This is a genomic window from Shimazuella kribbensis DSM 45090, from assembly GCF_000428065.1.
GTDB lineage: Bacteria > Bacillota > Bacilli > Thermoactinomycetales > Thermoactinomycetaceae > Shimazuella > Shimazuella kribbensis.
Genome location: NZ_KE386618.1, coordinates 31333 through 80062, shown reverse-complemented (window position 1 = coordinate 80062; position 48730 = coordinate 31333). Strand labels below are relative to the sequence as shown.

Here is a 48730-nt window from a genome sequence, read left to right as displayed (position 1 = left end):
GCTTTACACAGTACTCAGGACAGTGTTGAAAACAGTGCTTTACACAGTACTCAGGACAGTGTTGAAAACAGTGCTTTACACAGTACTCAGGACAGTGTTGAAAACAGTGCTTTACACAGTACTCAGGACAACATAGAAGGCAACACTTTACATAGTAAGAAGAATAGTGCTGAACAAATAGCTGAAAGATTAAAGGCCAGAAACAAAAACACTAAGAAATTAACCTTTCAGGAAAAATACCCTAACAAGGTAACTTTATATTTAGAGAAGGAAGTAAAAGAAATACTTTATTTAGATGGAGAGGGACAAAAAGAAGGAGGAGTAACGGAATTACTTAATAAAATCATAAAAGAATACTATGGATTGAAATGAATCGAAAGATCCAACAGTAGTTCTAGAAAAATTTAAATTATGGAAGCAATCAACTGTTATAACTGAGTTAAGGATATCAAAAATTTAACCTTTGAAAGAGGAGTCATCTAATAAATGGCTTCTCTTTTTATTTTGTTTTCCAGATATTGAGAAAAAAATGCTGACAAAATGGCATTCTTCCATCATTAGATTTAATAAAAAAGCAAAACTGTTGGCTGAATTGCTGACAATATGGCAGTAATCAAAGAAGTATTAAAATAAATTTTCAAAATGTATTGAATTCGGGACGAAAGCATGATATATTATAACTGTCCCCATAACGGGACAGACGGGAGGATAGAGTTATGAACGGAGAGGATTCCCCTATATTTCATGTTTTCACTGCTAGCTCAGCAGCAGAGAAATGGGGATTAGCAGAGGATACTGTTAGGAAGTGGTGTCAAAGGGGATTCAACCACGGAGAAGCAAAGAAAGACGGGGGAACATGGCTAGTCACTAGGGATTTTATGATTAGAAAGACCAAAAGGGATATAAAAGAATAAAAGGCTCACTGGTATCGTCGCAAACTCCACCAGTAAGCCAAGAGGAAGAGTCTTAGAAAAAGACTCCCGTTAAGTGTAAGGCAAATAAGTTTCCAAGAAAAGAGGAGAAAAAGTGAAAAGGAAAATAGAAAAGTGGTTCGGAGGCATCATGTTCATCTATGCAAGTGTTATGGCGATTTATCTAATATATCGCTTTACAATTGGGTTAATCACAGGAGATCATCCTAACACCACAGCTTTTTATATTTTCTATCCAGCGTTAATCATTACCATCTTAGTTGGTCTGCGATCTTTTTATGGAGTCTTCCGAGGCGAGAAAGGTTACAGAATTTTCGAGGGTGATAAGAATGAGTAACATCTATCAAGAGGAAAGATGGAAAAGTAGAGGGCACGTCCGTAAACCCAATAAATTTGTATTAGGGTTGTATTCAATGTTTGACTTAATACAAGATTTCGGACCAATGTTTTCATCAATGGGGCGAGGGATCAGAAAAGCAGGGTCAACAACTTGGGGATTCTTTACCCGATCTATAATGTTGTTTATTAATTTTGCTTTGGTGGTTGGGATCATCTATTTATCAGTGGGTCACTCCTATACATTACTTGTTCATTCTGGTTTCTCTGGTGTAGCAGCTTGGGTGGCTGTTGCAGTCTGGGAAGCTGTATTTATCTATTGCAGTATGCTCATTGATAATGCTCATCGCAATAAAAGAAAAGTTGGTTGGGCTGCATGGATCGGTTTTCTTATGGGTTTTGCATTTGTTGGGATATCAAACTATATGGGAATGGCATCAAATACGATAGGAAAAATAATTGGAATCAGTACACCAATATTACTGTTGGTTATGAAAAAAGTTTTAGAGCATCAGTTCAAAAATGAACCAGCAGAAGAACAAAAAAATACTTCTTGGTTCTCATCTGTTTTCAAATCAAAAACCATAAAAACAACACCTGAACCAACAGCACCATCAACACAAAAATCAGCAGTCGAATTAACTGCAATTGAACATGTTGAAACAGAAACAACAGCTCGAAATTTAAGCAAATCAACAGCATCATTAACAGATGAAATAACAGCTCAACCAACAGCATTAGAAGATGAATTACCAACAGTCAAATCAACAACCGAAACAACAGTAGAGATATTAGAAGAATCAACACCAGAAAATGAAGTCGAAACATTAGAAGATACAACAGAAGATGAGTCATCAACAACGGTCGAATCAACACCAAAAACAACAGCGGAAATATTAGATCAAACAACAGCAGATTCAACAGAGGATATGACACCAAAATCAACAGCATTATTACTAGATAAATCAACACCATTGTCAACAGATGAATCGATAAACAAAACAACAGTTCCAACAACACCTGAATCAACAGGAGATGAGGAGTCGAAAGCAACACCAAAAATGAAAAAATCAGCAGGCAAAAAGATGACCAAAACAACAGGTAAATCAACAGGCAAAACAACAGCCAAAAAGAAAAAATCAACAGGTAGAAAATCAGCACAACCAACAGCAGAAAAAGTAGCCGAAATTGCAGAAGAATATAAAAAAGAACATGGTGATTATCCAGGGCGACCTACTTTAATGGATAAAGCTGGATGCGGACCAAATAGGGCTAGAGTAGTGTTATTACAATTAAAAGCAGAAGAAGAGAAGGAGAAGGAGCAACCAAAACTCAAACGTGTAAAATAAAAAAGCGGTCGTATAATTGACCGCTCTTTCTTTTTGAAATCTATAATCTCTTAATCTAGTTGTTCTCATGTGCAAATATTGGTAGAATGGGAACCATCAAAACAAAATGAAAAACGACCTACATCCTTTTGCCGAGGGTTTGAGAGGTCGCTTCATTCGAACTTTTATCAAGTTATGTGCCTATTGTAACTCTTTTTTCGAAATGGATCAAGCAGATAATTTTGGCTTTTTTCGTCGGAATTTAGAATACAAAATTTAGGTAATTGATAAATATTTAGAAGAAGCCACCTCTCTAGGGCGTTAATTAGAGGGGTATTTTTATGCAAAACGATAGTGTGGTTCAATTTAGAGGAACTGTTTATGAAAACGGTTCGGGTATGGTAGCTAAAAAGGTAATGCGTGACATAACTATTAGCAGAGACGCAAAAGCATTGTATGCATATCTCTGTTCTTTCGCATGGGGAGGAACAGACACAGAAAGATCAGCGTTTCCAAAAGTAGAAACACAATGCCATGAATTACAAATTAAAACAGAGAAGAGTTATTATCGCTATCGTAAAGAGTTATTAATGAGTGGTTATATCACCATCGAAAAGAAGCGAAACACCGAAGGAAAATTTAAAAGTAATATCTATTACATAGAAGCAGTACCGGTACCAAAAACAGAAGAAGAAGTAAAGAAAATGCTACGAGAATTAAATGATAAAGCAAAAAAAGATCCACAGGGTAAAAAAGAAAGTGTGGATCAAAAGAGCCATACGGTAAAAAAACGCAGGTTGGTTAAAACCACACTTGGTTTAAACCACACTAGGTCAAAAGAGGGGTCTAATAATAAACAGTCTTTAAGAAAAACAAATTCTTCTAAACAAGATCAAGTATTAAACAACAACATAGAAGAGGTTGTTGGTGTCAAATATATAATTAAAAATAGTTTTAAAGTGGATAAAGAAATTGACAACAAAGATATTGATAACTTGATTGATATTGCAAAACAAGCAAACAAAGATTTAACAGAAGTAATAGCTAATACAAAAACTTATTTTGAAACTTCGAAGGAACCTATAAAGAATCTCGTTGGTTCTTTGATATATGAAATTGAAACAGGATGGTCAGTACCATCAAAAGCAACCAGCAAAGCAAAAACATTACATGTTCAGCAAATATCAGTACAAAACCAAATCAATGAGGCACAACAGGAAACAGCAGCAGGAGCAGAAGGAAATATGACAGCCGAGGAATTACAAGGTACATATGAGGATATTCAGGCAACAATGAAGTTTCTTCGGAGCACTGAGAAGCATGTAGCAAATAACAACGGTCATTAATAGATTCATATATAGTGAAAATTCGAACTCTACATATCCTATATTCGATTTTGATACCATAGGTAATGGTTATGTATTCGGAAGGTATAAAATGTTCATATAAACGAATTTAGGAGGCGTTTTTATAAATGGAGTTTCATGTGTGGGAAAGACAACAACTAGAGAAGATGGTGAACGGCTCTATCAAAGCAACAAGATCACAGATTAAACAGTTTGAAGCGAAAGATCAAGCAGATCAGCTTCGTACAGCTAAAAGTAGATTGATAAGATATCTGGAGTTATTGGAAAAGGTTCGTTCGTTATAAAGCAAAAGAGCCTCAAATAGAGGCTCCTACGATTACAAACATACTATTATTGAAATGATGATAGAAATGCTCATATATGTATCCCTCCTGATTTTTTCCAATATGAAGAATACGACAAAAACATGTGAATCCCTTTTATAAAAAGCAAAAGAGCCACCAAACGGCGGCTCTATGCACAACCATATGCTCTATGTATTTGATAGAACGTATGATCTTTATCATATCAAATGTGGCGATGTGTTCCATCCGGTAAAATCAACCATGTGAGTTTATTCAAACAATAACTGTAACAATGGTGTGAATACCCATGTTAAAAAGAGGTAGAATGCAGGAATGAAGAAAAAGGCGTTGATTATCCGTCTTCTTCTACCTCTTATTCTTTTGGAAAAAGTAGATAGAAAAAGAACTAGAACTATCATCATGCCAGAAATTACAACGACACCAATGGATAACCATATATGAAATGACATGATTTATTTCCCTACCATTTCTTTGGTGCTGGTGTGAAAAATTTCCCCTTATCTTCTTTGGGCATTTTCAGCAATGTTTCCAATGGTTTTTGGTTCTCATTATTGCTATAGCCATGGAAATTCTCGCCTTCCTTGGCCTTGATCCAGTCTCCACGACCTCCGTTTGTTTTGACCCAACTCATGTAATCCCTCCTTTGTTTGCATAATAGTAATACGACAAAATGAAATAATTTCCTTTTTCAAAAATAAAGCTAACACTCTAAATTAGTGTTAGCTAATTGCTTTTTTATTTATGGAATAAGTGTAGGTGAAATCGTGCAGTGAAGAATTAGCAATAATCTTGCTATATTCAAAAAGTATTTTTTTCCCTTTTCTATCGATACCCCAAATCCAGCGATCCATTTCAACTACTGGCTGTGTACGTGAGATATTTAGAAGTGAGCATTCTTGTTCGTTTGGCATTCTACAATTTAAACTTTCTGTTACTTCAGATGCATTAAGATCTTTGTTATCCCGTAACCAATCGAACAAAGGGATTTTATGATCTTCTTGTCCTTTTAGTTCTTTCGTTAGAGAACCTAGTAAGTAAGTGGTGAGTATTCGATAAGGGATTCGATCAACTACTTGGATACGATATCGTTTAAAAACTTCGTCATCTGGTTTAATGCCCATTTTTCTACTTATTTCTATTTCTGCGGGTATTACTTTAGATGGTTCTAGATAACGAATTGATACTTCTCTTCCTTGTTCCCTAGCCAAGTGAATAAATGATCCAACCTCTTGCAGTTCAGGACCGCTATTTTTAGGCAAGGGATCAACATTACCCATAGTCATTTTTTGAACAGGAAAGCGCACAAATGCACCACTGTTAGGCAGAATATCTATATAATTCTCTTGCTGCAATCTTTGAAGTGCGGCTCTAATAGTCCCCCTACTTGCATTTAGTTCTTTTGATAACGCTCGCTCTGAAGGTAATCTTTGTCCAGCGATATACTTATCTTTAATTTGATTACGTAGCTCGCTTACAACCTCATTTATTTTGGATTTCTCCATTTTAATCCCTCCTTATCGTATAAATGTCATTTCTTTGTATTCTAAATAATCATTGATTCGCACTCTCTGAGCTGGATGCATTTCAAGATTTTCTAATTGATCCAATGAAATAAACTCAACCTCTTTTGATTCTGAACTTACTTGCATTGATCCATCAATGATTTGACAAGCAAAACATATTGAAAATTGTTGTCTAATTTCCCCATCGGAGTACTCAATTACATGTTTTGGATCAGTATAAATCCCAATGCATTTTACAACCTCAACATTAAACCCCGTTTCTTCCATCACCTCTCTTACGATTGTTTCCTCAATCGATTCACCAAGTTCCATTCCTCCACCAGGTAAAGACCATAAATTATTATCCCGTCTTTTTTGTAGCAGAATCCTGTTTTTATCATCTATGACAACGGCTGAAGCTGCTGGAACTATTGAATTTGGTTTCGGTGCACCATCCTCATGGTAGTAATCTTTCCGTCCCATTTTACCCCTTCTTTTCTGCGTGGTATGTACCACATGTTATGAATCATCATACCAAATTGCAAAAAAATTAAAAATAACTATTGCAAATTGGTATACACCAATGGTACTATAAAATCATAAATTGGTCTATACCAAATTGAGAGTGAGGTGTATAACTTGGAAAAAACAGCCCTCATTCTTGGCTTAGTAATTCTAATCGTAGCCCCTATTGTCTTAATAGTTAAAAACTTATACGAATTCATAATAAAACCAGTTTACGAACGCATCAAAGAAAGAATCATATCCCTGATCCCACGTTGGATCAGAGGAAAGTAGGTGGAAACAGTGGGAGAAGGAGTAGATATTTATTGTTTTTCGATGTTAGGAGCAATTTTTTTGATGATAATCATGCTCCTCATGGATCTCATGGCGGAAATCAAAAAAGATCAAGATTAATGGTCAGATTGAACTTTGAAAATGGAATAGGAGGGATTTAGATGGATTTTAGTGGGATAGCATCTTGGGTTGCCTACAGTATCATTGGGCTTCTAACTGTGGTGGTGCTTTTCAGACTTGGGATAGCTGCCATGAGAGGAAAAGCCAAGGAATGCAAAGATGAAATCAAACAATTTCTAGTGGTTTGTTTCTTTTTTGGGATTCTCCCTGGATTAGGTGGAATCGCAATAGACACAGGAAAATCACTGGTGAAGCCAGTAACATCAATTGTCAAAGCAGTTTCGGAGAAAGTATCCGATGAAGCTGTGAAATCAGTCCAAGGAAACTAGATCATGGATATGGTGCTGAAAATCGTATACATGGCGGATACCATCCTGATTTATTATCAAGTGCCGACCTTTTGTTTGCTTGGAGTGGCTGCTTACCGGGGCTGGAAGAATGGTGCGAAAGTCATGATCCGAGGTGTGATTGCTTTTTGCATCTCCATTGTCGTATTGATTGGTATGCCAATGGGGATTATTGAATCTCTCTTGCCAGAAGAAACATCAGGTGATGTAGAGACAGCCATCATGAAGGAGGTGTCAAAGTGGACCAACTAACTTCTTTATTCCTTTTTACGATGGTGGCAATAGCTATTGTAGTGGTAGCCTATAAATTACTGGAAAACAAACAGGCAAAGGCAAAGCCCATAGAAGCGGAAGAAACAAACCATTATGAGTACAAGAAGGACTAACTTTTTTTAGGGTTAGTCCTCTTTTTCTGAGGAGGGTTAATAATGGAGTATGGACGTGTGAAAAACGATTCCTTTCGGGTGATCCCAGTGGTTCCACTGGAGTCCATAGGAAACAAAAAGGAACAAGAAGAGAAGAGTTTTAAGCGAATCATTCAGGAGATTACCAAAATGAATCAGCCTTTTCTGGAAGCGGATGCAGGGAAAACGGTAATTGTCAATGGAGAAACGTTTTATAACGATGTTCCGAATGTGAGTTGGAAGCTATTCAAAAAGGATGGGAAGATTCATTCTTACTTTGGTTTTCCAAAAGAAGAGGAAGCATTACAAACAAAGTTACTTGGTGCTTTGCAATCGGATATCCAAGGTTGTCGCTTTGCTTCTGAAACCGTCGAGTTATCCCATGAAAACCTCTATTCCTTTGCGATTAAAGGGTTGCCACAGCATTTTGCCATCGAACTAGATCGAGAGTTTTATGGAAAAATCAAAAGATTGTTTCACTTGGTCGGAAAAGATTCCTTGTTATACAGCCTTACGATGAAAGAGGTAGAGGATCATGGAAGAAAGCAAAAGGAACTAAGAAAACGATTTGCTGGAATCGATCCTGACAGCATCAAAGATATGATCTGGAATGGGATGAAACGGATATCCGTTTCTGGTGTCAAACAAATCTATGGTTACTTGGAAGAAGAGACAAAAGAAAAACATCAAGAAATTTATAGCGATATTGTAGGGAATTTCACTCGTAAAGGTTGGATTAAGGGGGAGAAACACCCTGTATCCAAGCGGAAGATCGCAGATGGGAATCTATATGTGATGGCCGAGGTACTGTTTATTCTTTGGACAGAAGATGAACAGAAAGCTCAAAGATTCCAATTGGAGTTACAAAAGTTAATGGATGAGATGCAAGGTGAAAATAAACTACAAGTCGTACCTGTTAACCCTAATCTTAACCGAGTACAAAAAGGTCACTTGCAGTATGGAAATATTCCTCAAATCTGCTTATACCAACGAGAGTTAAGCAAATTTCTCTATCTGCCAAGTGTAGACGATATCGACGATTTGTTTTATTACGAGCATGAACAAAAGACCGAGATCCCACCCTATGCGATTGGTTATGAAACGGGATCGTTGGCATTAGGAAGGCGGATGGATACAGGGGAAATCATCTCCTTGCCACGAGCTACAACGGAAACGGACTTGGATGACAGGGGAACCCCTACCATTATCTCAGGTAAGAAGGGGTCAGGGAAAACACAAGACCTCATCAATAAAGTAGCAGATACTTTCTGTCTAGGAGCATCCAGCATGGAAGAATGGAAAAAGCACTCACGGTCATCAGTCGTTATTGATGTGGCTGATGGGGATATGCTACGCGAAATCTACGAGCTGGTTCCAAAAGAGCTACTTGATAGAGTGATTATTTTGAATCATGCAGACTTAGAGAATCCGATCCCAATCACCAATCATGACATCCTGAACATCAACAAAGTAGATGGATTTGAAGAAGAAATTGCAAACATGGAAACCGAGATGTTAATGGATTCCTTGAAGGATAAAGGATCAACGATTGCAGTAGAACGGCATTTCAAGTTGGCACTGCAAGCATCTTATCTTGCTGGCAAAGGCAACATCATTGATGCCATGCGGATTATTGAGGATCAAGACTATCGAAATCACATCATTTCTCTTTTAGGTGAGGACCAAGTATTTTTACCTGGTGAATTACGAAAAATGGATCAAATATTTGATGATCCCAAGGCGTTAGAAACCATTGATAACCGCATATCTAGGCTTAAAAATACACAACCATGGATTGATGCACTATCACAAGAACCAACAGAAGGAATGGACTTTTGGCGTTGGCTTAACGGAGACGAAAATGGGGCTTACTTAGTTCTTATCTACATCCCAAAGAGAATTAACAAGTCCTTTCGTAGTTTCTTATTTGCTCATTACCTGATGAAACTTTGGTATATGACAGAAGCCCGCGAAATCATTAATAAAAAAGATCGTCGTGAGTTTCTGGTGATTGTTGATGAGTTGCACCAGATTTTCGGACATCGAGTAGTACCCTTGGTATTGGAAGCAGTACACAAGGAAGCTCGTAAGTACCGAGGTAGATACGTTTTTACTATTCATGGTTGGTCATCAATCAAGGATAAAGAAATCAAGGACACAATCAAAGATTCTAGTGGTAACTACATCATGCTTAAGGGTGGGGATGATATGTTTTCCAGCTTGGAAAAAGAGTTCCGTCCTTATAACGTCACCGATTTCAATAATCTGATGAAGCTGAGTTATTGCGGACTTTTTAAAGTGGACATTAAGAAAAAAACACATGTATTCCAAGCGAAACTTATGGAACCTGCTTCTGTCCGATTCAAGAAACGACGTTCTGTAACCTTGGAAGCATTCCGAGCTAAGAAAAATCAATATGGACGACCTAAGAAAGAGGTACGTGCTGCTATGAAAAAGAAGGAGGAAATCAAATGTCAGGAACAAGCGCAAGCGCAAAACGAAGTAGCCGCCGAGTTAGACAGGATTATAAGCGTCTAAGATTGCCTAAGAGTGAGTTTAATCTGGATTGGGCGAGAGTAAATGTGGAGTTGACTCCACGCCGAGAAAAGATTTTAGAGCTGTTGAAGACACATCGAATTCTCACTGCTGAGCAGCTAGAGTATTTACATCCAGATTATGGACATCAATCGCAAAGTCAGATGCTTTTGAGGAGAGATATCAGCAAATTACACGAGGTTTACCTAGTGGATAAAGCTGCTCAAAAGAAGATTTTGCGATGGGATGGCACAGAAAAAAAGACAATGGTAGCAGCGATTGGACGGATTGGCAGCCAGTATGTTGGCTGGGCAGAACACTACGAACGAATCAGGTACGAAAATGGATCAGCTATTCTCCCTAAAACTGCTCACCACGTCTTGCGGGTTCATGATATGGAGATCCTTGCCCGTGAAACCTTGAAAAGCCTAAGAGTAGACGTTCTAGCATGGGTTTTCGAGTGTGGAAAGCAAATCATCCAACACCCAACAAACGGATTAAACCCTGATGCGTTTTGTATTATGGGCGATCAGGTCACAGGGGAGAAATATACAGCGTTTTTTGAATATGATACTGGTTCGATGGATTTGCGAAAACGAATGAAATTCCCAGAACTCGAAGCGAAGTTTGACAAATACAAAGGGATACAGGAGTGGCGGACATGGTACCAACGTCCGCTCAGTCTAAAAAGTGAGAACAAGTTCCCTTATGTGTTTTTCGTAACGGAGGAGGAAAAAAGGTTTCCCGTCCTTCCAGAGTTGTTATCAAAAAGAGGGATCAAAAGTACGGTTTGTATGCAATCGGATTTCGTTAATGAACTCAAGAAATTCATACACACCATGCGGAAATCAAACGTATGACCCCCTGTTAGCGGGTATGTTAGCAAGAGATGGTGCTAACATACCCCAGCGAATAAGGATAGACCCATATAAATCAATAATTTGAGCACATATTTCGTTGCCACTTTCAGCTGCAAGCTATTTTTACACTTCTTTTTTCTATTTAATTATCTTTCCACTTACCTGACCAGCGGCACGAAAATTTTACTTTGAGGAGACGAGAAACATGTTCGAATATCTGGATAGCTTATACCGATCCGCGGCATCAACTGGTGCAATGATCATCATAATAACTACATGTGTTGTAGTAATCTATTTACTGTTTAACCTATCACCAATCATCGAAAATCTGATACAAAAAAACAATACTCAAGAATCAGTTATAGTTGATAACAAAGAGATCCACATTAATATCAAAAACCGCACATATGAAATCAAATTCGATAAATTAAAATCATTGTTCTGGAGGTTTGTAGGAATCGCTTATCTAATCGGTTTGCTATTAGCTTTCGCAATAGTCGTAGTGATTCCCTTAGTTTTAATTGTGGTTTTGGCGATAAAGAAAGGACTTAGATATGGAGTAGTGCGAGGGATAAGAAGTGTATTGCGATTACCTTCACCAAAGTAAAAAAGACGCTCTGACAGTGAATATCTGTCATGAGAGCGTCTTTTTTACTTTTCTTTTGCTCTTTCTTCTGAAAGAAACGCATTAATATGATTCAATAAAAAATCCTGTAGCGACATGCCTTTTCTAGCTAAGAATGCCTTTAAATCCTTTGCGTCTTCTTCATCTATTCGCACACTTATCATTTTCTTACCCATATACATCCCCCACTTTGTCTTCTTGATAACATGTTAACATTTTAGCAGAAAAGTGTTGACTGCACAATTGTCTACTTGTTATAATGTTAACAAGTAGACAAAACGAGGTGAAACAAATGTCCATAGAAGACAAATTGCAAAGTTTGTACCAAGAATTGGGGTCATGTGTCAAAGGATTAGATGATTCTAAGATATCAAGTTTACGTTCTGAAATTAAAGAGCTTGAAAAGAAGCTAAAAAAGTAAAAGCCCCCTACACAAAGGTAGAAGGGCAGTCGCAATCTCATTCTACCACAGGGGGAGATTCCAGAAAAGGAGTGTCCCGAGTGAAACGCTTTGAAGACTACGAGCCGATTGGCTTATAAATACATCCTAATTTCAAGTGATAGGAGTGAATCTCATGCGCAATCGTCGTGAACCAGCAGAGTACTAAGAGGGAAGAACGGATCTTCCGTTCCTTCCACAGAGCCTATAACATGCTTGTAAGCTCTGTGGAGGTTTCCCCTCCAAAATTACATCTAAGGAGAGAATGAAAATGGAAAATGATCTAAGAAGATTGGAAGCAAGAGTGAAAGAGGTAGAAAAAGAAATGGAACAAACTCAACAATGGTGGACAGGAAGAGAGCGTGATGAAATTATGAGCGGCCATGAGGTCGAACTGAAAGAGCTTAACAGTAAAATAGAAAAAATTAAAGAGAAGTTGTAACGGAGATGTATCATCAATATTTCCAAAATTTACGAGAAGCAGACAACATTCTTCATGAAATAACTGAATTGAACGAAGAGTACCAACGACTTTTCAATAAAAAAATTATCCCTTATGAAATTATGGATTCTCAAAAATCCAATCGCAAGGCAAATCTTGTTATACGTATGAAACCTAATCATTTTATGATGAATGAAGAACGATTATTTTATTCTAATGAACCTTACACCGTTTATTATGAACTTCCTGATTCCATGGCAAAAATATTAGTTTCTGCAATTCAGGCAATACAAGCAAGTCAATTAGATGCAGTAAAACATGTACACTTAGATACCAATATCGGGAAATACACTTTCAGCATGACGGGTGGAGCAGATAGTTATGATTTATATGATTCCGATGAACTGAACGACATTGCATGCTGGTTTAAAAAAGGTTGGTAAATTAAATAAAAAAGGAATCCGCGTGGGACTCCTCTGATCTAGACAATTAGAGTGTACCACGTGTCGGATTCCTCGAAAAGGGGATAATTGTAATGAGTAATTGGGAAAAAGCGAAGAAAGAACATGGAGCTGGATTGTTCCATTCTAATTATAAAAGTGAAGAACAAATAAAGAAGGAAAAAAGAGAACATGATCGTGAAATTCAGCGCGCTATTGACATGGGGAATAAAGGTAAGAAATAAAAAGAAGCTCATCAGGGATTATCCTTGGTGAGCTTCTATGTATTCATCAACTTGATTTGACAATGCTTTAAATTCTAAGTACATTTCATTCCAACCGTTGGCTTCCATCCAATCCAAGATATCTAGCATGTAGGGGTGATCACTTGGATGATCCTCATTGTACCCCTGCTCCAAGATCGGTTTCATGCGCCCAATCATTTGATAACCGAGTGTTAGTGTATCAATATGATTTTCGCACATTGGTAACAAGTACTGTAATCGCTTCTTTTCCTGCCCCCACATTGATAATATACGACGTTTGGTGAAGCTCATGGAAACCCTCCCTATACTTCTTGGGATGAGTATACCAAACAATCGCACAATAACCGGTATCAAATTTGATACGATTTATATTGCGTAAAAGTTCTACGAATAAAAGGCTACCATATTGGCAGCCTTTTCTATATCAATTAACTAACTATTAGGGGTAGATGGAGGTGGTTCGGCGAAATTTGATCTTATCCCTGGTGGGTCAGTATCAAAGGTCATGTTGGATCACCACCGTTTTTCCCTTCTGGATCTCCTAAGTAACCTGGTGGATCGCTTTCTAACATGCTAACACCTCCCGAATTGTCAGTAATATTATACCATTTCTGAATAAAAAAGCCCAACATAGGGCTTCCCTTATTTCATTTCCCTAGCTTTTTTCAACCACCTGTTGCCCTCTTCGATGTTCTGAGTTAATCCATCACCTCGGAGATACCTCCATCCTAAAGCTCGCATGGAGGCGACATCTCCCATCTCTGCCGCATTTCTCAACCATCTTTCCCCTTCATGTGCATCCTGCGTCAACTGATTCCCCTCTAAATATCGGGTTCCCAGTTCCCACATAGCATCAGTGTTTCCATTTGATGCCGCCTGATGTAAGAGTTCGATTTGATTCATGGTATGTACCTACCTTATATCTTGGAGGGTTTTTCCTCTGATTCTAGCCTTTTTCTTTTGTCTGCGATCCATTGTATTTCTTCTAATGCTGTTTGTAGATATTCAGTTTTGTTATATTCGATGTAATAAGAAACGACTGGTGTTCTAGTAGTAAATGATATTTTAATGCCTTTTTCCTCCTCTTCTGGAATTGGTAGCTCCCACAACCATTTTGTATTTTCCTTGATGTCTTGAATCGCACCAACGCAACATATTCCACAATATTCAAGTGATACACGTTCCCATTTTAATGATTCATTTACTAGCCAATCACAATAAAATTGCACTGCTTTTGGCGGGAATCCCAGTATTAGACCTAGTTCCTTGTAAAAAGCTGATGTATCTGGTTGAATACCATCTATCTTCTTTTGAAAGCTGTTCCTAAGCTCCTTTGATTGAAAATAAATAACCTGATCCATTTCGTGTACGAAAGCGTTTATACTCGGATATTTATGGAGTTGTGCTTCCTTGTCTTCTTCGTGCCTACCCCATTCACTGTTATAGTTGTAGAGTATTGCAGGTTTATATCCTTTAAAAAAGGCATCAATATCATATAGTGTACTCATGATGTACAAGTTAGATATAAATCATGTTTTCCCTTCAATAAGAAAACCACCTCTTGCATGTACTGGAGGTGGTTTCTGTTATCCTATTTTTCGTTGTAAGTCTTTTACATCGTCATCCAAATCGTTAACTTTATCGGCCAATGATTTATTTAATATATAGATTTCTTGCAAGGTATCTGCGGTTGTCTGGAATCCTTCTGTTACCATTGTAGTATGCTCGTTAAACTCAGTTCTATCAACCATTTTAGATGATATTTCGTTTAGCTTATTCTCTAACCGTGCATGTTGAGAATTTAATAATACGTAGCCGGTTTCCGATTTATCTTCCACTGTTACGGCAGTTTGTTGTACTGCCAGTAATTCTTCTCTTGTGGGGAGATGTTTAATAGATTCTTTTACACCTTGAATTTCTTCTAGGAGTAATCGCATTATTTGCTTTAAATTATCGTTATCACTCATAAAATTGCTCCTTCTACAAGCCTTATTATACAATATTCGAGCTATTTGATGGATTTCCCTTTTGCTAGTGATGACTGCTACACCTAAGACTGACATACCACTATTTTAAAACCAAGAAGAGAGAAGGATTTGTTAGTCCTCTCACTTCTTGGTTTTCTTTATTATTTCTCAATCAATCCATCTATCGTTTGAAGTAGTAATTTTCTTTGTTCAGAAGATAATTTTTTACCTGCCTGGATCCAGTTGTGAAGTTCAGGGGTTAGTTCTGATTCATCATTAAAGAACTCTGATAATGAAATCTCAAAAACATGACACACTTTAGCAAGTAGATCAACAGATGCTGATTTATCGTCCCGTTCAATTTGTGATAGATAGGGCTGAGAAACATTGACTTTGTCAGCTAATTCTTTGATAGTCAAACCATTTATTTTTCTTAGTTTACGAATACGTTGTCCAACATTCATAAGTAATCTCTCCAAAAAAAAAATTACAAATAGCAATAACATCCCTTGATAAATATTGCTAATAGCAATATAATATAAACAAGGAGGTGAAACACTATGTCACTAGCTATTAAAGAAATCCGTAAAAAGAAGCAGATAACACAAAAACAATTAGCAGAGATAACTAGGTTATCACAGTCATATTTGAGTCAAATCGAATCTGGCAGTCGGCAACCAACATTAAAAACATTATGTGTGTTAGCCGATTCTCTAAATGTATCACTTTCTTTGATCTTAGGTGAAAGAAGGTGAACGAAATATCTATTATTTGAAATTAAGCTTCTAGCCTAGTTGCGGATATTCAAGTATTAGTAAAGCTCTCACAAGGTGTTACGAGCACCTAGGAGAGCACAAAACCAACAAAACGATAAGCCCATTGTAGCACGATGGAGCACAAAGGAGAAGATACACCAATGAAATTCAGCGAAAGCGTTGAGAACTTACTTCCTGCACTTATTGATGTACAAGGGTCAATGACAACGCCTAAAAAAAGCAGAGAAGGAAGAACTGGTAATCAGATATATAAATATGCTGATCTATGTCACTGGGCCTAGGGTTGCTGCTCTAGTCCGTCAGATAAATTCCAAAAATAGTTAGTCGATATGAGTTTCATTTCAGTAGCACTAAAGTCAAGCAAGATCAAACAACAGCATAAATGAGGGCTTGTCCCCTCTCCAATATTAAAAAGTAAGGGGGCTACAAGTTTCCCTTATCCTATCATACAAATCACGAGGTGAAGTAAATGAGTGGTAACGGATGGATCAGCCTACATAGATCATTACAAAATCATTGGTTGTTTACAGAGAAAAGAAAGTTTTCCAAGTTCGAGGCGTGGGTTGATCTTCTGTTACTCGTGAACCATTCAGACTCTAAGGAAATATTTCGAGATGAACTGGTTAGTGTCAAACGTGGTCAACGTGTCACCTCAATTAGAAAACTTTGCAATCGTTGGGGATGGTCAAACAATAAGGTAAAGAATTTTTTCGATTTATTGGAAGCAGAACATATGGCAATAATCCAAAGCGACACTAAAAAATCGCTCGTAACTGTTATAAACTATGACTTTTACCAAAAAGATAATTCTAAAAAGCGACACCCCGAAAATCAAAATGAACAAAAAGAACCCCAAAAAAGCGACAGTGATGCGACGGTTTTAAATCAGGAATATCAAGAGGTTTCACAGTTGGAAGAGAATAAAAAGCGACAGCAATGCGACAGTGATGCGACAGCGATGCACACAAACAATAATGTTAATAATGAAAACAACTTAAATAAATTAACTAATAATAATAACGAATCTCCGAAATCCTTTTTAGAAGAATTAGAAGAAGACGAAGCAAAACAAGCAAGCAACATGAAGTTGATAGAGGAAATCGAAAGGGAGTATCAAGCTAGGAAGGGTGAAGATCCTGAATTGCCACCACATGATAACGATATTCGCTCAATAACAAACATGGTGAATGAAAATAAATTCACTAGAGAAGAAATCTTTGATGGCATTAACTATGCCTTTCTGACAGCAGCCAAACAAAATAACACAGTTTTCTCATTCAATTATTGTATTACTTCCATCATTTCTCAGAAGGAGTACAAACAAAAACAAAAGGAATGGAACCAGCTTAAACAGCAGAAGAAAACATCCAACAATACACCTGATAGCAAATTACCAATAGCCATTCGCGAGCAGATGGAACGAGAAGAACGGGAGCGACAAGGGATAAAAGAGCCTGAGCCATCACCAGAAGAAGTATCCAAGCAACGAGCGAAACTCAAAGAAATGCTTGAAGATATGGGCATACACAGGGAGGACTTAGCATGAAGCATTTGGGATCCGAAGCACAAGTTTTGTTTCAAGATAAGATACAATCCTATCAAGATAACTGGTTGAAGATAATGAAGCACCCTCTGATATGTGATTTTCAAAAAGAATATCCAGAGGTTACAGCATCCACTTTGAAACGCTCCATCCCAAAACTAAAGCAGTACATAAAGGATCAAGAACAGTGTAGTGGATGTAAAGGTTTAGAAACTTGTCCGAATATGGTTGAGGGGCATTGTTCCCAACTTGTAGAATATGGCGGTTTCATTGATCTACAGATGAAGAAATGTCGGATGTTAGAAATGTACGAATCCCAACAACGGCGCAAACGTCTGATTAAAAGTCATAAGATTCCAAAGGATGTATTGGAAGCGACTTTCCAGAGCATCCAGATGGATGAGGCGAGGATGCAGGCTATTACAGAGGTGATAGGTTATTCAAGAAAATTCAAAGATGAATTACCCGCGACCGGATTGTACTTACATGGATCATTTGGCACAGGTAAGAGTTACCTGGCAGGAGCGTTGATGAATCACCTATCAGAAATAGGGATTGATTCTTATATGGCTTATGTCCCTGATTTCATCCAAGCGGTCTATGCAACATTCAAAGAAGGTACTACCAACGAATTGATAGAGGATATCAAGCAGGTAAAGGTATTGATCTTAGATGATATTGGTGCTGAAACACTATCTCAATGGTCTAGGGACGATTTCCTAGGAAATGTTTTGCAGCATCGCATGGCAGATCGATTACCTACCATATTCACATCAAATCTAACTCTGGACGAGCTGGAAACACATTTATCCTATACATCAAAGGGACCAAGGGAACCATTAAAGGCTGGCCGGATCATGGAAAGGATTCGTCACTATACCAAGCCTGTACAAGTTCTAGGTCACAACAGAAGATTGGGGGCAGTCTAACCCCATGTTGCAAGAGAGCCACGAGTATACAGCTTTATCAGAATACAACTTTGTGTGGACAGATCGGCAGATTCGAGAGTTCCGCAAGTTGTGGAAGAAAGGATTTGGTATTGATTTCATCGGAAGGGAGTTGGACAGGCATGCAATAGAGATCATGTGTCTGGTGATGGACCAAGCGGAGAAGGGTTACATCGATCAACGTGAGGGTGGCATCATGGGGAATCGAGGACAAAAATAAAAGCCAACCTTTCGCAGAGGTTAGCTGGACACGGATTTTGGAAAATTCAATTATCAATGCCCATTGTACGGGAAACAGTGGGCAAAATCAAGGAGAGTGAACAGAATGAGAGCAAGCATCTATTGTAGATATTTTGCAAAGCAAGTTATTGGAGAGTGTAAGCGCTTTGGATTGATAGATGATTTAAGAGAGTATGCTTGGATTGATGTAATCAATGGGAATGACCTAGCGCACGATTTAGAAGCAGGAAAGATTGTTTTCACAAAAACCCAGAGAGTACAAATGGAGAAAAGAATGGCGCAAGGGCTTAGTGTGGAAGAACGACAACTTTGGTTCTTGGCTCGACTGGTGCAAGATCAAATCAAGAAGCAAATCAAGGGGGAAGCTTTATGACAAAGAAATTCGTGCGAAGATTGGAAACCAACGACATTGTAGAAAAAGGAAACATCTTTCGAGATGGTGATGATGGATTCAAGATCACCATTATCGAAAGAATAGAGGAGCTTCATGGAACTGTATATGTAACATTTCGTGCTCGGAAAATGACCAATAAGGAAAGAGATAACTTCTTTGAATTCTTGAGGGATTTAGAAGAGAAGAGAAAGGGAGACGCATCATGAGAAATGCAAAGTACGGCTATCAAGTTTGGGATTATGACAATGTGATCGTATCTGATGGAGAAGGAAGCGCCAGAACGTTGGAACGTTTCGCTGAAATTGTGAAAGCAGATATCGAAAGAAAAATAGATGTAGATGACTACGATGATGACTATGATATCGACGATATTGAGGAATTAGGCTGGACAGTATGGGACTTAGAAACAAAGGAGTATCTGGAGTTTCAAGGATCAACATTGGTCGATAAAGGGAGAGATGAACAATGAAAAAGAAACGTATACAGATTTCCATAGATGCGAAGAAGTTTGAACGATGGAAGAAACTTGAGGATCTTTTTTGGAGTTCCGATGTCGATGATCATACAAAGTGTCCAGAGTGTGGGAAACAAGGGCTTCATTGCGGATGTGCTAAACGACTTGCTGATGATATTTTGACATCAGCCATTGAGATTAAAAAGGATGATGAACAATTTTTTGATTCCGCGCTACGTCGTGAGCCGGATGGACAGTATTGGATTCTCAAACGTGGCGCTTCGGGCTGGGTTAGATTGGATCGTTTTGTTGAGAAGGGTGACGAATCATGAAGTTGATTATGTACCGTCGCTATGATCAAGAAATTCTATGCGGATCAAAGGAAGGCGTATATGTAAGGTTTATCAACAGTAGCGGATGTGGTGGGATTACATTTTTGTATGATCCACCTGTGAACTTAGATCACGCAAATAGAAGAGAGTTGAACGATTTATTCCAAAACGTTGTTCGGCGAGAACAAGTGGAGTTTATAAAACGGAGATACAAAGAAGAGATTACAAAATTCATCTAGGAGAGATTGATTAAGTATCAGGTAAATTAGTGTTTCGTTTTTTTGAAAAAAGGTATACAAAAGATGGAAAAAAGCATATAATGTAATTGTGTTACTTAGTAATACAAAATATAGAGTGATCAACGACTATTGTATGATTAATGTACTTTTGGAACTGTTTTTTTATTATTAAGTAGCACAAATAATAAGAAAGGTGGTTCTGATTATGACCATTTACAATGAAAAAGAGAAATCTTTGATGGATGAGGTAATTGGAGATATCCAAGTTACAGAAAGAGAAATGATAGTGGCTGCTGATGATAGCCCTGCTTCCAAAATGACTTCCAATTGTCGCTGCTAATTCTTTGTAAGTCCTGACATCTAGCTCGTCGATGTCAGGACTTTTTTTATATCTGTAAGGAGTGATAGTAATGAGAAAATTTATACAAAAAGGATCAAGATTTAAAATGCTAGGTTTTATTGACCATGAGTTGAAGGAGGAAATTGCACATATAAAAAGGAAACTGCAACGTTTACCCTCTGTGGATCTGGACACATTGTTAACAAGTTTTACACAGGATATAGAGAAAAAAGCATTTGTTCTAGTGGGGAAAGCGTTGGTGCTCGAACTCAATCGTCAACGGGTAGAAAATCAATTGAAAGGACATACACCTCAAATAAGATTTGATTATTTTTGTGGTCAGTTGTCTGAACAGAAGGATGAATTTTGGAACAAGTATCCGGTCTTACAGCAACAATTACGGACCATGCTAACCAGTTGGCGAAGTGCTGTCTGCTCATTGATGGATGCATTATCAGCGGATTGGGATCAAATTGGTAGGGAGTTTGGGAAGGACAGCTTCTTAGGAAAATGGAATCACATTCAATTGGGGTTAGGTGATTCGCATAACGCTGGTAAAACAGTAGCCAAATTAACATTTGAACCTAGTGTTTCGATTATTTTCAAACCTCGTTCCGTGGAAGTAGAAAAACACTTTCAACATTTGTTGAATTGGATAAATGACAGAAGTTCATTTGATTATAAGACGATGAGAGTAATCAGCAGTAAGGATCATGGATGGGTTGAAATAGTTGAGCAAAAAACGTGTCATTCAACGGAAGAAATCACATATTTCTATGAGCATGTAGGAGGATTATTGACCGTTTTGCATGCTTTGGATGGCACGGATATGCATAGTGAAAATCTTTTTGCGGTTGGAAAACATCCCGTTATTGTTGATCTGGAGTCTTTATTTCAACCTCGAATAGAGGAGAAAAATCCATTTGATTTATCGGTCGTTCGCACTGGATTGGTTCCCACTAAAACGTGGAAGAAAGATCAGACAGATGATGGGGTGGATATCAGTGGTTTGGGTGGAGAAGAAGGACAAATATTGCCGGATTTAATGATGTACTGGGAAGACGAAGGAAAAGATACAATGCGACTAGGGTTTAAAGAAGCACAATTGCTTCGGTCGGAAAATCGACCCATGTTGAATGGTTCACCTGTATCTGCTAATGATTTCTCAGAAGCGTTTATCCAAGGATTTGAACGGATGTATCTTTTTCTACTTGAAAAGAAAGAGGAATTGATTACGTTTCTGGAGATTTTTCGTTTTGATCCCATACGTGTTGTGCTGCGATCTACTAGGACATATGGTCTTTTGTTAAGGGATTCGAATCATCCCAAACTCCTTAGCAGCAAAGAAGATTGGAAATCTTTCTTTCGTATTCATTTGAGAGTTGCTACAAGCAAGCATGCTTTTTTAAGTGAAGTTGTGGATTGGGAACAGCAGAGTTTACAGTTTGGTGATGTTCCCTACTTTCATACACATCCAGCATCTCGAAGTATCTGGAATGATAATGGTGATGAAAGAAAGAATTATTTACCTGTTAGCCCATTCCATCAAGTAATAGAAAAAATCCAGTCTCTTACCAAGGAAAATATGACACAGGAGTCTTGGGTCATTGAAGCCTCTTTGTCTTCCTTACATTCGAATAAGAGGGAGAAAGAGAGAGTGTCTGTTATTCCATCACATCAAAATGTATCACATTCGAATTGGATGGATACAGCAATGGAAATTGGCGATTATCTTATTCATACCTATCGGTTTCGGAAAGATTGGATTGGACTGAAGCAAGCCCAATCAGGATGGAGACTAGATAAACTCAATCATGATCTTTATGATGGGTTAGCTGGGATTGCACTGTTTTTAGGACACCTAGGGGCATTATCACAAGAAAATCGTTTTACGCAAGTAGCGAAGACCATATGTGATGAGGTTTGGGTTAAGTTTAAAGTCACAAATGATGCATATCCAATAGGTGCTTTTTCGGGGTGGAGTGGTGTTATCTATGTGTATGTAAAGCTCTCGAAATTATGGAATGATCCCATTTTGTTGAAAAGAGCACTAGATATTGCAAAGAATTTGGAGTCACCTATCAAAGATCAAGACTTAGATTGGATCGGTGGATCATCAGGTGTAATACCTGTTCTCCTTCGGCTATATGAGGAAACGAAAGAAGAATACATTCTATCTCTGTCGAAACAATATGGAGAACATCTATTAGAAAGCTCAAAATGGATAGATGATGGTATTGGTTGGATTACGGAGAGCGCTGTCCCTTTAACTGGTATGGCGCATGGTGCATCGGGTTTCTCTTTAGGACTTAGAGAGCTGTATAAATGGACTGGTGACAATCGTTTTAAAAGTGCAGCACTCCAATCCTTAAAGTATGAAAGAAGTCAATTCAGCTCAATAAAACAGAATTGGATAGATTTACGGGGTAACAAAAAAGTAAACTATGCAGTTCAATGGTGTACAGGAGCTGCTGGAATTGGGGTATCTCGTTCGAAGATGATTTCCATATGGAAGGATCGAGTACTACTGGAGGAATTAAAGATTGCCGTCAAAACAACGCTTGCAAATGGATTTGGCTATGATCATTCCTTATGTCATGGGGACATGGGGAACTTGGATTTTCTCCTTTTAGCAAGTGAGTTTTTAGAGGATAGTTATACAAAAGAACAAATAGAAAATATGAAAAGCTATGTAGGAGACAGCCTAAAACAACATGGTTGGTTATGTGGAACTCCACAACATGTAAAAACACCAGGATTGATGGTGGGGCTGTCTGGGATTGGATATGGGATTTTGCGTTTGCTATCACCAGAATCCGTCCCATGCGTACTGGTATTAGAATGAGGTAGAAAAATGACAATATATAATAAAAAGGGTTGGAGAACATTTTTAATTGTGTGGATATCGCAAGGGTTATCAGCATTAGGGAGTGCATTGTCCAACTATGCACTTCTTTTTTGGTTAACTCAAAATGTTTATCCAAATGACAAAGAATCTTTAGCTTTATCTCTTACTGGTATTGGCCTTGCATCGGTATTGCCAGGAATCTTACTTTCTCCTTTTATAGGAGTGTGGACTGATCGATGGGATCGGAAAAAAACGATGATGCTAATGGATATTGGACAGGGAATGCTTCTTTTTCTTTTGTTGGTATGCTTTTGGACTTTGCCAACTAACACTACATTATGGCTTTCTTTTCCTATTATCTCAGTTATGTCGATTCTAAATGCAGTTCACTCCATTTCACTATCTTCATCCTATGTGATGTTACTTAAAGGGAAGGATCTTATACGAGCCAACGGAATGATGTCCACGATGTTCACAGCGACTGCTTTTTTGGCTCCATTTCTAACCGCCGTCTTGTTTTCTGTTTTCAAGGTAAATCAAGCACCTAGTATATTACTCCTTGATACATTGACGTTTTTTGCAAGTGGGACAAGCCTATTTCTTATTGATATTCCTTCGCCGAAACAAGAAGAAAAAGATAAAAAAGAGTCTCTTGGATTTAAGAGAGAACTACTCACTGGAATAGAGTTTGTAAAAAGGAAGCCACTATTTTTATGGATGTTATTTTTTGAATTTGTGGTGATTTTCAGTTTCTCCTCTGAAATTCTTTATCCATTACTCGTAAAAGAAAGCCTTGCACCAGATCGAGAACAGTTGGGATGGAGCGAGACGTATTCCATTGCTATGCTCGAAACGGTTTCTTTTGCGGGTGCAACTATCGCGGGACTTCTTCTATCTTGGAAGGCTTGGTATTCGCGACAAACTTTTCTTGTCAGTTATTTTATTTGTGGGATCATGCTTTTCTTTTTCGGATTAACAACAAGTGTTATATGGAGTGCGATTATCGTGTTTCTTGCTGTATTGTCTCAAACTATATTACGGGATCAATTTTACGTGACGTGGCAGACACAAATACCTCCTAACATGCAAGGCAGAGCGTTTGGTCTAAGGCGTTTTATTAGCTATTTTGCCGCACCAGTTGGTTTTTTCATATTTGGGATCGTCACTACTCATTTAAAAACAAACTTACTGTATTGTTCGTTGGGGATACTGTTACTTTTGGCATTTTTATTGGCTTACAAGGTTATTCAGTTTCCTAGTAGACAACATAGCAAGTGAAAACAAAAATACTCCTTTGCATCTCCTATTCTTTTGTTATTCTTATAAGAAAAAGAACAGGAGATTTTTATATGTTTTATGCAGTGTGGTTAAACGCCAATGAAAATAAGATTTCTAGAATAGAAGATATTACTTATTCCAAAAACAATGATAAATCATACATACAAAAAGAATTAAACTGTGATTATGTAATGGAAGCAACAAACATTTTGAATGTGATAAGTGATGTAAGTTATGATCACCAATTGGATTTTGACGTTTCTTTTCTTTTGGGATTAACCGATATTGTAGAAGAATTTGGTTGGTCGAAACAGAAGATCACAACCTATCGGAATCGAGGTAAATTTCCCGAACCGATTGGACTTATTGGGAAACGACCAGTTTGGTCTAGAGCACAAATCAAGGATTATATGAATAAGAACACATCATAGTAGACCAGTCTTTCACACAAACCAAATATAAAGTGGGAGGGAAATCGCTATGTTTCAGTTTGAAAAGATTAACTCTAGTGAACATAAGAATCTTATTATTGCGTTTCGACGTGATTCGTTTCGAGTAAGTTTTGGTAACGATGATAATTTTGGTGAGGATAAAGAGTACGTTGAGTGGGTTCAAAAATGCTCCGAATGCTATCCAGAAGGGTTTGTTTTAGTGAAACACTTGAACCAGTATGTTGGACAACTTGAGTTACAGATTATGAAATATAAAGATGAAGATATCGGATATGTAAATCTATATTATTTAATTCCATCATACAGAGGAAAAGGCTATGGAAAATATCTTGATGAATATGCCATGAAATTTTTCAATTCAAAGGGGGTAAAAGAATACCATTTAAGAGTTTCTCCAATGAATCAGCAGGCAATAGCATTTTATAAAAAAAATGGAATGAAAGAAGTGGGGTTAGAAGTGGATGGAAAAGTGGTTAGGATGAAAGGTACAGTGATAAATAAATTTGAATTGTCCTCATGAGGTATGATATCAAAAATCAAAGTAACAAATGAAGCCGAAGATAAGAAAATCCTCGGCTTTTTATGATTACATCAATCAAACATGGATTATCCTTTCCTTATTACCTATCTCTTTCCATTTCCTGCTCTTTCGTAAAAGTAATCTCAATGGTTTTTTCTTGTCTCTGACTCCATTGCGTTGGAACAGGGGATATTTTTTCGAAGGATGCCTCTGCTTCTATCCTTGCTTTCCAAGCTTGAACAGCATCCTTCCCTTTTTCTGTTAGATTATATGTTTAACAAAGAGACCTTTCCTTTCTAGAAATCCTTTTAATTCTAACTCTTTCACTAGATAGGAAATTTCTTTTGCATGTAGTGGTAGTCCGATTTTTTTAAAATGGTGCAGATATAGTGACTTGTCTTTATCTAACTGGTAACAGTACTGCAAGATTCTCCATTCATTTTGAGTCATGATATTAATTTCTCCATTTCTCGGACCAGCTTTTCCCCTTTCCCTGTTAACTCATAGTGATCTGAAAAGAAACCTGCATTTGAAATGAGATCCTTTTTCTCCAGTCGTTCAATGAGATAGGCTGTTTCCCCTTTGGTGAACCCTATATTCTCAAGGTTATGAGGGTACAACGACTCTTTTTTGCTTTCCAACTGATGGCAATACAATAACACCATTAGTTCATCACTTATTTTCATATCTTTCCCTCCCTTCTTTATTCCGTGATTTATACAAATTCGTCAAAAAAAGGATAATCACCTTCAAATCTCGAATCTATCAATCTGAATTTCATGCAAATTAATATAAGAGGAGAGATGTCCCAAATGTCTTGGTTGAAAAGTGGTTGGACAGATGCCAAACAGCATGAAGAACTTATGGGTGGTTATGGATGGTTTGATCCAAAAAGCCAGCCAGTAAAAACACTTATGGATCAAAAAACAGTGTCGATATCAAGTTTCTTTACGAAACTGGGCAATTTTTTTCTAGGCTTGAGATAGTTTCATTACCTCGATTTCATTCTCATTTAATTCTATTATTTCTAATTGATTGAAATTAAAATAGTGAATATTTATAATTATATAGAATGGGAATATTTGTAGGAGGTTGATGAATATGAAGAAAATCAAATATGTATATGTACTTCCTATATTGGTATTGGCTTTTACTTTGTTCAATGCTAATAGTGTATATGCCGCTGCTGTCAAAGGAAATTTATCCTTTAAAACCCAACAAGGTACTAAATCATTTTTAGCTCATCCTTTGTACTCCATAAAATTAGAAACAGCCTGTGATGCTGTAGCTCGTCCTAAGGCATACCTTCAACGGTTATCAGGAGGAAGTTGGAAAACAGTAGGTAATGCAGAGATTCCATGTTGGATGTGGGAAGAGAGTTCCGTTACATGGAAGCGTGAGTACAATGGAGGTATACAAGAAGCCTATTATCGTGTGCTTTTTAAAACAAGTGATCATTCAAGAAATACAAATGTTAGTTACAAAATCATATACTAGTCTGGTTGTATTTTTGAACTAGGTACACATATTTGAGCAGTCACTTTGACATACAACCATATATTTGTGGATGAAGGTATTTAAGAATAGATCCTCAGTTCATTAAACTGGGACATCAAGAAAAAATCCGTGGGACAAATAATATTAATATTTAAGGAAAAAGGCGGTCGTACGATCGCTTTTTTCCTTGCAGATAGCACAGGATTTCCTGATTTTAGAAAGAAAATAATAGATGATATAAAAAGAAATCTAGGAGGATTACGATGGATGATAAGCGTGTTTATGTCCGTCTAACTGGACATAAAAAAGAAGTAAGTAAATTAGAAAAAGAAATACAAGAGAATTATCCGATGGTTTCTCCTTGGAATCAAAGAAAACGATTCTTAAAGGAAAATCATATTCGATCTTCTTCCTTTCTTTTTCCAGACAACATTCAAAGAGACAAAAAAAGAAAAGAAGAGCAAGATTTACAAGCTTATCAGGATCAAATTAAACGAGTTGCGGGTGTTCATCAATTTGAAGGTTTTTATTTGACGAATATTAAGCATCGTTATGAAGATGGATATGTCCCTTTGAAACCCGTTATGAACGAGGTGCACATTGGAAGAAAAGAAGATATAGAGGTTGGAAAGACGATTACGATTATCTCATTTGCTAAAAAAATTGCTTTTGCCAATTTTGTGGAACAAGTCTTTGAAAATGTTCGCCGATCCTTATTCCCCTATATACTCCCCTTTGATATTCCCGAAGAACATATTCGACTTGTGAGAGTCTTTCCAGAAGCGCATAAATTAGAAGGTTGGGGAGAAATAGAAATGAATTGGGATAAAGATAGAATGCGTTACTTAGATCCCGATTTCAGCCCACACATAGAAGAAAATGCTTGGTATTTTCAAGCCTATCAGAAAAAAGTGAAGCATTATGCGAATGAGGCACTTACTTACTTTCTAGAAACAGAAATCTCAAAAAAATACAAAGTAGATCCATATGCAGAGGAAGCACATCATCTTTCTTTATCTGATGAAGCCCCTGGATGGTTAGGTCGGTTTGTTTGTCGTGCAAAAACAGAATCAAGTGAGTATGTAAAACATTTGGGCATGCCTTGTATCATAAGTACCTTACTTTATTTGAGTGGGAAACGAAATGAAATGAGAGAAGACTATGATCGTGATTTGATTGAGTTATTTTTAGAAGAAGTTACCCAATTAAAATATCCAGATATCCATGATTGTTATATCGAGCGTTGAAGAAAAAACAACAAGGAGTTGTACTGATTGAATAGAATCGATTTAAAAGTTCCATACGTGCAAAAGGATCAGGCAAAACAACTTGGGGCGCGTTGGGATGGAGAAAATAAAGTTTGGTATTTGGATATGGAAGTTATCTCTGATTTAGAACCATTTTTGAGGTGGATTGTGCATATAGAATTAGAAGAAAATGATCCAACCATCAAAAGTAATGAGTTTTTTATTGCTAAGTCTGTTCAAAGCTGTTGGAAATGCAAAAAGAATACTAGAGTTTACTCTTTCTATCTAGAGGAATACGATTCAATTCATGTACATGATGATAAAGTATTCTGGATGCAGAATGATCTACCAACCATTATTGAGGGTGTGGAGTTTCTGAATCCAGAAGCATTAGAGGCAATGGAAGTAGTCACTGGATCATACTCCAATGATTATAGTAAATTTGCCAGAAGTCGGTATTATATGAATCATTGTGAGAATTGCAAAGCAAAACAAGGTGATTTTTTTCTGCATTGTGAACCTGGAAATGCCTTCTGTCCAGTGACCAAAGATGAAGTTGAGCGCATTACAATATATAGGGGCTAATCCGAGATAACTCCAAAAGCGGCATGATAGATTACAAATAATGTAAGTTGCTGTGTTCAGTAAACTGATGTGACCGTATTAAGTGGTCATTGAATATTGAACAGAGTAACTGAACACACAAAATGGAAAATAAAGTTAATTTTGAAGTTTGATTGTCTTTGTTCAGAAACTCATATCTTTCTGAACACATGAGCTACAAACCCTTATCATTACTGATGTTTACAATTTTTTCTATCTATCGTGCCGTTTTTGGACTTATCTCGGACGACCCCCTATATAAAGTAAATAAACCATTTCGATCCATTGCAAATGTTCCTTTGAGTTTAATATATGAAGATTTCAAAATTACGAAGAGATACAAAATAATAAAAGGGAACAAAGTCGTGAAAGAGGACTTATTTTAAAAAGGATAAACACGCATAATTTAATTGATAAGTGAGGGGATATCAAAATCAGAAGGGAGATAGTTAGTATAGTAAAGTACTTTGATATTGTTCGTACCCCAAGATTAGAAAGTATTCTGCTTCAATATGGTGTGTCTCCGAATCATATTAATCTTATGAAAAGTGAACCTGTCGAAGATCCTAATATTTTCAATGTCTACTACGATTATATTGAGGATAATTTTCATAAACCAATTCTAATTCCAGTTAAAAAGATTGTTGGACTCGCAGATTCAAGGGGAAGAGCAGGGAGTTCATGGTGGAGACATTTGCAAGGAACAGGGAATATGTGCACAACCAGATTGGAAAATCTTTGGAATAGCCTTCAAAGAATAGGACTTCATAACTTCAAAAAAACTTTTGTCGATCCTGATTATGAATGCATTCATGTAAATCATTATTTGGATCATGATGTTTATGTGGTAGATAGTGATGGTAATCATCGGACTACATGGGCGAAAATCATTAAAGCTCCATACATTCGAGCTTATGTTACTTCTTATCGATTGAATAAAGATGCCTATATTCGCTATGAAAGAGATAATATTCAGCGCAAAAAATACAATAAGAAACTTGGTCATTTAAAAGGAAGATTTTTTGCATTGATTCGTGAGTTGGGTTTAACTCATTCAGATTCCAATTTATATTTTCAAGATAAGTTAATCTCTAAGGACTTTTCTTTTCCTGATTTCCAATATTGGGATATTGATTTTAGTTTTAAATTTGCTCAAGAGCAGATATCTGAGTATTGTCAGATTATTTCTCAAGTACGCACCTTAAAAATGTATATTGAAAAGTTGAAATTTCCAGTAAGAATGTTTGTTTTATGGTGTTGGAGAATTGAACAAGTCAAACAGCTCTTTCGTGACAATTATGTAAATTTAATGAGTTTTACGATTTTCTTTAAATTACTGTCTGCACAAGAAAAAAAGAGGGGATGAAAATGGAGATAGATGAAGAATACATTAACGTTGAACTAGCTAATCAATTTACTGTACATGATAGATATGTCGATAAATTTCAGTTTAATCATTTTTGTGATAGAAGTTATCATCAGTATTCAATTGTCTATATTGTAAATAAGAGTGGTTGGTTTAATAATGACCAGAAAATCAGTTTAGAGGTAAGTGGGTATATATTTTATCAAGGTGAAATGATTCGTAATCATCGATGTATTTTTACCAGACCATTTGAACTAGGCACAGAAACAGCAGAGATTTTAGATATTAATTTAGGGATGCATGGCAAACACAACAGTAGAGGCATTGGAACCAATTTAATTTCAACTATCTGCACTGTTTTAAGAGGATATGGAGTAAAGAAGGTCCAAGCGTACTTAGTCTCAAATGATTTTGATAGAAAAGATCAGTTGTATAATTTCTACATTAACAAGAATGGATTTGAACTAAAGCAGGAGTTGACTGAGGATTCTGCTGGATTAGTTGAAAAGAGCTTGGATGGCTCTTGTAATATCAGTGCATATACAAAATGATAAATTTAGTAGCCACCTGAGAAAGTGATTTTATTGTGTCTGTACAGCTCATGGGGGTTTTCTATTATCGAAACACGGTCATTTGATCGTGTTTTTTGTCTATATTGCGTTATTCGAAGATAAAGGCGCTATATGGAGATTTTTATATCTTATATACCTTATGGCATTACCATGTATCACAAAACCTATCAGAATAGCTCATATTAGATATTTCACATACAGGGAGTTGATTGAATGGTTCCAATTCTCAAAAAAGGCGACACAATTCAATTGAAAGATGGTCGAAGAGGAGTTGTATTCTACATCAATAGAAGAATTAAGCATTACCAGGTGATGTGCAGAGATGATTATCATGAGCTTGTGCCGTTTGAGGATGTGCAAGAGAAAGCCACCGGATAAAAAGGTTATTTTTTATTTTTTAGAATATTGATTATCTTTCCTATCCCCAATATAATTAACATGTGTGTTGTTAAAGCGTGTCTTAACTGCTTTTAAGTCATTAGATCCACTCCTTTCGTTTTGGTGATGTACGAGAGGGGCAGGTCAAAATGGTAACTTGGACGGAATTAATACAATTCCTAATGTTACTTGTGGCAATAGTTGCGTTATGTGTTAAAAAGGGGTAGCCTTCGGGCTGCTCTTTTTATTTCCTATGCGTTTGCAAAGGTACTCCTTTACAAACGGATCGAAACATGTACGATTATCCGTTTATTTATTCATATAATATATCTTTAAAAACGCCTTTCTGATAATTGACCTTTATAAACTATTTTGATAATATTCAGATAAAAGGGGGCCGTTTTTGTGGGGATTCATTTTGGATATGTGAGAGTTTCGACAAAGGAACAGAATTTGGACCGACAGTTCGTTGCGATACAACCCTATGTGACTGCGGATAAATATATTTACAGTGATAAAGCTAGTGGAAAAGATATGGANCGAGATGGATTCCAAAACATGCTGAAAGCCATNCGTGAAGGGGATACGCTTTATGTAAAATCGATTGATCGACTTGGACGCACGAAAGATGGGATTAAACGATACCTAGAGTATTTTAAAAAAGAAGGAATAAGAGTCAAGATTATTGATCTTCCTACCACCATGCAAGATGTTCCCGAAGGTCAAGATTGGGTAATTGATATGATTAATAATATTATTATTGAGGTTTATACTACTTTGGCTCAACAGGAAAGGGAAACGATTAAAATACGTCAAGCCGAAGGGATCGCAGTTGCAAAATCCAAAGGGAAACATCTAGGTAGGCCACAAGTAAACCTGAACGTTTTGACAAAAGAGCAAAAGCAAATACTATCTGTCCATTATCCTCGATGGAAAAACAAAGAAATCACAGGTGTGGAATTCGCTACCTTGTTAGGATTAAAAAAGAATTCCTTTTACAAGATCATCAAAGAACATGAAACCAAATTATTCTAGAACCAGCATCCGACGACTGAGGGGTAACGAATCCATATAATGGAATCTATCTGACGGACTAGAGCGCGAAACGTTTCATTGGGCCTAAAATCAGGTGCCCCCTTGCACGTTCACAAGGGGGCTTTTCTGACCTCTCAACTGGGAAGAGTACTAGCTCCGACGATCACGACGGGAGCTGCCACCCACCTGAGTTACACGTGCGTTTCCGCTGGCCTTTGCCACCTGGGTGACATTGCGTCCGGCTTCGGCCACCTGAGTGACCTCACCGTCGCCGTCGATCTCAGCGATCTGGGTGACATCGCCCTCCTCGTTGATCGAGGTGGTAGCAGTGCCATTCCCACGCAGAAGATTGATGAGCCGTCGCATGATTTTTCCTCGATTCAACTCACTGAACAGGTCATGGTGTACTCGGATGAGCAAACCTATTGTAAATTATATACTGTACACTGCATTTTGCACATCCCCTGGAAATGTTCATTAGGAATCAGTCGAACAGAAAACCGGAATAAGCCTTATCGGCAATAGGACAAAACCAGCAGTGTCACGAAGTGCAATTTGTCCAATAAAATAAATGGGATCTATCTGACGGACTAGAGCAAGAACCCTGTCACTGGGCCAAATAAAAATGACTTGAGGCTGCACATGCAACTCCAAGTCATTTTTCCAATTATTAGGTAAATGGCACCAAAATCGGTTTTCGCTCCCTCTACCCCTGATAGGTGAAGTGGGCCAAATATATTAAGTCTTGAATAAACGACGGACCGGCTGGAGTCTAACTCCAGCCGGTTGTGATTCGAGGGGGATCTGGGGATTAGCCCTCGTCGGGGTCGGGGACTTCGGTCCTCTCGACCGTGCCGGCGTGGTCCTCTCCTGCGACCGTCTCCGCGTCCTCGCGTCCACCCATAAGAATTGCTCCTTATGCAAGTGATAGGCCTTGTACCTATCGACCGTCTAAATTCTAATTGATTCTTTACCCGAAAGCAAGTATTTTTTGTATTTTAGATAAATTTAAATTACTCATTTTTTCGCTATCATTTTCCATTATCTGGTCAAATTGCGCTTTATGACACGGATGCTGGTTCTAGGCCTTATAAGATCATCAATGAACATGAAGCAAAATTGGGATAAACCCAGCATCCGGAGACTGAGGGACAACGGTATGCTATACGGTATACTATGGGTAATACTATAGTAGTAATTTTGAATGAGAGTTGGTAATATAGAGTCATCATCAACCGCATGATGACATAAAAAATAGAAGCGGCTCGACCCCGCTCCTATTTTCTGAGTTACATCAATCCGATAGTGGCTATGAGTAACTCCATAATCAGTACAGTAAAAGTAAGGACTGTCTCTAAAGATAGTTCTTTCTTTTTGCGCTTTTTTCTGCTTTTGCGCATTATCTCACCTCCTTTTGAAGGAGATGGAATCTATTATAATTCATCTCTAAATCTGAGTGTAGTATTTAAAAAAATTAAAATTTTGATTTTTTTACTTATGATATGAGAATAAACATTCGCAAAAATGCATTATGGGTGTTTTTGCACATCCCCCCGAAAAGGTGGAATATCGAATTTTCTGAACATCATAATGAGGGTGTCTGTGAAGGAAACTCGCAAATGAAGATGTATTTTATTTCCAGAGTGGCACCTCAATGTGCGAATCGGTGCCTTACCCCATTTATGTTTCATCAGTCCAGTGACAGGATTCTTACCATAGACCGCAAAGTAATAGGTTGATACATTGAATCTATGTGACGGATCAGAACACGAACCGTCTCACTACTCCAAGTCAGATGATCAAGAAAATTATGTAAGATTTGCATAGGGTTTTTCCTCTATTTATCGAATTAGTAAACACAGGAAGGAACTTGGGGGCAATATGTTGATTAAAGGGGAGATTAACTTTGAACGAAAGACAGAAAGAGCTTAGATTGGAGAGACTTCCGATATGGAATAAAATGATTAAATCAATTTTCCCATATGGAATCCCAAGTCAATGCGAATGGACTAATCTTGATGATATTACTTCAGTACTAAACTACATTGGACAATATAGTACAACACAAAAAGCGTTGAACCATATGTTTTATCCTACAGGTGGAGGTATGGATTTAACTGGAGCCTATCTATCTAATGAAAGAGAGTGCTTAGAGCTAGGCACCGATGGGCAAACATATATTGTGAAACCTAAACAATTATCATTTCACTCCATTAATAAAGATCCAGATTGGATGTATTTCCGCTTAGACACGCATAATTTGCAGCCTAGTGGAGTCTATGATTATGGTGAAGATGAAGAAAAAGAGGAAGTTACAGAAATTTCCCCTAATGCTTACTTTGGCCGAGGTGTCTGGGATCATGGATACTTTGATTATGATGATGGTAAAGGAGAAGTAAGACTGAAGAGTAATGCCAGAGTTGTAACTAGGTTCTTTCGTGGATCTATTGTTATCTTCTGTAAGTTTTCCCTTTACAACCTTGTTCAAGGACCTACATTTAATGCATATGATGCAACTCATAATAAGTATGGTAATGCAGATTTTAGAAAACTCATTTCCGATATGAGTGACATTACATCCAGAACTACTTTATAAGGGTAGAATCAGCAAACGGCGACTGAGGGGCAACGGAACCATATACTGGGAATTAATAATTGATGAAATGGTTACACAGCAATGGGAGAAATCCGAATAATAACCACGTCTGGCAACTTTGAAAATGTCATCAAAAAGGAGCTAGTTATTTTCAATGGGTATTGACTACGAAGGCATCGCTAAGTTACTAAAATCCTCCAAACCATCAGGAACACGCCAAAATTTAAGAAGCTTTCGAAATACTGATTTTTACTTCAAATTTAATAAGGATACGAAGACGGTTCATATTCTAGATGCTTGCGGTGGTACGAAGTGCGCCACCGTTACAAATACTATCGAAGATGTGCAAGATCAGATATGCAAAGATTCAGGAATTAAATTACCCGAATGGAGATGGGTTTTTTACTCACCTGATGGTTTTGTAACTGAATTCTTACGAGATAGTACAAGGTTTGGTAGTTTTGGCAGAGACCGAATAAAAGACGCAGACTTTACGGTGGATCTAGAATACTACAGAGTAATGAAAGAGATTCAAAAGTTTACGGATTATTGATCGGCATATTGAAACATAAATGATTTACTTGGGGTACGGAACCGATTCTCACATTGACAGGTAGAACCAGCATCCGGCGCCTGAGGGGTAACGTAGCCATATAATGGAATCTATCTGACGGACTAGGGGTTTAGGGAGCAAACGAACAGAAAACTGGAATAGACCTTATCGGACATTAACAGTGCTGAGTTTTTAGAGGAAACAGCTTAGAAGGGATAGAACCAACAATATATAGGAAAACGAAGGAGTACATCCTCACTTTTTTTGGAAACGGGCGATCGGCTAATGTCTTTTTTGGACATCAGCCGATCGTTTGCCCCCATGGGAGCTTGAGGTGAGGTCACCGAGCGCCGCGACAATGGCCGCTGCAGTAGATGGACCGGCACTGCCGGCCGGTGCTGCGCTCGTGGGAGTGCACGCGGTTCCGTCGACAGTTCGGGTATCCACATTCCACAGGAATCTACCTCCAAATTTTGCAGGAACCTCAAATCAGGAGTTACCTGAGAGATTGACCTACGGTGTAATACAAATAATAGCACAATTGTGTTACTATTTGTATTTAATTCTCAAGTGGAGACATAGATTCAGTGTCTTTTGAACATCCGATAAGTATTGTTATCGGATGTTCAAAAGCGGCACAATAGATAGAAAAAAATTGTAAAAAAATTGAAGAGGCCCTTTCGGGGTTTAGGGATCAGTCGAACAGAAAACTGGAATAAATAGGGGTCACCGTTCCCAAAAAAGAAAATTGTACGTTAAGCAGATTTACATCGTAGAACTACACTTCTACGATGTAAATTGAGCATATCGGACCAAGTGGGGCAGGAAAAACAACCTATTTACCCTAGAAATTTTCATCGTAGAATGTCTCGGCTTAGATGAAAAGCCCTTATTTTACTGAATCCGCTCCTTAACGTACAATTTTCTTTTTTGGGAACCGTGACCCCATACTGCCAAGAGTTAGGTTTTCCTGAGAATGAGGTGGATTTTGTAAAAGGATTGAAATCATGGATGACTCAAGTTTTCCAGAAAATAGATAACGAATTCCCGGATAATGAGCATGTTAGTATCACCGAAGAAGGAAAATTGGTATTAAAAAAAGTGAAGAAACGTAAGTATAACAAGTCAATGAAGGAACTAGAGGAGATGATGAAAGAACGCCTTCCGGAAAGAAATTTGATGGATATTCTCTGCAATGTAGAACATTGGATAAATTGGTCCCGTCATTTTGGTCCAGCCTCCGGCTCTGACCCAAAGCTAAAAAACCCCCGTGAACGGTATATCTTGACTACCTTTGCGTACGGATGTAATTTAGGACCTGTCCAAGCTGCTAGACATATGCGGGAGGATGTAACTGGAAGTGCTCTCTCTTATACCAATCAAAGGCATATCACAGCAAATAAGATTGATCTAGCGATGAAGGATATCATCAACCATTACCATCATGGCTTTGACTTACCCAGGTTGTGGGGAACTGGAAAATCCGCCGCTGCGGATGGCACTCCTTATAACATTTATGAAGAGAATCTCTTAGCCGAATATCATATTCGCTATGGAATCTATGGGGCAATTGCCTACCATCACTTGGCTGATAATTACATCGCCTTGTTAAGTCATTTTATTCCTTGTGGGGTATGGGAAGCCGTTTATATTTTGGATGGGTTACTAAAAAATGAATCCGATGTGCAACCAGATACCCTTCATGCAGACACGCAAGGGCAATCGACACCTGTATTTGGTCTATCTCATCTACTCGGTATCAAACTGATGCCACGAATTCGGAATTTCAAAAAACTTACTTTCTTTCGTCCAAGCCCGGAAACGAAGTATAAACACATCGACTCTTTCTTTAGTGAGTCGATCGATTGGGATTTAATCCAATTGCATTGGAAAGATCTTTTCCGTGTGGTTCTCTCCATCAAACACGGAAAAATATCTTCTGCAATGTTATTAAGAAAGCTAGGAAACTATAGCAAAAAAAACAAACTCTATCAGGCATTTCAGGAACTAGGACGTGTGATTCGTACCATTTTCTTGCTCCAATACATTGCAGATATCCATCTTCGTAGAACGATTACGGCAGCAACAAACAAAGTAGAGGCTTATAATGGATTTTCCAAATGGATATGCTTTGGTGGTTTTGGAATCATTGCCAACAATGACCCGGAACAACAAGAGAAAATTATAAAATATGGAGACTTAGTTGCAAACGCCATTATTTTTCAAAATGTTGTGGATTTAACAGAAGTGATACGACAGTTAAGAAAGGAAGGATATCCAGTAAACCCAGAAGATCTAGCTGCATTGAGCCCTTATCTGACCGAACATATTAAACGATTTGGTGATTATGTCATAGATTTGGAAAAACAACCCCAACCTTTTGATGGGAAATTAAAATTGGAGTTGGAAAGTGCTTGATGGAAAGGGCCTTTGCGCCATTTTTACAATTTTTTCTATCTATCGTGCCGCTTTTGGACTTATCTCGGACGATCCCCTTCTGAGAAGTTTCAGGAGGTACTTCTTAATATACCTTTTCGGGGGGATGTGCAAAAACACCCAAGCTGTATTCCGGAAATTGATAGCTTCGTTTATTACTGCGTTCATTATAGTTGCTATAGGTTTAATTTCTATTTATTATGGCGATCCAGTATCCTATGAATATTCACTTTCCTCTTTTGATGAAGGTGTATACTTTTGGGCTTATCTTCTCTTTATTATAGGTGGGAGTACTTCACTACTCTCTGATTTGATTACTTGGAAACTTCCTTTACGACGAAAAAGAACTGTTGCAGCTATGATCCATTTAGCACCTATTGCATTTTTCAATGAGTTTAACCAATCTGATATGGTTATGTTTTTTATTTACTTAACAATTGCTTTCGTCTTTTGGATAATGGATGAGTTGATTCGGTTTTATCAAAAAAATTGCGATAAGTGTCTCAAACGAGTATATAACAACATTCATTTAAAGAAGGCGACATGAATTGGTTTTTAAGCGAATTTATCAAGTCTTCTATTACAAAAAACGACCTAATTAGTCGAAAAGCAATACTAGATAAGTTAAACCAGCTCTAATGAAGGGCTGGTTGTTTTTTTACATATTATGTAAACTATCTGACGGACTAGAGCAGCAACCCTGTCACTAGGCCAATATCAACGTGTTCGGTAAATCGGATATAGCAACTTTCTAAAGGTATTCGGTAAAGAATTTGCTTCTATTCCAAGCGTTTTTCTTTACCGAATATCATTTCTGTAAAGCTATTGCACCGTATGACAGGGACGCTGTAATTACCCCTACATGGAACGGATTGTCATTCCAACTACATCGTATTTTGTGTATCCTGTTTCTTTCGCGAGTTTATTAACCATTTTTCGCTCATCTTCAAGTAACCAGTAGGTAGAGCGCACCCTTTGGGGTATGTGAACGGTTCGGGGAATGAGGGGCCACATCTGAAAATTTTTCCAATTCCCTTACTTGATGATGGCCTTTTAGGGGCAGTGACAGGATTGCTGCCATAGACCGCAAAGTAACGGGATTTTTGCCCATCCCCTCGAAAAGGGGTAGTGAGATGGTTTGTCGTTCGGATGCTGGTTCTGGCCTTTGGTCAAAATTTCAGATTTGCCCTATGTTGCTAATAGTATATATATAGTAATTACCCTATAGGGGTAAGTCCGAGATAAGTCCAAAAACGGCCATACAGATAGAAAAAAATGTAAACAATGCGGATACACACGAATTAAACGGTACTTATTGGCTCTTTGCTTAAGGAGTTTAGCCAATTTCTATATCCAATTAGTTTGTATCCATTATAAATACATACCAATTATTTTTCCTAGATTCCAAAGGATATTGAAAATTAATAGTCTATAGTTCAAACTAAAGAAAGAGCCACACCCTTGTCCTTTAGTAAGAAGCCTAATATGATCTGCACTATTTATTGGAGGAATGCAAATGGCTACAAACACTTCCAAAATTCGAATCAATGCGCCAAAAGAAAAAGTATGGTCTGCACTTACAAAACCCGAACTAGTTAAGGAATGGCAATACGGTAGTGATCTAATCACCGATTGGCAGGTTGGAAGCGATATTCGTTTCCGGAACGAATGGGAAGGCACTATTTTTGAACAATGGGGTAAAGTTTTGGAGGTAGAACCTTTTGACAGATTAAGTTACAACCTCTTTGCGCCTAGACCGGACTTAGAAGACAGACCCGAGAATTATTTCATAATGAACTATATACTAACTGAGAAAGATGATTATACTTTATTGACGATTGAACAACTAGATAATAGACCAGAGACCGATCTTCAGGAATCGGATGATAATGAATCACCGATTTTGACTGCATTGAAAAATCTCGTGGAAACAAATTAATTCTTCTATAATAAAAAAGGAAAGCAGCTACTTTTCTACCAATATTGTTTATCTGGGAGTTGTATTTCCTGTTCAGATGAAGTAATCTTATAAACCCCGATTTCTTAGTTTAAATACTGAGAAATCGGGGTTTTACAATTTTTTCTATCTCTATGGCCGTTTTTGGAGTTATCTCGGACTACCCCCTTATAGACACGTGACAGGGTTGCTGCTCTAGTCCGTCAGATAAATTCCATTTATTGGGCAAATCACACTTCGTCGTTCAGTTGCTGGTTTTGCTCCTTGATTAGCATTTAAATTCAAATATATTTTTTTCTATATGTATTGCTCTATCAGATGTTTTGATAATAATATCGAAATGTTGACTGTACATATGCATAAACACCTCGTACTGAATCCTACGTTCTTCATGAGATTGACTTAAATAATGAATATCGGTTCCTCTTTCAATAATATCACGGTTCGACCTTCTCATTAATTCCGTTTCATCATCTGTATAAAAGTAAATTTTCAAATCAAATAATCCTGGATTAATAAATGCAACGCTCATCCCTTCTACAATTGTTACCTTGTTTTTTGAAGAGATTAACTCGCTTTTCTTGTAATGCGCATCAAGTGTATATAAATCTAAACCAGCTCTAACCATCTGAACATCTCTTTCTAAAGAAGATAAATGATGCGCTGATGGATGGCAAGCCGTCATTTTATAGCGATGAGTTTCGTTCTGATATGTATAGTCGATGATTGCATGCTTTCGTAGGTTTGAGCTAACAATATATGGATCTGTATTAATATGATTTACTTCATTTTGATTTAGTAGGTTTACGATCCTATTGGCAAATGTTGTTTTTCCAGCAGCACCATGTCCTGAAATGCCAATAACAATCTTTTCATCATTTATTTTGACCCAATTTATGATTTCTTGTAATAACTTATCCATCGCTCTCTCCCTTTTACTATATTGCCTATAATATAAACATAGTAAATATTCGCATCTATCTTCTCAGAGTAGACGGAATAAACCTTAACTGAACCTTATTTCATTGTCTAAATATACTATAGTGAATCTTATATCTTCTTTCATCAACCTCCGCCCAAGTTTGGCCAGAAATTTTTCTTTTGGGATAGATACGGGCAAGGTAAAGATCACACTATCATCCCTTTCCTTAAAATCTTCATCATTGTATCGAACCAAGTTACCAATTTTGATTTTAGGAATGGCATATCGCTCAATATAACGGTATGCTGTGGCACTGTACCCAAATTTGTTTAATAAATCTCTCATGCTTACAATCTTTTGAGGCACCTCCATTATTTGCACTTGTCGAGATGACTCATCTCTAACATGGGAAGGATCAGTACAAATTGCCAGATTTAGAAACATGGCTTCTGAAGACAATTCTTTTTTTTCTGCCCAATATTCCAATCTCTCTAAAACATCTTCACTTAAATCAGAAAACCGATAAGCATCCCTTGTAATCACCCAATGAGCCTGATCCAATAAAAATTCCTCAAAATCCGCTCGATTATATAGTCGACGTTTTGTAAATAAAGGGACAAGATCCTCATCATCTATTTCTGATGTGAACAATATATTTCTAGCTCTTTCCGTGATTCCGATCCGACGTAGGGTAGATGTAAACTTTCTATGTGCAGTCTGATAGTTGCACCGTAGATAGTCGGCAATCTCTTCCGTGGAAAGGTTGTACCCCTCCCTCATATATTCACGATAGTCATCCGCAATCTCCTCGGGATTTCGATCTTGTCCGTCTATGATGATGAGCTTGTCTATTTTTTTTAGATCATCTAAGGTCCATCGCTTTTTCAAACCGACTCACATCCTATATGTATATTATGTACAATATAGTATAAACTTTTTGGAAAGGACTTACGAAGGGAAAACACAATGTTTTTTCCTTGGTAAAACTCTATTTGCTTATAGCATAAATATAGTATCTATCCATTCTGTCCTCAAAGATGCACAACCAGGGTAATAACCCTATGTAAAAAAATAATGATCAATCCCTTGATTTCATAAGGGACTGATCATTAACTGAAAGCTTGTGATGAAGATTCTTTTGGTTCAACAGGCAAAGCATCCAATGCCCATTTATATCTAGAAAGTGAAATATCAGGATCTGCCCACTCCATACGATACAAAAGGTCAGCAGGTATTTTTTTACCTGATTTGATCCAGACATGAGTAGAAAACTGCTCATGATCCATTTTCAGGTCCAACCGTCTTTTTAATAATGTTTTGCCAACAATGACAGGGAAGCTATTGTGAAACTCTTTCATCCCTGGAACTTGTGATGCTTTTTGTTTCAATTTTTGCATATCCGATCCTAATTTTCTTCTCATTCCTCATCCTCCTCAGTTTCCAGATAGTGGTGAGGGTTCCGTAGAAAGTCCTGAAATATTTTATCACTTTCTATACAATACCGATCAAATGCAACATCACTTTTTTCTTTTTTCAACAAGGCCCTAGTAATGAAAATAACGGTCTTGCCTTGATAGTTTGCCTCAAAAAAGATAATCCGAAACGCATAAGATGGATTTCCATCTACATAATGATTATACCTCAATTCAATCAAAGGTATATGGTATTTTAGTTCTTTAAATATCCGGCGACTTGTAATCGTGGACCGATTTCTCCGCTGGAATATAAAATTATAATTATCGGGGTCCTCTGGTACACCTGCTATTTCCAAGTGATCAAGGATCAATGACACATAATATGAAATATCAGCCATTACGGGATCTGTCTTGCCTCGCTCATAGATCGTATCAATGGTGTGCAGTGCTTGGCTGTATCCCTGTTTATCATATACAAACTCAATTATTGCCACTCATTGTCATCCTTCCCTCTTTTTCGTCCCACTACTCCTTATTTTTAAAGATATACCAAAATATTCTATTCTTCTAATATACACTTACTCTTAGATTGATGGATATGTGGTTTTATTCCTTATGGGTAGCCTCAAACTCTTTAACCTTTCGGTAAAACGTCGCTTTTGTTAGCCCTAACATATTCATACATTTAACCGCAGTAATCTCCCCAGCTTTCCAGCGCTTATAATTAATGTCCCAATCTTTTGGAAACTCGATAGATGGACGACCAAATTTAACGCCTTTCTTTTTAGCTGTTGCAATACCCTCTGCCTGTCTCGAGCGAATTTCTTCCCGTTCTTTTTGAGCAAATGCGGATAGTAAGGTTAAAACTATTTGCTGTATGGCTTTCTTCATCACATCATCATATTCATTACTTGTGTTTAACATTGGCTCTTTCACGAATCGCAGCTGTATACCATTATGAACCAACCAGTTATATTCCTTTACTGTATCGTCCATATTCCGACCCATACGAGTTATCGAATCGAATATAACAACATCTCCCTCACGCAGCACTGCTTTTAACGCTTGATATTTGGGACGCTCGAAATCCTTTCCGCTTGCTTTATCGACAAAAATATCACGATCAGCAATACCTTCTTTTTTCATGGTTTCGATTTGGCGTGTCTCGTTTTGATCTTTTGATGAGACTCGTACATAAGCGAAAGTTTTCATTGTTTCAAAACACCTCGAACCAATTTGATACATTTATTATAGTTTTTTAGTATCAATAGGTCAATCATATTTTTGGTACGCATCAAAAGTGTTTTTATAGTTATTTGATACGTTATAAACATGAGTGAATCAAGGGTCACTAATCCGCCTCAAAAAGTATACTTTTTGAGACTGACCCAGTTAGAGGAATTGAGCCACATATGTAAAAGTATTTTCTAAAATGAATACTGGTGGTGTTAGTATGTCAAAGTATACATGGTGTTTACATTGTGAAACGGTTCATCTTACGAAAAGCTGGGAGCAACACGGGAAAGAAAAAGGAGATACAATAGATGCAGTTCATGGCTTATGTCCGAACTGCGTAGCTGGTGGTTTCTTAGATGGTTGGAGATGGTCGGAGTTAGTAAAGTATAATGGTTATCCAAAAGAGCCAAAAATAGGCCATGAATATCCTTTATACCCAACTGACGAGCAAAAGAAGTTACTATCCAGTTAGTCGTTGTTATAGGGGTACCGGGGAGATACGTGTAAAAATGAGACATAGTCTAGGAATATTTCCCAATCACTTTTAAAACGCTGATGAAACGGGGATTTCTGCAATATGTCATAGAAATTGTATTATGTGACACTTATGAAGCCTATCTGGGTTAAAAAACCTTATGAATTCGTTATTTAACTAGCGAAAAAAGCGACATAGAACTCGGTGAATGGAAATAATCAACAACTTATGTCCTAACTCCTCCGAAAAACAATCCTTTCCTAAAAGGAAAAACAAGCGATTATGTAGTATTTCATTTAGAGGTGAGTATTATGGACATTACAAAATTTACAAAGTCCCAACATTTCGAAGAAATTTATGTGAGCTCTAATGCTGGATATTATATACCATTATCAAATCAACTCAGTGAACGCCTAGAGAAACAACTGAGTAAAAACAAATTCGCTGAAATACATCAAGTTATAACAGGAAAAGATAATCATTTTATAGTTATCTTTAATATATACAACTAACCGCCAAAAGGCGGTTTTTATCTTACTCTTATACTTTCCCTTCCAAAAATGATTGGTGAATATTCCCTGCCTATGTCCTATTTTTACTCTTATCTTCCCTGAACCCCGTCTACATGATAAATAGGAGACACTTCACGAAACCATTCTCTATCGGATTCCAAAGATCCATATTCAAATTCACGAAAAGGGATATTCTCCCGACAAGGCCCTCCTAATAATTCAAACACTGGAACTTCAAATATTTTGGCTTTTATATCCCAAAGGGCGCAATCAAGCGCCCCTAAAGCCATCATCCATATTCCTGTTCTTCCGCCAAATTGAGTAGAAAATACTTTATTCCAAATCTGCTCTATTGCAATAGGATTCAAACCTTTGATTGTCTCTCTAAAGGTCGCTAGTTGGACCGCAACAGATGATTGTCGTATCGATCCATAGAATCCGGATATCCCCTTATTCGTGGACACTTCCAGAAAATACGCTGATACAAACTGATCCTCATAAGGTACTGTTACATAATCAATGGACAAGTCCGTAATTTTTACACTGTTTACTTCCATCCAACAATCACATTGATTGTGATATGATCTTCAAAATGATTTTCTGGACTAAATGTCTGCAATGCATCTCTTACTTCACGATCGAATTCGGGCAATTGGTCACCAAATAATTCTTTTGCTGCAAAGGAAGAAGAGTAGAGATAACCCATGATCCTTTCTAGATCCCAGGTCTGAACAATGGGATACTTTAACATCTCTACATTTTTAAAACCTTCCTCTTTCACTACAATTTGATGGGATGGTTTTCGATTCATTACTTCTGATCCACGTCTTTCAAGCCCTAGATATTTTTTTACAATATCGATCATGATTTCTTGCCATTTTTCTCTTCTTGCCCAGAAGCTTCCCATCCCCCAAATGGCAATTCCCCCAACATCTGTTAGAAGCTGATGAGCTTTTTGTAATACCAGCCTACGATCCATCCAATGCAAAGAGGAAACACAGGTAACAAGTTGGAATGATCCTAACTTTTCACTAATGTCTTCTGCTCTCATTAATTGAAACTGAACATTGTCAGCCTTTTCCCTGTCTTTCTGAATACAAGCTGCTTTATACATGTCTTCATTTGGGTCTACTCCGATTGCTTCGTGAAAACGATGCCTCATATCTAGTGTAACTGTACCTGGTCCACAACCTAGATCGAGAAGCCTACCAGAACCATCTACATGAAAAGAATCTAACAACTGATCTAAAAATATTTTCGGATATCTAGGGCGATATTGCACGTATTCATCCACCAAACCTGTGAAAACGACTGAAGAATTTCCCATGTCTTTATTCATTTTTACCATCCTATCTCAATCATTGGTTTTCCATCGTGGCGACTACGCGCCCAGATCTGAATTAGATATTTTATTCTAAGTTAATTTGAGTTACTTCTATTAATATAAGAACAAGGAGTCCCGCTAAGGACAGAAACTAGTAAAAAGACTAGCTTTCTACCCCTCTAAGGGTGATAAGCTAGTTTTTTTATGATTCATATACTAGAGGTAGAGGGATTATAGGCCCAGTGACAGGTATATTCCATTTATTGGGGAGAATCCGCGTTTTGACAGCGGGACCCCAACAAGGTTTTCTCCAAATAGAGAAGTCCATTTTATTTGATTATGAATTGAATTGTAATATCTCATCCAAATTATTCCAATTGTTTTGTAGCCATTCAATCTCTTTTGAGAAACGTTGAGGAATATCTTCATCTTTTTCAATATTAGATTTAATCCACCAGACTGATTCTCTACACCATAAAAGTTTGAGGGAACGGACCATGTCATCTAATTGAAACTCATTTATGGTTTCTGGGGTCTAGGAAGCAGTGGAACAGGAAACCGGAATAAGCGTTACTGGCAATAAAAAAGGAACAGTGATAGGTAAAATCACTGTTCTAATCATGAATTAGACTTCGTAGTTTCCCATATGGAGAGATAGTAAAGGAACCGCTAAATTAAAGGATATTGCCCAACAACTCAGTATTCCAGATTCCCGTGTCCGGAAGTGGAAAACAGAAGATAAGTGGGAAGACAAAACAAAAGGAGCGCTCCTAAAAAAGGTGGAGCATCAAAGGGTAATCATGCAAACAGGAAAAATTGAGTTAAATAAGCGAAAATAGGATATCAAAACGGATATGCATAATACTGTAACAATTACCTATAGAATGTTTTCTTTTCATGCAGTAGAATTTATTTCACGGGAATATCATTTCCCCATCGAACTACCTCGGAGAAAAACTTGTCTGGTACCAATGGCCATGTCGGTAAGGCGTTCTCGAAGGATACGGACTGTCCTGAGGAAGTCCCTGGGAAGACCCAGAGGGCTATCAAGATTCTGAGGGAATCAAGGCAGAACACGAACCATCCGCTACTTCTGGCAGCTCTGGGCAAGAAGAAGCCCGCATCGGATGAGTGACAACTAGCTCCTGAGGGAGTGACCTGCTGATGTCTTCGGATGTCAGCAGGTCGCACTACTTTTACAACAAAAAGCGTGGGTTTCCCCACACTTGTGATATACTCTGTTCTAACATCAAAACTCTCTCAATTTTCTGGCTGGCTATCGCTGGTCAGGCTTTTTTGTTTGCTTTTCTGGTTTCGCTTGCATCACACGTTCATACATGGAACGGATTGCCATTCCAACTACATCGTATTTTGTGTATCCTGTTTTCTTTCGCGAGTTTATTAAACATTTTTCGCTCATCTTCAAGTAACCAGTAGGTAGAGCGCACCCTTTGGGGTATGTGAACGGTTCGGGGAATGAGGGGCCACATCTGAAAATTTTTCCAATTCCCTTACTTGATGATGGCCTTAGGGGCAGTGACAGGATTGCTGCCATAGACCGCAAAGTAACGGGATTTTTGCCCATCCCCTCGAAAAGGGGTAGTGAGTGGTTTAAGCTGTAACAATAAAAATGCGACAAGAGGATGGACCTCTTGTCGCACTTACCTTTCAAGTACTATGTAGTATCTATTTAATAAATACCTAAGTAATAACATAAAGCTACAAACTCATGAATTCTTTTAGATCCATATTTATTTGTACAAATAACTCATCTAAGGTTTTTGGGTATTTTGTCTTATTCAATATAAAATCTTCTGTTTCCATATCTATTGTTAAAAAATCATAGGTGAGATCAGAAAGAACAGAGATTGAAGTCGTAAAATTATTTGAGGATATAATGAATTCTATCTTATTCTCACCATATTTAAATAAATCTTCTAGCAATAATCTATTTCCAGATCCATCTATAAAATAATTTATAAACTTTTCTATCTCATTAAACAAATTAATCATCCTTTATTTTGGTTTTGTAAATATATGTTTTATATTTTCACCAATAGGTGGTGGGAGTGTTATTCCTTTCTTTTGAGCATACTTTAGTTGTATATTATTTTTAGATTTAACTAGAGCCCATCCCAATTCTTCATTTTTTATAGACAACAGAGATGAGTCAACATCAAATTCTACATAGTAATCACCTTTATTGGCTTGTTTTATATATCCCCCCTTCCCTTTGGTTAAAACATTCGTTCTGGGTATAACACCTGTTTCTACAAATTCATTATATTCGTTCTTAGACATCCACTGTCCTACCCTTTTCGAGGAAGAAACAGTAGATTTACTTACCCCTCCAACTACATTCTTAACAGTTCCCACAGCAAAATTTATTACAGACATTCCAGCTTTCGTAAATCCTGCTGCGATTAATCCTCCTCCAAATGCTGCTATTGGAGCCCCCAATTCTAAACCTAATGTCATTAAATATCCAGCTGCAAATGCGGTGCCCGCTACCTTTGCTGTTTGCGCTGTACGACGGAGGTCTTGAGATGTAGCGTTTCTTACACATACTCCTGATTTTGACATTGTATAGCTTTGACATTTTACTGCTGGCGGCTTCGCTACTGGTTTTGGCTTCGGTTTTGCTTTCGCTTTTGGCTTTGGTTTGGGCTTCGGCTTCTTATGATTCCTTGCCTGTAAGGAGTTGCTATGCTGGTTGGCTCGTTTCATCTGGGACTTGCTTGCTTTCTTCCCTTTTCCACTCGGATGATACAGTTGTCCCGTTGCTGCTACATACATTTGGACTGCATCTCCACCATCATCCCCATTGTATAGTGGGATATGTCCGTCTTGGTCCGAGAAATCTACGGGATTTCCACCTGCATACGAATACAGGTTATTTGTCATCGTGTCCATGACCAAGCCTTTGTTGGTTACCGAATCATTATAGGAGTCGGGGGACAAGAAGCGTCCTAAACTTGGGAAGTAGTCTCGGAATCCGAGGTCGTAGGACTGCGTGTTGGCATCCCAGGGCTGTCCTCCATAACGATAATCGTTATAGGCTGCTTTATCTGGCTGAGCAGAATCAGGCTTATCTACCCCCGTAAACATTGTCAGATCGTCTTCACCATATGGATTGTATCCATAGGTTGCTTTCACACTGCCATTTTCATCAGTCAGCATTTCTACATCGACATCGGTGTTGTACTGGTAGTAGGAATGCTCCCCTGTGT

The 48730-nt window shown here is 37.6% G+C and carries 68 protein-coding genes and 1 pseudogene; 45 read left to right on the top strand and 24 right to left on the bottom strand.

Translation table 11 applies throughout. The annotated features are described in order from the left end of the window. The 6 genes from A3GQ_RS27795 to A3GQ_RS27530 form a co-directional block, all read left to right on the top strand. A partial coding sequence (locus A3GQ_RS27795) for a hypothetical protein (protein ID WP_028778788.1) occupies nucleotides 1-372 on the top strand: 372 nt, incomplete at its 5' end. 344 nt (nucleotides 373-716) lie between these two features. Further along, nucleotides 717-914 (top strand): helix-turn-helix domain-containing protein, encoded by a 198-nt coding sequence (locus A3GQ_RS0121595; protein ID WP_028778787.1) that lies wholly within the window; start codon nucleotides 717-719, stop codon nucleotides 912-914. Nucleotides 915-1026: 112 nt separating this feature from the next. Further along, the gene (locus A3GQ_RS0121590; protein WP_028778786.1) at nucleotides 1027-1269 is read left to right on the top strand and encodes a hypothetical protein; all 243 of its coding nucleotides are present in this window, start codon (nucleotides 1027-1029) and stop codon (nucleotides 1267-1269) included. Continuing rightward, nucleotides 1262-2617 carry a hypothetical protein gene (locus tag A3GQ_RS0121585; protein WP_028778785.1) on the top strand — a complete coding sequence of 452 codons (1356 nt, stop codon included), beginning with the start codon at nucleotides 1262-1264 and terminating at the stop codon, nucleotides 2615-2617. Before A3GQ_RS0121590 ends, A3GQ_RS0121585 begins: the two co-directional genes overlap by 8 nt. Nucleotides 2618-2937: 320 nt before the next feature. Further along, nucleotides 2938-3942, top strand: coding sequence for a helix-turn-helix domain-containing protein (locus tag A3GQ_RS25920; RefSeq protein WP_051272229.1), 1005 nt, complete (start codon nucleotides 2938-2940; stop codon nucleotides 3940-3942). 128 nt (nucleotides 3943-4070) lie between these two features. Next, entirely contained in the window at nucleotides 4071-4247 is a 177-nt protein-coding gene (locus A3GQ_RS27530) for a hypothetical protein (RefSeq protein ID WP_156877891.1), read from the top strand. 481 nt (nucleotides 4248-4728) lie between these two features. On the opposite strand, the gene A3GQ_RS27525 is transcribed toward A3GQ_RS27530, so the two are convergent. From A3GQ_RS27525 to A3GQ_RS0121555, 3 genes are all read right to left on the bottom strand, one after another. Then, entirely contained in the window at nucleotides 4729-4899 is a 171-nt protein-coding gene (locus tag A3GQ_RS27525; protein ID WP_156877890.1) for a hypothetical protein, read from the bottom strand. Nucleotides 4900-4987: 88 nt separating this feature from the next. Next, nucleotides 4988-5770, bottom strand: coding sequence for a GntR family transcriptional regulator (locus A3GQ_RS0121560; RefSeq protein WP_028778784.1), 783 nt, complete (start codon nucleotides 5768-5770; stop codon nucleotides 4988-4990). A 12-nt stretch (nucleotides 5771-5782) separates the two neighbouring features. Next, nucleotides 5783-6253, bottom strand: coding sequence for an NUDIX domain-containing protein (locus tag A3GQ_RS0121555; protein WP_028778783.1), 471 nt, complete (start codon nucleotides 6251-6253; stop codon nucleotides 5783-5785). Between the two features lie 476 nt (nucleotides 6254-6729). Between A3GQ_RS0121555 and A3GQ_RS0121545 the strand changes: the two genes are divergently transcribed. The 6 genes from A3GQ_RS0121545 to A3GQ_RS0121515 all read left to right on the top strand — a co-directional run bounded on the left by A3GQ_RS0121545 (nucleotide 6730) and on the right by A3GQ_RS0121515 (nucleotide 11441). Beyond that, on the top strand, nucleotides 6730-7017 hold the full coding sequence (locus A3GQ_RS0121545; RefSeq protein WP_028778782.1) for a hypothetical protein: 288 nt from the start codon (nucleotides 6730-6732) through the stop codon (nucleotides 7015-7017). 3 nt (nucleotides 7018-7020) lie between these two features. Continuing rightward, a complete protein-coding gene (locus A3GQ_RS0121540; RefSeq protein WP_028778781.1) occupies nucleotides 7021-7287 on the top strand; it encodes a hypothetical protein in 267 nt (88 codons plus the stop codon). After that, the gene (locus A3GQ_RS27520) at nucleotides 7275-7421 is read left to right on the top strand and encodes a hypothetical protein (protein ID WP_156877889.1); all 147 of its coding nucleotides are present in this window, start codon (nucleotides 7275-7277) and stop codon (nucleotides 7419-7421) included. The genes A3GQ_RS0121540 and A3GQ_RS27520 overlap by 13 nt, the downstream gene beginning before the upstream one ends. Nucleotides 7422-7463: 42 nt before the next feature. Continuing rightward, nucleotides 7464-9977 (top strand): type IV secretory system conjugative DNA transfer family protein, encoded by a 2514-nt coding sequence (locus tag A3GQ_RS0121530; RefSeq protein WP_028778780.1) that lies wholly within the window; start codon nucleotides 7464-7466, stop codon nucleotides 9975-9977. Next, nucleotides 9911-10834 carry a replication-relaxation family protein gene (locus tag A3GQ_RS25915; RefSeq protein ID WP_051272227.1) on the top strand — a complete coding sequence of 308 codons (924 nt, stop codon included), beginning with the start codon at nucleotides 9911-9913 and terminating at the stop codon, nucleotides 10832-10834. Before A3GQ_RS0121530 ends, A3GQ_RS25915 begins: the two co-directional genes overlap by 67 nt. A 205-nt stretch (nucleotides 10835-11039) precedes the next feature. Then, nucleotides 11040-11441, top strand: coding sequence for a hypothetical protein (locus tag A3GQ_RS0121515; protein ID WP_028778778.1), 402 nt, complete (start codon nucleotides 11040-11042; stop codon nucleotides 11439-11441). A gap of 44 nt (nucleotides 11442-11485) precedes the next feature. Here the strand turns inward: A3GQ_RS0121515 and A3GQ_RS27515 are convergent, their stop codons facing one another. Next, nucleotides 11486-11635, bottom strand: a complete 150-nt coding sequence (locus A3GQ_RS27515) for a hypothetical protein (protein ID WP_156877888.1) — start codon at nucleotides 11633-11635, stop codon at nucleotides 11486-11488. 534 nt (nucleotides 11636-12169) lie between these two features. On the opposite strand from A3GQ_RS27515, the gene A3GQ_RS27510 reads away from it, so the two are divergent. From A3GQ_RS27510 to A3GQ_RS27505, 3 genes are all read left to right on the top strand, one after another. Then, nucleotides 12170-12340: a hypothetical protein gene (locus tag A3GQ_RS27510; protein ID WP_156877887.1), complete on the top strand. Its 171-nt coding sequence runs from the start codon at nucleotides 12170-12172 to the stop codon at nucleotides 12338-12340. A 5-nt stretch (nucleotides 12341-12345) separates the two neighbouring features. Next, a complete protein-coding gene (locus A3GQ_RS0121495) occupies nucleotides 12346-12783 on the top strand; it encodes a hypothetical protein (RefSeq protein ID WP_028778777.1) in 438 nt (145 codons plus the stop codon). A 92-nt stretch (nucleotides 12784-12875) separates the two neighbouring features. Then, on the top strand, nucleotides 12876-13025 hold the full coding sequence (locus A3GQ_RS27505) for a hypothetical protein (RefSeq protein ID WP_156877886.1): 150 nt from the start codon (nucleotides 12876-12878) through the stop codon (nucleotides 13023-13025). 18 nt (nucleotides 13026-13043) lie between these two features. On the opposite strand, the gene A3GQ_RS0121485 is transcribed toward A3GQ_RS27505, so the two are convergent. The 6 genes from A3GQ_RS0121485 to A3GQ_RS0121460 form a co-directional block, all read right to left on the bottom strand. Then, nucleotides 13044-13337 carry a hypothetical protein gene (locus A3GQ_RS0121485; RefSeq protein WP_028778776.1) on the bottom strand — a complete coding sequence of 98 codons (294 nt, stop codon included), beginning with the start codon at nucleotides 13335-13337 and terminating at the stop codon, nucleotides 13044-13046. A gap of 212 nt (nucleotides 13338-13549) precedes the next feature. Continuing rightward, complete coding sequence (locus tag A3GQ_RS28305; protein WP_281170854.1) at nucleotides 13550-13678, bottom strand: hypothetical protein; 129 nt, start codon at nucleotides 13676-13678, stop codon at nucleotides 13550-13552. 10 nt (nucleotides 13679-13688) lie between these two features. After that, entirely contained in the window at nucleotides 13689-13949 is a 261-nt protein-coding gene (locus A3GQ_RS25285; RefSeq protein ID WP_051272224.1) for a tetratricopeptide repeat protein, read from the bottom strand. A 14-nt stretch (nucleotides 13950-13963) separates the two neighbouring features. Further along, on the bottom strand, nucleotides 13964-14554 hold the full coding sequence (locus A3GQ_RS0121470) for a hypothetical protein (RefSeq protein ID WP_028778775.1): 591 nt from the start codon (nucleotides 14552-14554) through the stop codon (nucleotides 13964-13966). A gap of 78 nt (nucleotides 14555-14632) precedes the next feature. Then, nucleotides 14633-15013, bottom strand: coding sequence for a hypothetical protein (locus A3GQ_RS0121465; protein WP_028778774.1), 381 nt, complete (start codon nucleotides 15011-15013; stop codon nucleotides 14633-14635). Between the two features lie 161 nt (nucleotides 15014-15174). Further along, nucleotides 15175-15477: a helix-turn-helix domain-containing protein gene (locus tag A3GQ_RS0121460; protein WP_028778773.1), complete on the bottom strand. Its 303-nt coding sequence runs from the start codon at nucleotides 15475-15477 to the stop codon at nucleotides 15175-15177. 96 nt (nucleotides 15478-15573) lie between these two features. Here A3GQ_RS0121460 and A3GQ_RS0121455 point away from each other — a divergent pair, with 96 nt between their 5' ends. The 15 genes from A3GQ_RS0121455 (at nucleotide 15574) to A3GQ_RS0121385 (ending at nucleotide 25376) form a co-directional block, all read left to right on the top strand. Beyond that, nucleotides 15574-15768 carry a helix-turn-helix domain-containing protein gene (locus tag A3GQ_RS0121455; protein ID WP_028778772.1) on the top strand — a complete coding sequence of 65 codons (195 nt, stop codon included), beginning with the start codon at nucleotides 15574-15576 and terminating at the stop codon, nucleotides 15766-15768. Between the two features lie 161 nt (nucleotides 15769-15929). Continuing rightward, entirely contained in the window at nucleotides 15930-16070 is a 141-nt protein-coding gene (locus A3GQ_RS27500; RefSeq protein WP_169818324.1) for a hypothetical protein, read from the top strand. Between the two features lie 452 nt (nucleotides 16071-16522). After that, nucleotides 16523-17335 (top strand): hypothetical protein, encoded by an 813-nt coding sequence (locus A3GQ_RS25910; protein ID WP_169818323.1) that lies wholly within the window; start codon nucleotides 16523-16525, stop codon nucleotides 17333-17335. Continuing rightward, on the top strand, nucleotides 17332-18261 hold the full coding sequence (gene dnaI / locus A3GQ_RS0121440; protein WP_028778771.1) for a primosomal protein DnaI: 930 nt from the start codon (nucleotides 17332-17334) through the stop codon (nucleotides 18259-18261). The genes A3GQ_RS25910 and dnaI overlap by 4 nt, the downstream gene beginning before the upstream one ends. 4 nt (nucleotides 18262-18265) lie before the next feature. Continuing rightward, nucleotides 18266-18499: a hypothetical protein gene (locus A3GQ_RS0121435; protein ID WP_028778770.1), complete on the top strand. Its 234-nt coding sequence runs from the start codon at nucleotides 18266-18268 to the stop codon at nucleotides 18497-18499. A gap of 105 nt (nucleotides 18500-18604) precedes the next feature. Continuing rightward, nucleotides 18605-18892 carry a hypothetical protein gene (locus A3GQ_RS0121430; protein ID WP_028778769.1) on the top strand — a complete coding sequence of 96 codons (288 nt, stop codon included), beginning with the start codon at nucleotides 18605-18607 and terminating at the stop codon, nucleotides 18890-18892. Further along, nucleotides 18889-19119, top strand: coding sequence for a hypothetical protein (locus A3GQ_RS0121425; protein WP_028778768.1), 231 nt, complete (start codon nucleotides 18889-18891; stop codon nucleotides 19117-19119). The genes A3GQ_RS0121430 and A3GQ_RS0121425 overlap by 4 nt, the downstream gene beginning before the upstream one ends. After that, nucleotides 19116-19382 (top strand): hypothetical protein, encoded by a 267-nt coding sequence (locus A3GQ_RS0121420; protein ID WP_028778767.1) that lies wholly within the window; start codon nucleotides 19116-19118, stop codon nucleotides 19380-19382. Before A3GQ_RS0121425 ends, A3GQ_RS0121420 begins: the two co-directional genes overlap by 4 nt. Next, nucleotides 19379-19699, top strand: a complete 321-nt coding sequence (locus A3GQ_RS0121415) for a hypothetical protein (protein WP_028778766.1) — start codon at nucleotides 19379-19381, stop codon at nucleotides 19697-19699. Before A3GQ_RS0121420 ends, A3GQ_RS0121415 begins: the two co-directional genes overlap by 4 nt. Continuing rightward, complete coding sequence (locus tag A3GQ_RS0121410; protein ID WP_028778765.1) at nucleotides 19696-19938, top strand: hypothetical protein; 243 nt, start codon at nucleotides 19696-19698, stop codon at nucleotides 19936-19938. Before A3GQ_RS0121415 ends, A3GQ_RS0121410 begins: the two co-directional genes overlap by 4 nt. A 205-nt stretch (nucleotides 19939-20143) precedes the next feature. Continuing rightward, entirely contained in the window at nucleotides 20144-20278 is a 135-nt protein-coding gene (locus A3GQ_RS28300; protein ID WP_281170853.1) for a hypothetical protein, read from the top strand. A 70-nt stretch (nucleotides 20279-20348) separates the two neighbouring features. Continuing rightward, on the top strand, nucleotides 20349-23123 hold the full coding sequence (locus tag A3GQ_RS0121400; RefSeq protein ID WP_028778764.1) for a type 2 lanthipeptide synthetase LanM family protein: 2775 nt from the start codon (nucleotides 20349-20351) through the stop codon (nucleotides 23121-23123). 9 nt (nucleotides 23124-23132) lie between these two features. Continuing rightward, nucleotides 23133-24404 (top strand): MFS transporter, encoded by a 1272-nt coding sequence (locus A3GQ_RS0121395; protein WP_028778763.1) that lies wholly within the window; start codon nucleotides 23133-23135, stop codon nucleotides 24402-24404. A 71-nt stretch (nucleotides 24405-24475) separates the two neighbouring features. Continuing rightward, entirely contained in the window at nucleotides 24476-24835 is a 360-nt protein-coding gene (locus A3GQ_RS0121390) for a helix-turn-helix transcriptional regulator (protein ID WP_028778762.1), read from the top strand. A 49-nt stretch (nucleotides 24836-24884) separates the two neighbouring features. Beyond that, nucleotides 24885-25376 carry a GNAT family N-acetyltransferase gene (locus A3GQ_RS0121385; protein WP_028778761.1) on the top strand — a complete coding sequence of 164 codons (492 nt, stop codon included), beginning with the start codon at nucleotides 24885-24887 and terminating at the stop codon, nucleotides 25374-25376. Nucleotides 25377-25637: 261 nt separating this feature from the next. Here A3GQ_RS0121385 and A3GQ_RS0121380 read toward each other — a convergent pair whose 3' ends face one another. Together A3GQ_RS0121380 and A3GQ_RS0121375 are read right to left on the bottom strand one after the other, a co-directional pair. Next, nucleotides 25638-25826 (bottom strand): hypothetical protein, encoded by a 189-nt coding sequence (locus A3GQ_RS0121380; RefSeq protein WP_028778760.1) that lies wholly within the window; start codon nucleotides 25824-25826, stop codon nucleotides 25638-25640. Next, nucleotides 25823-26062: a hypothetical protein gene (locus A3GQ_RS0121375; protein ID WP_028778759.1), complete on the bottom strand. Its 240-nt coding sequence runs from the start codon at nucleotides 26060-26062 to the stop codon at nucleotides 25823-25825. Before A3GQ_RS0121375 ends, A3GQ_RS0121380 begins: the two co-directional genes overlap by 4 nt. Before the next feature lie 126 nt (nucleotides 26063-26188). On the opposite strand from A3GQ_RS0121375, the gene A3GQ_RS27495 reads away from it, so the two are divergent. The 8 genes from A3GQ_RS27495 (at nucleotide 26189) to A3GQ_RS0121335 (ending at nucleotide 32074) form a co-directional block, all read left to right on the top strand. Continuing rightward, the gene (locus A3GQ_RS27495) at nucleotides 26189-26362 is read left to right on the top strand and encodes a hypothetical protein (protein ID WP_156877883.1); all 174 of its coding nucleotides are present in this window, start codon (nucleotides 26189-26191) and stop codon (nucleotides 26360-26362) included. A 115-nt stretch (nucleotides 26363-26477) separates the two neighbouring features. After that, nucleotides 26478-26873, top strand: coding sequence for a hypothetical protein (locus A3GQ_RS0121365; protein WP_028778758.1), 396 nt, complete (start codon nucleotides 26478-26480; stop codon nucleotides 26871-26873). Nucleotides 26874-27136: 263 nt separating this feature from the next. Further along, the gene (locus tag A3GQ_RS0121360; RefSeq protein ID WP_028778757.1) at nucleotides 27137-28120 is read left to right on the top strand and encodes a hypothetical protein; all 984 of its coding nucleotides are present in this window, start codon (nucleotides 27137-27139) and stop codon (nucleotides 28118-28120) included. Nucleotides 28121-28147: 27 nt separating this feature from the next. Then, the gene (locus tag A3GQ_RS25275; RefSeq protein ID WP_051272218.1) at nucleotides 28148-28705 is read left to right on the top strand and encodes a DUF5710 domain-containing protein; all 558 of its coding nucleotides are present in this window, start codon (nucleotides 28148-28150) and stop codon (nucleotides 28703-28705) included. 730 nt (nucleotides 28706-29435) lie between these two features. Beyond that, nucleotides 29436-30089 carry a hypothetical protein gene (locus tag A3GQ_RS0121350; protein WP_169818322.1) on the top strand — a complete coding sequence of 218 codons (654 nt, stop codon included), beginning with the start codon at nucleotides 29436-29438 and terminating at the stop codon, nucleotides 30087-30089. A 2-nt stretch (nucleotides 30090-30091) separates the two neighbouring features. Then, nucleotides 30092-30640, top strand: coding sequence for a hypothetical protein (locus A3GQ_RS0121345; RefSeq protein ID WP_028778755.1), 549 nt, complete (start codon nucleotides 30092-30094; stop codon nucleotides 30638-30640). A gap of 234 nt (nucleotides 30641-30874) precedes the next feature. Continuing rightward, nucleotides 30875-31039 (top strand): hypothetical protein, encoded by a 165-nt coding sequence (locus tag A3GQ_RS27490; protein WP_156877882.1) that lies wholly within the window; start codon nucleotides 30875-30877, stop codon nucleotides 31037-31039. A 405-nt stretch (nucleotides 31040-31444) separates the two neighbouring features. Further along, entirely contained in the window at nucleotides 31445-32074 is a 630-nt protein-coding gene (locus A3GQ_RS0121335; protein ID WP_028778754.1) for a recombinase family protein, read from the top strand. A gap of 150 nt (nucleotides 32075-32224) precedes the next feature. Here A3GQ_RS0121335 and A3GQ_RS0121330 read toward each other — a convergent pair whose 3' ends face one another. Together A3GQ_RS0121330 and A3GQ_RS27485 are read right to left on the bottom strand one after the other, a co-directional pair. Then, nucleotides 32225-32440, bottom strand: a complete 216-nt coding sequence (locus A3GQ_RS0121330; protein WP_028778753.1) for a hypothetical protein — start codon at nucleotides 32438-32440, stop codon at nucleotides 32225-32227. Between the two features lie 111 nt (nucleotides 32441-32551). Beyond that, the gene (locus tag A3GQ_RS27485) at nucleotides 32552-32716 is read right to left on the bottom strand and encodes a hypothetical protein (protein WP_156877880.1); all 165 of its coding nucleotides are present in this window, start codon (nucleotides 32714-32716) and stop codon (nucleotides 32552-32554) included. A 1264-nt stretch (nucleotides 32717-33980) separates the two neighbouring features. Between A3GQ_RS27485 and A3GQ_RS0121315 the strand changes: the two genes are divergently transcribed. From A3GQ_RS0121315 to A3GQ_RS0121290, 5 genes and pseudogenes are all read left to right on the top strand, one after another. Continuing rightward, entirely contained in the window at nucleotides 33981-34670 is a 690-nt protein-coding gene (locus A3GQ_RS0121315) for a hypothetical protein (protein ID WP_028778752.1), read from the top strand. Between the two features lie 154 nt (nucleotides 34671-34824). Further along, nucleotides 34825-35223 carry a hypothetical protein gene (locus A3GQ_RS0121310; RefSeq protein ID WP_028778751.1) on the top strand — a complete coding sequence of 133 codons (399 nt, stop codon included), beginning with the start codon at nucleotides 34825-34827 and terminating at the stop codon, nucleotides 35221-35223. A gap of 939 nt (nucleotides 35224-36162) precedes the next feature. Beyond that, nucleotides 36163-37641, top strand: a pseudogene (locus A3GQ_RS25270) (transposase); the annotation flags it as partial. 124 nt (nucleotides 37642-37765) lie between these two features. Next, nucleotides 37766-38206, top strand: a complete 441-nt coding sequence (locus A3GQ_RS0121295; protein ID WP_028778749.1) for a hypothetical protein — start codon at nucleotides 37766-37768, stop codon at nucleotides 38204-38206. Nucleotides 38207-39175: 969 nt separating this feature from the next. Beyond that, nucleotides 39176-39598, top strand: coding sequence for an SRPBCC domain-containing protein (locus A3GQ_RS0121290; RefSeq protein WP_028778748.1), 423 nt, complete (start codon nucleotides 39176-39178; stop codon nucleotides 39596-39598). Nucleotides 39599-39884: 286 nt separating this feature from the next. Here A3GQ_RS0121290 and A3GQ_RS0121285 read toward each other — a convergent pair whose 3' ends face one another. The 5 genes from A3GQ_RS0121285 to A3GQ_RS0121265 all read right to left on the bottom strand — a co-directional run bounded on the left by A3GQ_RS0121285 (nucleotide 39885) and on the right by A3GQ_RS0121265 (nucleotide 43165). Further along, nucleotides 39885-40538, bottom strand: a complete 654-nt coding sequence (locus A3GQ_RS0121285) for a uridine kinase family protein (protein WP_028778747.1) — start codon at nucleotides 40536-40538, stop codon at nucleotides 39885-39887. Nucleotides 40539-40622: 84 nt separating this feature from the next. After that, complete coding sequence (locus A3GQ_RS0121280; RefSeq protein WP_028778746.1) at nucleotides 40623-41426, bottom strand: hypothetical protein; 804 nt, start codon at nucleotides 41424-41426, stop codon at nucleotides 40623-40625. Between the two features lie 221 nt (nucleotides 41427-41647). Then, the gene (locus tag A3GQ_RS0121275; RefSeq protein WP_028778745.1) at nucleotides 41648-41959 is read right to left on the bottom strand and encodes a hypothetical protein; all 312 of its coding nucleotides are present in this window, start codon (nucleotides 41957-41959) and stop codon (nucleotides 41648-41650) included. Further along, entirely contained in the window at nucleotides 41956-42447 is a 492-nt protein-coding gene (locus A3GQ_RS0121270) for a hypothetical protein (RefSeq protein ID WP_028778744.1), read from the bottom strand. Before A3GQ_RS0121270 ends, A3GQ_RS0121275 begins: the two co-directional genes overlap by 4 nt. 112 nt (nucleotides 42448-42559) lie before the next feature. After that, nucleotides 42560-43165, bottom strand: a complete 606-nt coding sequence (locus A3GQ_RS0121265) for a recombinase family protein (protein ID WP_028778743.1) — start codon at nucleotides 43163-43165, stop codon at nucleotides 42560-42562. Nucleotides 43166-43406: 241 nt separating this feature from the next. On the opposite strand from A3GQ_RS0121265, the gene A3GQ_RS0121260 reads away from it, so the two are divergent. Continuing rightward, nucleotides 43407-43661, top strand: coding sequence for a hypothetical protein (locus A3GQ_RS0121260; RefSeq protein ID WP_028778742.1), 255 nt, complete (start codon nucleotides 43407-43409; stop codon nucleotides 43659-43661). Nucleotides 43662-44265: 604 nt separating this feature from the next. Here A3GQ_RS0121260 and A3GQ_RS0121250 read toward each other — a convergent pair. Continuing rightward, nucleotides 44266-44733: an enolase-like domain-containing protein gene (locus A3GQ_RS0121250; protein WP_028778740.1), complete on the bottom strand. Its 468-nt coding sequence runs from the start codon at nucleotides 44731-44733 to the stop codon at nucleotides 44266-44268. Continuing rightward, on the bottom strand, nucleotides 44724-45515 hold the full coding sequence (locus A3GQ_RS0121245; protein WP_028778739.1) for a class I SAM-dependent methyltransferase: 792 nt from the start codon (nucleotides 45513-45515) through the stop codon (nucleotides 44724-44726). Before A3GQ_RS0121245 ends, A3GQ_RS0121250 begins: the two co-directional genes overlap by 10 nt. Before the next feature lie 629 nt (nucleotides 45516-46144). Between A3GQ_RS0121245 and A3GQ_RS28420 the strand changes: the two genes are divergently transcribed. Next, entirely contained in the window at nucleotides 46145-46339 is a 195-nt protein-coding gene (locus A3GQ_RS28420; protein ID WP_083964359.1) for a phage terminase small subunit-related protein, read from the top strand. Nucleotides 46340-46776: 437 nt separating this feature from the next. Here the strand turns inward: A3GQ_RS28420 and A3GQ_RS27480 are convergent, their stop codons facing one another. The 3 genes from A3GQ_RS27480 to A3GQ_RS27790 all read right to left on the bottom strand — a co-directional run. After that, a complete protein-coding gene (locus A3GQ_RS27480; protein WP_156877877.1) occupies nucleotides 46777-46920 on the bottom strand; it encodes a hypothetical protein in 144 nt (47 codons plus the stop codon). 299 nt (nucleotides 46921-47219) lie between these two features. Beyond that, on the bottom strand, nucleotides 47220-47504 hold the full coding sequence (locus A3GQ_RS0121220) for a hypothetical protein (protein ID WP_028778737.1): 285 nt from the start codon (nucleotides 47502-47504) through the stop codon (nucleotides 47220-47222). A gap of 12 nt (nucleotides 47505-47516) precedes the next feature. Beyond that, on the bottom strand, nucleotides 47517-48730 hold a 1214-nt coding region (locus tag A3GQ_RS27790; protein WP_037465812.1), incomplete at its 5' end, for an RHS repeat-associated core domain-containing protein.

Coding starts and splice junctions, on each gene's coding strand:
- A3GQ_RS0121540 (WP_028778781.1), top strand. CDS start 7,021: ATGGATATGGTGCTGAAAATCGTATACATGGCGGATACCATCCTGATT.
- A3GQ_RS27515 (WP_156877888.1), bottom strand. CDS start 11,635: ATGGGTAAGAAAATGATAAGTGTGCGAATAGATGAAGAAGACGCAAAG.
- A3GQ_RS0121365 (WP_028778758.1), top strand. CDS start 26,478: ATGAAGAAAATCAAATATGTATATGTACTTCCTATATTGGTATTGGCT.
- A3GQ_RS0121350 (WP_169818322.1), top strand. CDS start 29,436: ATGTGCACAACCAGATTGGAAAATCTTTGGAATAGCCTTCAAAGAATA.
- A3GQ_RS0121260 (WP_028778742.1), top strand. CDS start 43,407: ATGTCAAAGTATACATGGTGTTTACATTGTGAAACGGTTCATCTTACG.
- A3GQ_RS0121435 (WP_028778770.1), top strand. CDS start 18,266: ATGTTGCAAGAGAGCCACGAGTATACAGCTTTATCAGAATACAACTTT.
- A3GQ_RS0121425 (WP_028778768.1), top strand. CDS start 18,889: ATGACAAAGAAATTCGTGCGAAGATTGGAAACCAACGACATTGTAGAA.
- A3GQ_RS25285 (WP_051272224.1), bottom strand. CDS start 13,949: ATGAATCAAATCGAACTCTTACATCAGGCGGCATCAAATGGAAACACT.
- A3GQ_RS0121275 (WP_028778745.1), bottom strand. CDS start 41,959: ATGAGAAGAAAATTAGGATCGGATATGCAAAAATTGAAACAAAAAGCA.
- A3GQ_RS0121545 (WP_028778782.1), top strand. CDS start 6,730: ATGGATTTTAGTGGGATAGCATCTTGGGTTGCCTACAGTATCATTGGG.
- A3GQ_RS27530 (WP_156877891.1), top strand. CDS start 4,071: ATGGAGTTTCATGTGTGGGAAAGACAACAACTAGAGAAGATGGTGAAC.
- A3GQ_RS0121250 (WP_028778740.1), bottom strand. CDS start 44,733: ATGGAAGTAAACAGTGTAAAAATTACGGACTTGTCCATTGATTATGTA.
- A3GQ_RS0121595 (WP_028778787.1), top strand. CDS start 717: ATGAACGGAGAGGATTCCCCTATATTTCATGTTTTCACTGCTAGCTCA.
- A3GQ_RS0121310 (WP_028778751.1), top strand. CDS start 34,825: ATGGGTATTGACTACGAAGGCATCGCTAAGTTACTAAAATCCTCCAAA.
- A3GQ_RS25910 (WP_169818323.1), top strand. CDS start 16,523: ATGGCAATAATCCAAAGCGACACTAAAAAATCGCTCGTAACTGTTATA.
- A3GQ_RS0121415 (WP_028778766.1), top strand. CDS start 19,379: ATGAAAAAGAAACGTATACAGATTTCCATAGATGCGAAGAAGTTTGAA.
- A3GQ_RS27490 (WP_156877882.1), top strand. CDS start 30,875: ATGGTTCCAATTCTCAAAAAAGGCGACACAATTCAATTGAAAGATGGT.
- A3GQ_RS0121265 (WP_028778743.1), bottom strand. CDS start 43,165: ATGAAAACTTTCGCTTATGTACGAGTCTCATCAAAAGATCAAAACGAG.
- A3GQ_RS28305 (WP_281170854.1), bottom strand. CDS start 13,678: ATGTTGGGCTTTTTTATTCAGAAATGGTATAATATTACTGACAATTCG.
- A3GQ_RS28300 (WP_281170853.1), top strand. CDS start 20,144: ATGACCATTTACAATGAAAAAGAGAAATCTTTGATGGATGAGGTAATT.
- A3GQ_RS27505 (WP_156877886.1), top strand. CDS start 12,876: ATGAGTAATTGGGAAAAAGCGAAGAAAGAACATGGAGCTGGATTGTTC.
- dnaI (WP_028778771.1), top strand. CDS start 17,332: ATGAAGCATTTGGGATCCGAAGCACAAGTTTTGTTTCAAGATAAGATA.
- A3GQ_RS0121455 (WP_028778772.1), top strand. CDS start 15,574: ATGTCACTAGCTATTAAAGAAATCCGTAAAAAGAAGCAGATAACACAA.
- A3GQ_RS0121385 (WP_028778761.1), top strand. CDS start 24,885: ATGTTTCAGTTTGAAAAGATTAACTCTAGTGAACATAAGAATCTTATT.
- A3GQ_RS0121410 (WP_028778765.1), top strand. CDS start 19,696: ATGAAGTTGATTATGTACCGTCGCTATGATCAAGAAATTCTATGCGGA.
- A3GQ_RS0121360 (WP_028778757.1), top strand. CDS start 27,137: ATGGATGATAAGCGTGTTTATGTCCGTCTAACTGGACATAAAAAAGAA.
- A3GQ_RS0121430 (WP_028778769.1), top strand. CDS start 18,605: ATGAGAGCAAGCATCTATTGTAGATATTTTGCAAAGCAAGTTATTGGA.
- A3GQ_RS0121330 (WP_028778753.1), bottom strand. CDS start 32,440: ATGCGACGGCTCATCAATCTTCTGCGTGGGAATGGCACTGCTACCACC.
- A3GQ_RS0121345 (WP_028778755.1), top strand. CDS start 30,092: ATGGAGATAGATGAAGAATACATTAACGTTGAACTAGCTAATCAATTT.
- A3GQ_RS27495 (WP_156877883.1), top strand. CDS start 26,189: ATGTCTTGGTTGAAAAGTGGTTGGACAGATGCCAAACAGCATGAAGAA.
- A3GQ_RS0121400 (WP_028778764.1), top strand. CDS start 20,349: ATGAGAAAATTTATACAAAAAGGATCAAGATTTAAAATGCTAGGTTTT.
- A3GQ_RS0121285 (WP_028778747.1), bottom strand. CDS start 40,538: ATGGATAAGTTATTACAAGAAATCATAAATTGGGTCAAAATAAATGAT.
- A3GQ_RS0121585 (WP_028778785.1), top strand. CDS start 1,262: ATGAGTAACATCTATCAAGAGGAAAGATGGAAAAGTAGAGGGCACGTC.
- A3GQ_RS27480 (WP_156877877.1), bottom strand. CDS start 46,920: ATGAGCGAAAAATGTTTAATAAACTCGCGAAAGAAAACAGGATACACA.
- A3GQ_RS0121290 (WP_028778748.1), top strand. CDS start 39,176: ATGGCTACAAACACTTCCAAAATTCGAATCAATGCGCCAAAAGAAAAA.
- A3GQ_RS25920 (WP_051272229.1), top strand. CDS start 2,938: ATGCAAAACGATAGTGTGGTTCAATTTAGAGGAACTGTTTATGAAAAC.
- A3GQ_RS27510 (WP_156877887.1), top strand. CDS start 12,170: ATGGAAAATGATCTAAGAAGATTGGAAGCAAGAGTGAAAGAGGTAGAA.
- A3GQ_RS25915 (WP_051272227.1), top strand. CDS start 9,911: ATGTCAGGAACAAGCGCAAGCGCAAAACGAAGTAGCCGCCGAGTTAGA.
- A3GQ_RS0121560 (WP_028778784.1), bottom strand. CDS start 5,770: ATGGAGAAATCCAAAATAAATGAGGTTGTAAGCGAGCTACGTAATCAA.
- A3GQ_RS0121295 (WP_028778749.1), top strand. CDS start 37,766: ATGTGCAAAAACACCCAAGCTGTATTCCGGAAATTGATAGCTTCGTTT.
- A3GQ_RS0121460 (WP_028778773.1), bottom strand. CDS start 15,477: ATGAATGTTGGACAACGTATTCGTAAACTAAGAAAAATAAATGGTTTG.
- A3GQ_RS0121390 (WP_028778762.1), top strand. CDS start 24,476: ATGTTTTATGCAGTGTGGTTAAACGCCAATGAAAATAAGATTTCTAGA.
- A3GQ_RS0121515 (WP_028778778.1), top strand. CDS start 11,040: ATGTTCGAATATCTGGATAGCTTATACCGATCCGCGGCATCAACTGGT.
- A3GQ_RS0121245 (WP_028778739.1), bottom strand. CDS start 45,515: ATGAATAAAGACATGGGAAATTCTTCAGTCGTTTTCACAGGTTTGGTG.
- A3GQ_RS0121495 (WP_028778777.1), top strand. CDS start 12,346: ATGTATCATCAATATTTCCAAAATTTACGAGAAGCAGACAACATTCTT.
- A3GQ_RS0121470 (WP_028778775.1), bottom strand. CDS start 14,554: ATGAGTACACTATATGATATTGATGCCTTTTTTAAAGGATATAAACCT.
- A3GQ_RS0121395 (WP_028778763.1), top strand. CDS start 23,133: ATGACAATATATAATAAAAAGGGTTGGAGAACATTTTTAATTGTGTGG.
- A3GQ_RS0121380 (WP_028778760.1), bottom strand. CDS start 25,826: ATGACTCAAAATGAATGGAGAATCTTGCAGTACTGTTACCAGTTAGAT.
- A3GQ_RS27500 (WP_169818324.1), top strand. CDS start 15,930: ATGAAATTCAGCGAAAGCGTTGAGAACTTACTTCCTGCACTTATTGAT.
- A3GQ_RS0121465 (WP_028778774.1), bottom strand. CDS start 15,013: ATGAGTGATAACGATAATTTAAAGCAAATAATGCGATTACTCCTAGAA.
- A3GQ_RS0121375 (WP_028778759.1), bottom strand. CDS start 26,062: ATGAAAATAAGTGATGAACTAATGGTGTTATTGTATTGCCATCAGTTG.
- A3GQ_RS0121555 (WP_028778783.1), bottom strand. CDS start 6,253: ATGGGACGGAAAGATTACTACCATGAGGATGGTGCACCGAAACCAAAT.
- A3GQ_RS27525 (WP_156877890.1), bottom strand. CDS start 4,899: ATGAGTTGGGTCAAAACAAACGGAGGTCGTGGAGACTGGATCAAGGCC.
- A3GQ_RS0121530 (WP_028778780.1), top strand. CDS start 7,464: ATGGAGTATGGACGTGTGAAAAACGATTCCTTTCGGGTGATCCCAGTG.
- A3GQ_RS0121420 (WP_028778767.1), top strand. CDS start 19,116: ATGAGAAATGCAAAGTACGGCTATCAAGTTTGGGATTATGACAATGTG.
- A3GQ_RS0121485 (WP_028778776.1), bottom strand. CDS start 13,337: ATGAGCTTCACCAAACGTCGTATATTATCAATGTGGGGGCAGGAAAAG.